This is a genomic window from Halomarinibacterium sedimenti (assembly GCF_019312585.1).
Classification (GTDB): domain Bacteria; phylum Bacteroidota; class Bacteroidia; order Flavobacteriales; family Flavobacteriaceae; genus Halomarinibacterium; species Halomarinibacterium sedimenti.
In genome coordinates, this window is sequence record NZ_JAHWDP010000005.1 from 173,015 (window position 1) to 216,539 (window position 43,525).

Genomic DNA, 43,525 nt, shown 5'->3' on the forward strand with positions numbered 1-43,525 from the left:
TTTTGTTTCGGAATATTTCGAATTTGAATCATGTAACGAAAGCCAAAATCCCAGAGCAAATATGGGAAGGGCTAAAAAAATTAATTTAGTTTTCATCTGTATATAATATTTAATAAAGTTGAAGATGGAATGCCCTTAAAAAACATCTTCAATGGGTTCATAAAATCAAGTGCTGGGCATTTCATTTTTACGTGTTTTAAAATTCTTTCCGAAAGTAGGTTTCAGAATTAAAGATTAAAACAGGTTTTGAGGGAACACTGTATATGAGTGAGTGAAGTTACCTTCCGAAAAATTTCTTTAACATTACTTTAATGAGGAATACCTTAAACCATTTACTAGATCTAAAGTCCTAAGGACATAAATATTAAAATTTAAAAAATGAAAAAAGTATTGTTAATAGCATTGATACTAGTAGGGTTTGCTGGTCAAGCACAAGAAAGAGGCAATGGACCCCGAAAAGAAAAAAATGAAATGCGTGAAAAAATGAAGGATCTTACCCCACAACAACGCGCAGAGTTAAAAAGTAAAAAAATGGCTTTGCATCTTGATTTAAACGAATCACAACAAAAGCAAGTAGAAACACTTTTAGTAAAACAAGAAGAAAAGAAAGATGCTATGCGTGCGCAACGCGAAGAAAAAAAGGAACTTTCAAAAGAGGATGCTTTTGCGTTAAAATCGAAAATGTTGGACGAGCAGATGGAGTTTAAAAAGCAAATGAAATCTATTCTAACCAAAGAACAGTTTGAAAAATTTGAAAAAAGTAGAATGCACAGAGGTAAAATGAAAAAGCATTCTGAAAAAAGAAAAAAGGATAAATAGTTTTTTGGCGTAGTTTTTGGATAGTTAATTTGAAATTAGTTACATTAGTGACTTTAAAACTAGAAAAAACCATGAAGAATTTATTTAAAATTGTTACTTTTTCATTTGTAATGTTACTAGGGATGGGCTCAATGACCGCTCAAACTTTAAAGCAGGATCAAAATACTCCTGAGGTAATTGCAAAACAAAAAACAGAAAAATTAAGTGAAGCACTTGGCTTAAATGGAGATCAACAAAGAGCAGTGTATCGCGCTTTGGTGGTAAAAGAAAACAATTATGCAAAAGATGTTAATGGAAAAGACGCTATGAATGCTGCTGTGGTAGCTAATAAGAAAAAGCATGATGAAGTCTTTGAAACTTCTATGAAAAAAGCTCTTACAGACGACCAGTATAAAAAATGGCAGTCTTTACGCAATTAATACCCTATTACTTAACCAAAAAAGCTCCCAAAAGGGAGCTTTTTTTTATTTAAACATCTTTGAAACCTTTCTACAGGCTTCAACAGTTTTGTCTAAATCGGTATAGGTTAAAGCGTCACAAAGGAACCAAGTTTCGTATGCACTAGGAGCAATATAAATGCCTTCGTTTAACATTCCGTGGAAAAACTTTTTAAAAGCATCTCCTTTAGCCGCTAATGTAGCCGTTTCAAAATCGACTACGGGAGTTTCAGAAAAATGAACCGAAATCATAGAACCTATTCTATTAATTGTATGCGCCACACCATTTTCAGATAAAGCTTCGGTAAGTCCTTTATGTAAATATTCTGTTTTGGCATTAATGGAATTAAATATCTCTGGTTTCGAATTTAATTCGGTAAGCATTGCCAAGCCTGCCGCCATCGCTAGGGGATTACCACTAAGAGTCCCAGCCTGATAAACAGGTCCTTCTGGAGCCAGGCAGTTCATAATTTCACCTCGTGCGGCAAAAGCCCCAACGGGTAGACCACCCCCTATTACTTTTCCGAAGGTAACAATATCAGCTTTTACGGTTAATAACTCTTGAGCGCCTCCTCTTGCCAATCGAAAGCCCGTCATCACTTCATCAAAAATGAGTAAAATTTGATTTTCATCACAAAGTTTTCGCAAGCCCTCTAAAAACCCTTCAACTGGAGGGATACATCCCATATTACCAGCAATAGGTTCCAAAATTATAGCGGCTATTTCATCTTTATTTTCAGAAATTAAATCGGCTACATTTTGTAAGTCATTGTAGCGAGCTAGTAATGTATCTTTAGCCGTTCCCTGAGTTACACCTGGACTGTTTGGAGTTCCAAAGGTTACCGCGCCACTCCCCGCTTGAATAAGAAACGAATCACTATGCCCGTGATAACAACCAGCAAATTTTATAAATTTATCCTTTCCAGTAAATCCGCGAGCCAACCTTATGGCACTCATACAAGCTTCGGTACCACTATTGACAAAACGAATTTTATCGATATTAGGTACCATAGACACGGCTAAGGATGCAATTTCGGTTTCTACTTCTGTGGGCATCCCGAAGGAGGTCCCTTTTTGGGCTTTTTCGACAACGGCATTAACTACCTTAGGATATGCATGTCCCAAAATCATAGGACCCCAAGAATTGATAAAGTCAATTAACTTGTTTCCGTCTGCATCGTACAGATAGGCTCCTTTCGCTTTTTCAACAAATATGGGAGTTCCACCAACGGCTTTAAATGCCCTAACAGGACTATTAACTCCACCAGGAATTACTTTTTGTGCTTCAGCAAATAAAGCACTACTTCTTTTATAAATCATAGGGATTTTTTATCGATCCTTAACAGAGTGCAAATATAATACTTGCCCAACAGAAATATCATTAGATACTAAACCATTATACTCTTTTAAGGTTTCTACAGTCATACTAAAGCGTCGAGCGATACTATATAATGTATCCCCTTTTTCGACGGTATAGGTGTTTATTTTTGAATCCTCGGTATTGATAATATTGGCCTTTCCACCCAAGACTTGTTCATCGTAACGATACAATTGATTTTTTTCAATTATTGCTATGAGTTTATCTGGGTATTTTGGATCTGTAGCATAGCCTGCTTTTTTAAGGCCCTTTGCCCAACCTTTATAATCGTCTTTTCTTAATTTGAATAAGTCTTGATACCTACTTCTTTGCGTTAAAAACAACGAATGGTCTCTAAAAGAGTATTTGGCGTCTTTATATTTTCGGAAACATTCACCTTTTTCATCATCATCGTGATATACCTTATCACCTGTCCAAGTGGTATGGCATTTTATCCCAAAATGATTATTGGCTTTTTGTGTAAGTTCTCCCCGACCGGCACCACTTTCTAAAATACCTTGCGCTAAGGTTATACTGGCTGGAATTCCATACTGAAGCATTTCTTCTTTCGCTATATCAATATAAGTATCAATATACGCACTTAATACTTCCGCATAGGAAGCATTTCTAGGAAGGTCATCAATTTTAGTTTCGTCGGTTTTATTTGGTAATTCTGTTTCAATGGGGTCCTTTTTATCGACGACAACTACTTTTTCAGTTTTTACTCTTTTCTTTTTAGAAACCACTTGTTTCTTTGACTTACAACCTAATAGTAACAATCCAATAAAAAGGAGGGTAAATATTCTTCTTACCATATTATAATTCGATTTGAGGTAATTTTTTCTTTTTCAATTTTTGATTCATCCCGGCGATGCCTTGAAGCCCACCCGTATGAACGGCTAAAATACGACTATTTTTTTTCAACTTTTTCTGTTTAATAAGGTCAAAAATGCCAAACATCATCTTTCCTGTATAGACAGGATCTAATTGAATTTCAGTTTTAAATTTGAAATCATTTATAAAACGTACCAAATTGGCATCTATTTTACCATACCCCCCAAAACAGTACTCATCCAAAAGTTCATAATTAGTTTTGGAGGTATATTTTCTAATTTCATCCTTCTGAAAAGTTCCTTTTAATGCTGAAAATCCAAGAATGCTTTGATGCGGTTGAGATGCTTTAATAATTCCGGCTATAGTACCCCCAGTTCCTACAGGCGTGCAGATATAATCAAAATTTAAGGTTTGGTCTGAAAGTATCTCCTCGCATCCTTTTACAGCAAATTCATTAGTACCTCCTTCGGGAACAATATAATAATCCTTAAATTCTATAGATATATTTTCTAAAAAATAGGATTCTGTCCTATCTCTATAAGCTTCTCTTGTCACAAAATGCAATTCCATTCCACATTGTTGCGCATAGTGAAGCGTAGGGTTTTCTTTCACTTTGGATTTTAACTCCTCCCCTCGTATAATTCCTACTGTGTTAATTCCAGTTTCCCTTCCAGCAGCAGCTAATGCCGCTATGTGATTTGAATAGGCTCCCCCAAAACTTAGAATCCCTTTTTTATTTTTATGTTGAACTTGTTGGACGTTATATTTTAATTTTCTGAATTTATTACCAGACACCGTGGGATGAATATCATCCTCCCGTAAGACAAAAAGTTCAATTCTATCCAAAAGAGAAGAAAATCCCTCTATTTTTTGGATCGAAACATCTCCTTTTTTAGAATTAAACATGATGATTTTCAGAATTTTATAAAAAAATGGAATTCTTTTAAGATGATGTAAAATTGAGAGTTATTATGTTAAAACTCAAAAAAATCTTCAAAATTATATATCAAAACCTAACTGAAAATAAAATATCCTCAATTAAAGAGGTAAAAGCATTTAGATTTTCGTTAACAAGAAAAATTGGCAAATGTTAAAATATTATGCTTTTTATCGATTTATTTAGTATTTTATCGATTATTTGTTGTAATATTGTAGGAACTCCCTTACTAAATTAGACGATATGATAACAACTTTACTTAACTTAAAACACAAACTATTTCTAATATGTTTATGTATTCCCTTGAGCATGATATCTCAAGTCGGAATTAATACAACTACGCCCCAAGCTGGCTCTATGCTAGATATTACAAGCGCTACCAAAGGGATACTTATCCCTAGAGTAAATATTTCTGACCTTAACACAATTGCACCTATTACAGGTGGAGCTCCTGAAAGCCTTTTAGTTTATAATACAAACAATACCACTGGAAGGGGATTTCATTATTGGAATGGTTCAGTTTGGATACCTATTATAACTCCAGATTGGAAACCTTCTGGAAATGCAGGAACAAATCCAGCTATAGATTTTATTGGAACTACAGATAATGTATCGCTTCGGTTTAGAACAAATAATATCGAAAGACTTGAAATTACTAACAATGGTTTAATTAGAGCATTTAGCCCTGGAACAGCAGCACAGCCCTTACTTTCTTGGGATTCAGATAGCGACACAGGTATTTTTAGAAGCGCAAGCGATGTACTAAACTTCACCGCAGGGGGACAGGATTTTTTAGCCTTATCTGGTGGAGGAATAAATGAATTCATCATCAACAATGACGAAGGGGTTTTAAATACCCGTATAGCAACTTTTGGAGATACAAATACATTTTATGTTAATGGGCTTTTAAATAATGTTGGGTTAGGAACAAATACACCAGATATTAGTGCACAATTGGAATTGGCAGAAACAGATAAGGGTATCCTTATTAATAGGGTAGCTTTAACCTCTACGGCACTTCCTGCTCCCATAGTATTACCAGCAACAGGCTTATTAGTCTATAATACTGCTTATGCAAGCAGTGGAAGTACCGAAGTTTTACCAGGTTTTTATTATTGGGACGGAACTCGATGGATAGCCATGGGAGGTACAGGTGGGAAAGATTGGTCACTCGAAGGAAACGCAGGAACTAATGTTGCCAATAACTTTTTAGGTACTACAGATAATGTTTCTTTAGCTTTTAGAACGGATGATAGTGAAAGAATGCTTATTGATGCTGCTGGCACCATTGGAATTGGCAACAATCCTTATACAGATACGGCCTTACGTGTTAATAATGCTTCACAACCTTATGGAGTAATTGCTCAAACAAGCTCCGATGGTATTGCCATATATGGTAGTGACACTGGCACTGGACTTGGAGTTTTGGGAATTTCAAGTAATAATCATGGTATCTATGGAACTACCGCTTATACAGGAGGTGCCTTTTTAATAGGAGGAATTATTGGTTGGGGTACTGGAACATCCAGGGCAAATGGAGTTCTTGCTGTTAGTGACCAACAGCCAGGTTCAGATTCTAATATGGGTATAAGAGCAGTTTCTGGAAGTACTACTTCTATATCCTCTAACCAAATTATGAATGTAGGTGTAAATACAAATGCAACAGATTTGGCTTTATATGCATTATCCGAAGGCCCTATAACAAGTAATGGAATTATGGAGGCAGCGAGGTTTCAAACAAACTATAGTGGTTCTGCTATAGATTCAGACACGAGAGATCCAAGAGCGCAATTGGCTGGGTATACCAATGCCAGTCAAGTAGGAGGAAATAATATGTATTATGGCGGTTACTTTTATAGTGGAGGTACGAGCGGAACGTCCTCCTACGCATATGCAGGTGCGAGATATGGGAATACTAACTATAAAATTATTGGAAATGGTAATGTTTCAACCATAGTGGACGGAGTTGACGGAAACAAAAAAATTATGTTTGCACCAGAAGCACCAGAAGTCCTTTTTGAAGATTACGGTATAGGACAGCTATCAAATGGAGCTGCGTTTATTGATATAGACCCAAACTTCACTAATAATATAATAGTAGATACAGACCACCCTCTTAAGGTGTTTATCCAATTAGAAGGGGATTGTAATGGTGTCTATGTTACACAAAAAAGTGCAGAAGGGTTTATGGTGAAAGAATTGCAGAATGGAAACTCAAATGTTTCATTCTCTTGGCATATCGTTGCTAATAGAAAAGATGAAGTGGGAGGAAATTCTTCAGAAAATTCAGAATATGCAGATTTACGTTTCCCAGATGCACCTAATGCAATTATAGTTTCTGAAAACAAAGCTTTGATTGCTAGTAAATTAGACCCTATAATAAATGATTAAATTTCTATAAATATTAGAAGCTAAAGATTTCAAAAAATAGATCTATTTAAAAAATCAATAATTTAATACATGTAGTATAATTATGAATTATTTGTAAGTAATTTCATCATAATATTGAAAATATGTGCATTTCGTCGAATTTTTTTGGTTTTTATGGATAAAATCGTCTATTCTTGTAATCCCAAATCATATAATTATTTATTATGGAGTTTAAACCTACAAAAAGCCCCTTACTATTTTATAGTCTGTGTGTTTTTACTCTTATTTCTCTAAATACTATTGCACAAGTTGGTATTAATACATTAACACCCAATGGTATTTTAGATGTAAATTCGACAAATATGGGAGTTGTACTCCCTAGATTAGCCTTAACATCAACTATTGTTATGGCCCCAGCTACCAACCCGCAAGGGGGAAGTATACCAATTGGAACTGTAGTATTTAACACAAATACTACTTCTACAGGAGCTAATGATGTTGTTCCTGGCATGTATTCATGGGATGGTTCACAATGGCGCCCTCAGTTTCCAAAAAGACAATATGCTTTATATGAAAGTACTACTGGAACAATTAGAAGCACACCTGGGTCGAACCTAACCATAAGGTTAAATGGAAATAATTCAAATACTTTTACTGCAAAATATACGGGTCAATATAAAGTAAAGCTACGTGTTGATTTTGGTGGAGGGCTTGCCAAAGTACCTAGTGAAGGAAGTGGCGCTTCAAATTCTGACGGTGATTTAAATATTGCCAATGCTACAGGTACATTTACACTTAATTTTGGCGGAACAAATTATACTATAAATGCCAACTCCTATTCTACGGCTTATAACGCAGTATCTCCATCCACTAACTATTTTGCTATTTGGCAAGAATTTACAGCAACAGAATATCTAAGTCTTAAAACAAATGACGCAGTCTCATTTACATTGACTTTCTTACAGAATACTGCTGAAGAATTTCAGAACAATAGTAATGGCAGAGGCTATATCGCTTATGATATACCCTGTTATGTAGAAATTTCCTTTTTGGGAGAATAAAACCCCTATTATTATGAAAAAAAACTATCTCATATTAGTACTATTATTATCCCTAAACCTAACACTATTTGCTCAAGTAGGTATAGGGACGACAGCCCCAAAAGGAGCTTTGGATATCACCTCAACAAACACTGGTTTTATATATCCTCAAATAGCACTTACAAATACGCTAACTCCTACTATTACCAACCCAAATGGAGGTGGTCTAGCAGTAGGCACAACAGTTTACAATACTGCTATCGCTGGCACTGGAGTTAATACAGTATATCCAGGTGTATATATCTGGGATGGCTCTGGTTGGATACCACAATACCATAAGGATGATTACAAACTTTGCTATCAAACTGTTAATTTAAGAACGGGATCTGATGATATTCTAAACCCTGTATCAGGGAATCAAGCAATAACATTTAATGACAATAGTTTTACTCCTAAATTTAATGGAAATTATCTTGTAACCGTTACGGTGCATTACGGCGGAGGCCGATTAGATATTCCAGCAGGGGTAGACCAATGGGCTAATTTTAATGCTCAAGAAGGGCAGTTCAATTTTACATTTAATAGCACGACCTACAATTATACGTTAAAAACTTACTCTGGATACAATGATGATAAACTCTTTGATGGAGGCAGTGTAAATTATCACACAAATAGAATCAATCAAACTACTTACACAATTCCTGTTAGTTTAGCACGTAATACGGCATACCCTTTTACCTTAACTTTTAACCAAACAAACTCTGCAGGATTTGAAGGAAATGGTGATATAAGCGTTGCTCCCGCTGGAGACGGAAGAGGTTATATTATTACAAGTGGAATGGTAAAATGTACTGTTGAATTTAAATATTTAGGAATTTAAAATTAAATCAAGATGAAACATATTATAAGTATATTTTTACTGATTTTTGTTCCGATATCACTTTTTAGCCAAATTGGGATTGGAACTTCAACACCCGAAGGTGCTTTAGATGTTGAAGTGTATGATGCCACTGGAACTATATTAGAAAGCCCTTACGGTATTGTATTACCTAAAGTAAGTCTTACCTCAAATATTTTAGCAAGCCCAGTAATAAATCCTAATGGAGGTGCACTAGAACCAGGAACTACCATTTACAACACAAGCAATACCACAAATGGTGCAAACGATGTGTCCCCTGGTATTTACAGCTGGACAGGATCGTCTTGGGAGCCTCAATTTTTCAAAAAAGAATATGAAAAATTTGAACAAACAGGAGGTTGTCAACGAACAACCATTCGAGAATCTTTTGGAACACCTAACCCATCTGCTGCCGATAATATTGCTGGTCTTACTGCTAGAACATTTGTTCCTACCTATTCTGGAGTTTATAAAGTTGAAGTAAGAACAAACTTTGGAGCTGGTAAAATTGCAGATTTCACTTCAGGGACTGAAAGTGAAATCTCGCTAGCAACTTCCGAAGGGGCATTTTTCTTTACCATGTCTGGAACGGGTGTTGATATTGACCCTACAAGTTCTTCTTATGACTATACAGAAGGATGGTCTTATACACATTCTTATTCGGCAGAAAATGATAATGAAAGCCCAGCGATTGAAAGTTTTAATGTGGGGCATTATGCAACACTTGTTTACAACTTATACTTATTATCAGGACATACTTATACATTTACCTTAAGTAATTGTATTATTACTGGCCATCAATACTTTGTAAATAATGGTGACTCTGGAGATGGTCAAGGCCATATAGGACATTACATTCCCTGCTCTGTAGAGTTTACTTATGTAGGAGACTAAAAACAAATTTCAATATAATTCTTAACAACTATTTCAATGTTCAAAAACCTACCTTACCTCGCATTATTATTCATTTTACCTCTACAAGTATTTGCTCAAATTCCATGTTCTGGAGGTATTATTAATCAAGCTGGAACAGCAAATGATTATCCTTGTAGTGTATTAACGTATCAATCGCGTATTTCAGCTTCTGCTATGGGAGCAAATGAAGCACAAGATTCTTGGGGGTGGACAGATCCTTTAAACAACAAGGAATATGCAATTGTAGCTTTGGATAATGGGACCGCTTTTGTAGATATTACAAACCCGACCAGTCCTATTTATCTAGCCAGATTGAATACTCATACAGGGAGTAGCTTGTGGAGAGATGTAAAAGTATATCAAAATCACGCCTATATAGTAAGTGACTCTAATGGTAACCATGGGGTTCAAATATTCGATTTAACAAGATTAAGAACTCTTACAGGTAGCCCAGTTGTTACCTTTACCAATTCACAAGTTGATGGACGTCTTAGTTTAATTGGTTCTGCACATAATGTTATAATAAATGAAGACACAGGTTTTTTATACGTTTTAGGAGCTGGAACAAATGGAAACAATCAACGTATTTTCAACCTGAATTCAAGTTTAACAAATCCTCCCTCCGTAGCTATTTTATCTGCCTATGGATATTGTCATGATGCACAAGTGGTGATTTATGACGGTCCAGATCCAGATCATCAAGGAAAAGAATTATTTATTGGTAGTTTTAGCGGCTCGGACTTTCTACGTATTCTTGACGTTACCAACAAAGCTTCCATCACTCAAATTGGTGTAATCGATTATACTAATAAATATTATACCCATCAAGGATGGTTTACCGAAGATAAACGCTTTTTTATCGTAGGGGATGAAGTGGATGAGGAAAATATTGGGTTTAATACCAGAACACTAGTATTTGACTTACAAGATTTAGACAATCCCGTGTTACATTATACACATTACGGATCTACCCCTGCAATTGACCATAATGGCTATGTAAGAGATAATAGATTCTATTTAGCTAACTACTCAGCTGGCATGAGAGTTATGAAAGTAGATGGTTTATACAATACAACCCCTACCATGACGGAGGTGGCTTATATGGATACTTATGTAGCCAACAGCACAGCGGCTTTCAATGGTACCTGGAATGTTTACCCTTATTTTGAAAGTGGAAATTTAATAATGACTGGATTTGGGAATGCAGGTGTTAATGGTGATGGGGGATTATTTATTGTAAGAGACCCAAATTACGACAATATAGACCCAGTAGCAGTTTGCCAAAACATTATAGCAACACTAGATAAGACTACAGGAACAGTAACAATTGACGCTTTAGATGTTGATGGAGGTTCTACCGATAATATTGGAATAGTTTCAAGAAGTATTTCAGGTCAAACTACATTTACCTGTGCGGATGTCGGCAGTGTTTTTAATGTTACCCTAACTGTAACCGATGATTACGGGCATACAGATACTTGTGTTGCAACTGTAACAGTTGAAGCTGAAACTACTACATATTTAGGGGCTGGAACTTGGACAAATGGCACTCCTGGTATAGGGTCTAACGCAAAAATAAGCAATGATTATAACACCTCTTTAGGAAGTATCGACGCTTGTACTTGTGAAATAGACGCAGTAAGAACGTTAACTATTCAAGCAGATGATTACCTAAAAACCGAACAAGATATCATAGTTAATGGAACACTTATCGTAGAGCACCAAGGAAATGTGGTTCAAACAGATCCATCCGCAAGTGTTATTAAAAATGGAACAATCAATGTAAATGTTACTTCCCCTAACCTTCGTAAAAGAGATTTTATGATTATGGGGAGTCCCATGACAACAGAATCTAGAAGTGGCGTTTGGAACTCCTCTTTTATAGTTCTGGATTTTACTCCTCAAAACTTTTTACCACACCCTAATGTTCCTGCAGGAGGTACTAATTTCGCAGACGATGACGGAGATTGGTATAACTATCATACAGGAACACTAAATCCAGGGGAGGGGTATGTAAATCGCCCTCAAAGTGGATATAATGACCCTACAGTTCCACCCACAGGAAGGCCGTTTAATTTTACATACGAATTGGGCACACTTAATAATGGAAATATTACGTATACAAATTACAATAATGGACCCGCCGCAAATCCAAACGGAACACCAAATATGGTAGCTAATCCATATGCTTGTGCCATAGACGCAGCCTCATTTATGACAGCAAATCCAGGTGTTGGTGCCTTATATTTCTGGGAGCATTTAACCCCTCCTGGAACCCCACTTCCTGTAAGTAATTTGCGATTCGACATGGACGACATTTCTATTTTTGATGGAGTAACTGGTTTACCCGCAGCTAATGACCCTGGTAATGCCCAAGGTACAGCCCCAAATGGAATCATATCTACAGGCCAAGGTTTTGGGATAAGAACAAATGGTACAGCAGGAAGCACTGGAACAATAACCTTTAATAACACCATGAGACTAACTTCTGGAAATAATACCCTAAGAGGACTTGGTACTGTTGGAGAAGATTTAACTCCAGAGAAGTTATTATTAGAAATTAGAGAAAAAACTCATGGATATGGTGCATTTACAGCTATTACATTCCTAGAAAGTGCAAGTGATGGATTAGATGAAAACTTAGACACAAACCGTTTAGCCACCATAGTTTCATTTTATTCCCACCTTGATGATGGTACTGGTGAATTTGCTATACAAACGCGGGGACCGTTCGCAAAGGGCAAAAAAATACCTCTGGGTTTTTCATCCCAAATAGATGAAACTTTGGAGTATGAAATTTCTCTTACCAATATGGAAGGCTTAAACCTCGATAGCACTACAGTATATCTATATGATCACCAGGAAAACATTATTACAAATCTTGAAAACGACTCATATACTTTTAAAAGTGGAAAGGGAGTTTTTCATAATAGATTTACATTATTGTTTAAAACCGAAAGAGTTTTAGGTCCAGGTGAAACAGCCATTGACTCCATAGATTTATTTCCAAATCCTACCATGAAAGACATCAATATCTTTTCTCCAGATGCCTATTTATTAAATCTAGAAGTATTTGATTTAATGGGAAGAAAAATTTCTCAAAAAATTGAGGAAACCAAAAATACTTATACTTTAAATCTTTCAGGTTTAAATACAGGAGTATACTTCATAAAAATCGACACAGATAAAGGTAGTGTCACTAAAAAAATTATAAAAAAGTAAATCAATAGAATCCTTTAATAGAACAGATAAAAATGTTTTTAAGCCCAATGCGTTGCATTGGGCTTTTTTGTCGATAAAAAATAGCTACTTATCTAAAATATAGCATTCTATGGCTATGTGATGTAAGATTTTATGATATTTGATATGGGGAGTAACTATTTTAAATCTAAAACATTGAGTTGTGAAGAAAGAAATAACCTCCCGACATCCTCATTTCATCCTTATTCTATTTTTTTTAATTAGTACAATTTCATATTCACAAGTAGGTATTGGAACCACAAATCCTAATTCTAATGCTTTGTTAGATGTTGATTCAACTATTTATACTGGTGGAATTTTACTTCCAAGGTTAGGATTAAGCTCAACAGCAAGTTTTGCGCCATTATCTGCTCATGTAGCGGGTATGATTGTATACAACACCGCCACCGCTGGGGATGTTACCCCAGGGTTTTATTATAACAATGGCACCTTGTGGGTTCGTATTGGAGGTGGAACCGCAACCGATAAATGGGATTTAACAGGAAATGCGGGAATTACTCCTTCCATAAATTTTGTAGGGACTACAGATAATAATGCCCTACGATTTAGAACAAATAATTATGACCGTTTTGAAATATCCACTGGTACAACCATTGCCAATGGAGGAAGATTAAGGGCTTTCACAGATGGAAGTGCAGCTTCACCTATTTATTCTTGGCAGTCAACAACAGGAACAGGAATGTTTCAACCAGCAACTAATGCTTTAGGTTTTTCTACTAATGGAACAGAAAGATTTCGCATTTCTAATGCCAATCAAGTTTATGGTTTAGCGGACGGTACCGCAGCTCTACCCTTCTATTCTTGGAGTTCAGATCCCGATATTGGAATGTATCGAATAGGAACTGACATTTTGGGATTATCCACTACTGGAACTGAGCGCATGAGATTCTTAGCTAATGGGCAAGTATCCATTAATAATAATTCACCATTAGGAACGGATAGATTTACAGTAACTGCCGTTGATACAGAGGATGCCATTAATGGCTATACTACAACCGGTACGGGTGTCTATGGTGAGAATTCCAGTGGTGTTGGAAATGGAGTATTTGGTAATTCCGCTAATGTTGGAGCTCGAGGCTATGGTGCTCATGGAGCCATCCTAGAGTCTGGTCTTGATGCAGGTTACGGAGCCATTGCATGGAATACCGCTCTAATAGGGACAAATAGAACGGGTCTTTTAGTACTGGGTCAAAACTTATCACCCATTACATTTTCAAACACTGGGGCGATATTATATGGTTCAGGAAGTGGCGGTGTGTCCTTCGCTAGTAGTTTAACCTCCACTGGATTTTTAGCAGTTGGTAATGCAGGTACTACAGCATATTCTTTAACTTTAGGCTCTGGTCTTGCCGGTACTGGTTCCTCAACTGGTATTTATGGAATATCAACTGCAACTGCCGGAACAAGACAGGGTGCATATTTTAGCATGAATAAATCCGGAAATGTTACCCCAGCAGCCGCAGATGATCCGGTTGCAATATTGGCGGGTTATAATGGATCCTATTATTTTGGAGGTTATTTTGATGGTAATCAAGATAATACGGGTAATGCAGGAGGAAATAATATTGGAGAAGATTACGCTTATGTAGGAATTACTGTTGGAAATACAACTTATAAAATTTTAGGAACAGGGTCTAACTCGACAATGATAAACGATTCTCAAGGAAATAAACGAATTTTATTTTCTACAGAAGCACCTGAGATATTATTTGAAGATTATGGAACTGGACAATTAGTTAATGGAAAAACTACTATTAATCTTGATCCTTTGTTAAGTTCAATAATTCATGTTTCAAAGAACCACCCTTTAAAAGTTTTTATACAATTAGAAGGAGATTGTAATGGGGTTTATGTAACTGATAAAACGGCAAACAGTTTTACCGTAGTTGAATTAAATGGAGGAAAATCAAATGTTCCGTTCTCTTGGCATATTGTTGCCAATAGAGCAGACACAAAAAGTCAAGATGGAAGCATAATTTCTAAGCATGTGGATGTAAGATTTCCTATTGGTCCAAATAAAATTCAACCTTTAGAAATTAATGCAAACGAATCAAAACCAGTAAATACAGTCACTAGAGCGTCAGAATCCAATTCCAAAACAAAAATTCAACTTCAAAACAATTAAAACAAATACTTAGTAAAACACCAAAAAGACCTCTTTTTTAAATAATCGAGGTCTTTTTCATTTGTATAGGCCTCTCGTTCAAAAGAAATATTTTTATAGGCCTGATATCTGCTTTTAAATTGAATCCATCGCAATAAAAATTCAAATACGTACCAAACATAAAAAAACACAATAAGCATTTCTGCTTGCTGCCGCAAATGAATTTTTTCGTGGTTTATAAAGACGGCATCACTTAAAAGACTTTTATTTTGTAAGATAATAAATGGCCAAAGAGCCATTCCCAAAAATTTCTTCCGAAGCAAAAAACGATTCACCCAAACTATCATCTATGCAAGGTAAGAATTTGGTATTTTTGTAACATGCTTTTCCCAAAGAAAAAAATAGAATTGGAAGACGGAGATTATTACCTCACGCCCGAAGGCTATAAATGTTTTACAGAACAATATCATTTAAAAAGAGGCTATTGTTGCGAAAGCAATTGCCGTCATTGTCCCTACGGGTTTAATAAAAAATTAAAAAATGACATTTAAAGAAGAAATACAACAAGGAATTCCTACTATACTACCCAATCCAAAGCCGTACGATACTAGCATTAACCACGCGCCTAAAAGGAAAGAGATTTTAAATGATGCTGAAAAAAAATTAGCGCTTCAAAATGCGCTTCGGTACTTTGACCCAAAACACCACACTACCCTCCTACCAGAATTTAAAGAAGAGTTAGACACCTACGGAAGAATTTACATGTATCGTTTTATACCAGAGCATAAAATTATTGCACGCCCAATTTCAGAATACCCTGGAAAATGTGAGCAAGCAAAAGCCATTATGTTAATGATTCAAAATAATTTGGATCACGCCGTAGCCCAGCATCCACAAGAATTAATTACCTACGGTGGTAATGGAGCCGTGTTTCAGAATTGGGCACAATATCGATTGGTTATGCAATACCTGGCTGAAATGACCGACGAACAAACATTGGTTATGTACAGTGGCCACCCATTAGGTTTATTCCCTTCACATAAGAATGCCCCAAGAGTGGTGGTAACCAACGGAATGATGATCCCTAACTATTCACAACCCGACGATTGGGAAAAATTCAACGCTTTGGGGGTAACACAATACGGGCAAATGACCGCAGGAAGCTATATGTATATTGGTCCGCAAGGAATTGTTCACGGTACAACTATTACTGTGCTAAATGGTTTCAGAAAAATTAAAAAATCGCCCAAAGGTGGACTATTTGTTACTTCAGGATTAGGCGGAATGAGTGGCGCACAGCCCAAAGCTGGGAATATTGCTGGCTGTGTTACTGTATGTGCAGAAGTCAATAAAAAAGCTACGTACACGAGGCATAGTCAAGGATGGGTAGACGAAGTAATTTCAGATGTAAACAAATTAGCATCTCGAGTAAGAGAAGCACTTTCAAACAAAGAAGCGGTTTCTATTGCCTACGATGGAAATGTAGTAGATGTGTGGGAGCATTTTGATAAAGAAAATATTCTTATTGATCTAGGAAGTGACCAAACATCCCTACATAATCCTTGGGCTGGCGGGTATTATCCTGTTGGCATGTCTTATGAAGATGCCAACGATATGATGGCAAATAACCCTGCTTTATTTAAAGAAAAAGTACAGGAAAGCTTGCGTCGTCAGGCCAATGCTATTAATAAACACGCGGCAAAAGGGACTTATTTTTTTGATTACGGTAATGCATTTTTATTGGAAGCTTCTCGTGCAGGAGCAGATGTACTTTCGGAAGATAAAAATGCAAAGCGAGAATTTAAATACCCTAGCTACGTACAGGACATCATGGGACCTATGTGTTTCGATTATGGTTTTGGACCTTTTCGTTGGGTTTGTGCTTCAGGAAACCCTGAAGATTTAGCAAAAACAGATGAAATTGCTACGAAAGTATTAGAACGTTTAATGGAAGAAGCTCCCTCCGAAATTCAACAACAAATGGAGGACAATATTCAATGGATTAAAGGGGCTCAAGAAAATAAATTAGTGGTAGGGTCACAAGCCCGAATTTTATATGCAGATAGTAACGGAAGGATAGAAATTGCTTCGGCTTTTAATGCAGCCATCGCCGAAGGAAAAATAGGACTGGTTGTTTTAGGTCGCGATCATCACGATGTATCTGGGACCGATTCACCTTATCGAGAAACTTCTAATATTTATGATGGCAGTCGCTTTACTTCAGATATGGCAATACACAATGTTATTGGTGATAGCTTTAGAGGGGCCACTTGGGTGAGCATTCATAATGGTGGTGGCGTAGGATGGGGAGAGGTTATTAATGGCGGATTCGGTATGGTTCTTGATGGTACTAAAGAAGCTCAATCTCGTTTAGAATCCATGCTTTTCTGGGATGTAAATAACGGAATTGCACGTCGAAGTTGGGCTAGAAATGAGGAAGCCATTTTTGCCATTAAAAGAGCGATGCAACAAGAACCATCTTTAAAGGTTACGCTTCCTAATTTTGTTGATGAAAAATTGTTTCAATAAACTTTTATGCTATGAAAAAATTAAAGTTTTTACCCCTACTTGCACTTCTTATAGTAGCAACATCCTGCACCTCGGTTCGAGTTGCAACGGATTATGACCGAAATGCCAATTTTGGTAGTTACACTTCCTTTGCTTTTTATAAGCCCGGCATCGACAAAGCAAAAATTAGTGATTTAGACAAAAAAAGAATCCTTCGTGCCATTGACGCAGAACTATCTGCTAAGGGAATTCAAAAATCTGAAAGTCCAACTATTCTTGTGAGCATTTTTACCAAAGAGCAAGAACGAGTGGATGTTTACAACAACAACTTTGGATGGGGATGGGGTTGGAACCCATGGTGGTATGGTGGCTATTGGGGCAATACTGTTTCAAGAACAACCGAAGGACAATTATACATAGACTTAATAGATGCAAAAACCAATGAGCTTGTATGGCAAGGGGTTGGAAGTGCAAGGCTTTATACTGGCTCTAATCTTGACAAAAAAGAAGAACGGATTCGGGAAATTGTTCGGGAAATTTTAGCTAAATATCCGCCAGGTCTGAAAAAATAATTAAAAACCCTCAAAAAATTTGAGGGTTTTTAATGAATTGATAGGAATTCCTTAAACAATTATTAAGATGTTACATTTCTTTTAAAGATTGTTACAATAGTAATACTTACCCACTATTTTCATATATAATTTTATACCAAGATAATTTGCCTGTAAAAAATTCAGGTAAACACCCCTTAAAAAACAGGGGTTTAAACTTACTGATTATCAGTAGTTTAAAATTATATTTGTATTATTAATCAAAAATATATATTATGAAATTAATTTTTACTTTTTTCTTGACTTTAAGTCTTTCAGTGTGTGTTGCACAAGATGCCATGTTTGTACACACAGCTACTGCAGGGACTATCACTGTAGATTTGAGCCTTATAGACCATCCAGATTTAAATGGAAATCCCAATGCTAAATTATTAGTAAGCCATAATTGGAATCCCCCCGGTGGTGGTGGAATTTACAATAATCATACAACTGGAGTTTATTATAGTGCTGGAGACTCTAAATGGGGAGTCTATAATGAAAGCGGCACTAATATGGTAGAAGACAGCGCTTATAATGTTTATATTGCTCAAGGTCCCGAGGTGTTTTTACATATTGCGGATTTGGCAAATCAGGGTACATTCGCATCATATTCTGTTTTAAACCATCCAGACCTCAACAACAACCCAAATGCGAATATCATTTTAACAACATATTACAACCCTAACAGTCAAAGAAATGACCATAATTATGGGGTTTGGTATGATGATATTGATGGCCGCTGGAATATTTACACAGAAGGTGGTGCGGATATCCCCTTAGATAGTGCATTTTTTGTTGGAATTGGTGGTGGTTTAGGTGTTTCAGCAAAGCATCAAGCAACCGCGGGAAATATTTCAGGAAATTATACTGTTATAGATCATCCCTTATTAAATGGAGATCCTAATGCTAGATTTACTTTTACCCATAATTGGGGGACATCTGGGAATACTTCCAATGTAATTGTTGATAATACCATGGGTGTGTGGTATACTGGATCTAATTGGTCTATTTACACAGAAGATTTATCTGCAATGCCAGAAAATGCAGAATTTGACCTATTTATTTTCGATCCTACTTTAGGCGTAACAGATACTATTTTAGAAAAACTAGAAGCCTATCCAAACCCTGTTGCTTCTCAACTTACCATTGAAGCTTCAGATATGATAAATCAAATTGAAATATTTAACATTTTAGGGCAACAAGTTTTAATCCTTGAAGGCACCTCTAATAAAATGAACATAGATGTATCTTCATTAATTGTGGGTACATATATGGCAAGAGTAACCTCAGGTAATTCTTCCAAAACAATAAAGTTAATTAAAGTTTAATAAGTGATTACTTTACTGTAATTAAAAAGGCGCTTAAAAGCGCCTTTTTTAGTATTCAATAATTTTCAAAATCTTAGCTTTCACTTTCTCCACTGAAGGAATCATGGTTTGTTCCAAAACCATATTTAAAGGAATGGCAGGCATATTTTCACTACCAATAATCATTACAGGACCATCCAACTGCTGAAAACATTCTTCCTGAATTCTACCTTGAAGTGCTCTGGAAAAACTATTCTCGGAAGGTTCTTCGGTGACGATTAAACATTTTCCACATTTCTTTACACTTTTGAAAATGGTCTCGTAGTCCAGAGGATGCAATGTACGTAGGTCTACAATTTCTATTCTATCTTGCATTCCTAACTCTTCCGAAGCATTCATCGCCCAATGAACACCCATACCATACGTAATAATAGAAAGTGTCTCTTCTTCCTCCTGTTTCCAAATTTCTTGTAGCACCCACGCTTTACCAAAAGGTAACACATAATCTTCACTGGGTTCTAGCGATGTTGCTCCTTTAGTCCCGGGAACTTTACTCCAATACAATCCTTTATGCTCAAATATCACAACGGGATTAGGGTCGTAGTAGGCTGCTTTAAGTAAGCCTTTTAAATCGGCTCCGTTACTTGGATATGCAATTTTTAATCCTCGAATGTTGGTCACCACACTTTCCACAGAAGATGAATGATAAGGCCCACCACTACCATACGCACCAATGGGCACTCGCAAAATCATAGACACAGGCCATTTGCCATTAGATAAGTAGCAACTTCTTGAAACTTCTGTAAAAAGTTGGTTGAGTCCTGGCCAAATGTAATCGGCAAACTGAACCTCAACAATAGGTCTTAACCCCACAGCACTCATACCCACGGTTGAGCCCACAATAAAAGCTTCTTGAATAGGTGTATTAAACACTCGATTATCTCCAAACTTTTGCGCCAATGTTGCGGCTTCCCGAAACACCCCTCCTAGTCTTCCACCCACATCCTGACCGTACAGTAAACATTCTTTGTGCTTTGCCATGAGCTCTTCAATAGCAAACAACGCACAATCAACCATCACTACCCTATCGGCCTCTTTAGGAGATCGCTCCCCTACCTCATCAGTGATGGGCGTAGGTGCAAAATCGTGGGTAAATAAGTCTTCGGGTTTTGGGTCCTCGGCTTGTAACGCCTTCTCAAAATCAGCTCGTACTTTGGCGATACATTCATTTTCTATTTCCTGAATTTCCTTCTTTGAAAATCCGTATTCTTCCAAAAGTTTCTGCATTTTGGGATAAGGATCTCGCGAACGCGCTTCTTCCAAATCATCACGATACCATTCCATTCGCACACCAGAAGTATGGTGATTTAACAAAGGAACTTTGGCATGTATCAAAAACGGTCTTCGTTCTTTCCGAATGGTTTCAATAACCTTCTGAATGGTTTGATAACTTTCCTCAAAATCAGTACCGTCAATAGAAACGGCATCTAAACCGTGAAAGCCTTGCGCATATTCGTAAGCATTTTGCGCTCGGGTTTCTTCGGCATTTGCCGAAATATCCCAACCATTATCTTGTACTAAATATAAAACTGGCAATTGTTTTAAAGCTGCCATTTGAAAGGCTTCGGCTATTTCTCCTTCGGTAACAGAAGCATCACCTAAAGAACAAACCACTACGGGTTTTTCGTCTAAATCGCATAGTCCTTCGGCTTCTTTATACCAAAAACCGAGACCAACACCTGTGGCTGGAATGGCTTGCATTCCTGTTGCTGAACTTTGATGCGGGATTTTCGGTTTATCTTCATCCTTTAAACTAGGGTGCGAATAGTAGGTTCTTCCGCCAGAAAACGGATCATCTCGCTTTGCTAACACCTGCAACATTAAGTCGTAGGGTTGCATCCCAATAGCCAATAACATTGAATCATCACGATAATAGGGAAAGGCATAATCTTGAGGCTTTAACTGCATTCCCAAAGCAGTCTGAATGACCTCATGACCTCTTGAAGTAGCGTGAACATATTTGGAAACGACTTTAAAATTTTCTTCATATAAAAAAGTCATGGCCTTTGCCGTGCAAAGGTTTGCAAAGCCTTTTACTAAAATGTCTTTATCAGTTTTTGACGTTTTCAATGTGCTTTTTTCTTCCATTATCATATTTTCCGCTTAGCATCAAACTGTTCCATATAATCTGCGATTCTGCGTAAGAATGATCCAGCTAAATATCCATCCACAATTCTGTGATCGAATGAAAGCGAGAGATACATCATACTTCGTATTTCAATAGTATCGCCCTCCTCTTTTTCCATTACCTCGGCTCGTTTTTTAATGATTCCCGTGGCCAAAATTGCGGCTTCAGGCTGATTGATAATGGGTGTACCCATTAGACTTCCGAAGGTTCCCACATTACTAATGGTAAAGGTACTTCCCTTAGTTTCATCTGCCGTTAACTTTCCATCCCGTCCTTTTTGGACCAATTCATTGGTGGCCGAAGCCAATTCTTGAAGGGGTTTTTTATTGGCATTTCGCACAACCGGAACTATTAAATTTCCCGATGGTAGAGCTGTTGCCATCCCTATATGAATATCCTCTTTTACAATGATGTTTTTTCCTTCCATCGAGGAATTAATCATGGGGTAATCTTCAATGGCTTTAGCGACACATTCTATGAACAAAGGCGTGAACGTGAGCTTTTCGTTATATTTTTTCTGAAAATCTGCTTTCACACTGTTACGCCATTTTACCATTTCGGTTAAATCGGCCTCAACATAAGCCGTCACATGCGGTGACGTATGCTTACTGAACACCATATGATCTGCAATCATTTGACGCATACGATCCATTTCCACCACTTTTCCAGTGCCTTTATCAAATTTTAAATCGGGGATTTTAAATCCATTATTTCCAGATACAGGCTGTGCAAATTTAAAAGGTCTGCCTTCCGCAATGTAATTCATCACGTCACTTTTTCTGAGTCTGCCATCATTTCCCGAAGCAGGAATACGGGCTAATTCTTCATAACTAATGTGATGTTCTTTGGCAATACTCTCCACCAATGGCGAAATGAATACATTTTCATTTACTTTAAATGCTTTTGTAATTGGCTTGGATTCAGAACGTTTTAAGCTTGTAGAGGCTTGTTTAATTGTTTTAGTAGATTTCTTTGTTTCTTTTGAAGCTTTGGTGCTTTTTGGAATTGCTCCGTCACTATCAATAATGGCGATAGGAGCACCAATTTCCACCACTTCATTTTGTTTATATAAGAGTTCGACAATGGTTCCAGAAATAGTAGAAGGCACCTCACTATCAACTTTATCGGTTGCAACTTCTAGAAGAATTTCATCAACTTCAATAGTGTCACCTACGCTTTTAAACCATTTTATAATGGCAGCTTCGGTGATACTTTCGCCCAATCGCGGCATGGTAAATTCTACGTGTGGCATTAGCTTCTTTTAATCTCTTGTAATGTTTTATAAAAATCTTCTTGTTTTGGTCTATACTTCGGAATTTCGCGTAAAGGCTCAACTTCCTTTAAGGTTTCGAAACAATCTTTTGGTAACTGCTGATACAACTTTGTTCCGGCGGTTTTCCAAGCTATCATATCATCTGAAACTTCTTTAATTGCTTTTGCAGGATTGCCTACGATAAGCTTTCTCGCATCAAAAATAGTTTCTGCTTTTACAAAGCTCATGGCACCCACAATACATTCATCCCCTATAACTGCATCATCCATGATAACACTATTCATTCCTATCAAACAATTTCGCCCTAGATTAGCTCCATGAATCACTGCTCCGTGACCCACGTGAGCACTTTCTTTTAATACAATACTTTTGCCAGGAAACATATGTATGGTACAATTTTCCTGAACATTGACCCCGTCTTCCAGAATTATTTCGCCCCAATCACCTCGTATCGCAGCACCAGGACCAATGTAACAGTTTTTACCAATAATTACATTACCAGTAACTGCCGCCAAAGGGTGTACAAAGCTCGATTCGTGCACAACAGGAATATGTCCTTTGAAGGAGTAAATCATTATTTAAAGCGTTTCAACGTTTCTTTGGTAAATTCTGAAAGCACTAATCTTCCAGAAATGGCAGCCCTTTCCGCCAATAAGGTATCCCAGTCTTCGGTACCTGCCCAAAAAGTCCTTTTCATTTCGGCCATCGCTTCAGGATTATAGTTACACAGATTTTCAGCAAATTTTTGAACCGCTTCATCTAAATCTTGCGTAGTATCAAATACTTGATTATATAGTCCTTTTTGCAAAGCCCAATCCGCCGAATAAAACGTATTGGCATCAATGGCGATTTGAGACATTCCGCTTAATCCTAACTTGCGCTGTACAGCAGGTCCAACCACAAAAGGACCTATTCCAACATTTAGTTCACTTAACTTAATGGAAGCATATTTAGTTGCCATACAAAAATCGGTGGCAGAAGCTAATCCCACGCCGCCTCCAACGGTTTTTCCTTGAATGCGTCCAATAATAAATTTGGGACACTTGCGCATCGCATTAATGACATTGGCAAATCCGCTAAAAAACACTTTCCCAGTGGCCGCATCATTGATGCTAATGAGCTCCTGAAAACTGGCCCCAGCACAAAAAGTTCGGTCGCCTCCACTTTTTAAAATCACCACTTTTACCTCATCATTTTCTCCTGCATGATTAATAGCTTCCACCAAAGAAGCAAGCAAATCTCCTGGTAAACTGTTGTGCTCTGGGTGATAAAATTCTATAGTTGAAATCCCATCGTGGGTATGTTGTTTTACGTAAGGCGTTGGCATTTTTAAAGTAATTTAAATTGTTCAAAATGATGATTTAAATGCTTTCTTTCCATTAAATACCATTCAAATCTATTGAGTTCTCCGAAGACCACATTTTTGGTTTTAGCGTCTGGGTTATCTTTAAAATACTGAAGATATTCCTCTCTGGCATCCAATAGTTTTTGCTTTGCCGTTTCTAAATCTGGATGCTTCAATTCAGACATTTTTGATTTTTCTCTTAATGGAAAATCATATTCTCGCGGCATTTTATCATAATTATATAAAGTGGAATGCACTTTTTCCAAAATCTTTTCAGGAGTAGCAATTTCAAAATCTTGAATCTCACCCGAAGCAATTCGGTAGGCATATTCCAAATGTTCCAACATGTGTTGGGGGGTTAAACTTCCCCATTGTGGCTTCGAATCTTTGCTAAGTTTAGATAAGCATTCGTTTATTTTTTCGGAAGTCATTTCAACAAAAACCGTTTGCTTTTTCTGAACCATTGTCAACACAGTTACAATGGCAACCAATTCGTCATCCGTATCAAAGACTTCACCATACCATTTTACAATGCCACTAGGCAATTCGGTACCGCGTTGTTCTCGATCAATTTTTTGTTTGCAGGTTAAGCGCACATAAATAGTGTCGTTGTGATATAATGGACGAAGAAATCTACAATCTTCCAATCCATAATTGGCGGCTACGGGTCCTTTATTAGGATACACAAACAATCCTGCCGCTGCTGCTAAAATAAAATAACCATGGGCAGTGCGTTTTTCGAAAATACTTCCATCGAGGGAAGTAATATCGGTATGCGCATAAAAGTGATCCCACGTTAAGTTTGCAAAATTGACGATGTCGCCATCGGTAATAGTGCGTTTGTGCGTTTGTAATGACATTCCAGGTTGAATGTCCTCCCAATGATACTGAAATGGATGTTTTTCGGTTTCCTTATACGCTCCTTTGGGTTGATAAATACCTGTCACTTCGGTCAATGTTGTGGGTGTTCCTTGCACAGCGCAGCGTTGCAAATAATGCTTAATTCCACGCATTCCACCCATTTCTTCACCACCACCAGCGCGACCAGGTCCTCCATGTATTAAAGTAGGTAGTGGAGAACCGTGACCCGTACTTTGTTGGGCATTTTCACGATTTAAAATGAGAATTCTTCCGTGATGCGAAGCCGCATTAATAGTGTATTCCTTTGCAATGTTATCATCGTAAGTACAAATAGAAGAAACCAAAGAGCCTTTCCCCATATGGGATAGTTGAATCGCTTCTTCTAAATTTTTATAAGGCATTAGAGTACTTACCGGACCGAAAGCTTCTGTGATATGTGCTGCTTCATTTTTAAGCGGGTTATCCTCTCTTAGTAAAATTGGCTTTAAGAATGCTCCTTTTGAAGCATCGGCTCCTAGGGTTTCTACTTCATCAAAATTTCCATAAACGATATTCGCTGTTCTGGCTATTTTCTGAATTTGTTCTTTAACCGATTCGCATTGTTTTTTATCCACCAAAGCACCCATTCGCACTTCACGTAATCGTGGATCTCCAATAGTTACTTTATCTAATTCCATTCCGATAGCTATCTGCACATCTTCCACCAATTTTTCTGGTACGATGATACGTCGTATGGCAGTACATTTTTGCCCTGCTTTTACGGTCATTTCTTTTCGGACTTCTTTGATGAATAAATTGAATTCTGGAGTTCCAGGTATAGCATCTTCTCCTAAAATAGAAGCATTTAAACTATCGGCTTCCATGGTAAATGGCACCGATTCTTCTATTAATTGAGGATGGTTTTTCAACAGTCTTCCTGTACTGGCCGAACCCGTAAAAGTTACCACATCTTGCGACTGTACAGTATCTAAAATTGTTTTGGCTGTTCCGCTAATGAGCTGCAAAGCACCTTCAGGTAAAATTCCTGAAGCAATAATTTCTTTTACCACCGCTTCTGTTAAATAAGCCGTTTGCGGTGCAGGCAGTACTACTGCTGGCATACCAGCCATCCAGTTGACTGCGCATTTTTCCAACATTCCCCACACGGGGAAATTATAAGCATTGATATGAACAGCTACCCCACGTCGAGGCACCATAATATGATGTGCCATAAAGCGTCCGCCACGAGACAAATCGATTGGATCTCCTTCTACGTGATACGACTGATTAGGAAACAGTTTCCGAAGAGATGCATTGGCAAATAAATTTCCAAAACCGCCTTCAATGTCTATCCAACTATCAATTTTTGTGGCTCCGGTACGGTAACTCAATTCGTAAAAAGCATCTTTACGCTTGTTAAGGTACATGGCTAGTTTCTTAAGCATCAAGCCACGCTCTTGAAACGTCATTTTACGAAGTATTTCTCCTTTTTCTCTTCCATATCGAAGGATGGAAGGAATATCTAAACCATCGGCTGTAACATTGATAAAATGTTCTCCCGTTACAGAATCCAAAATAGGAATTCCAGCACCTTCACCATCAATCCATTTTCCGTTTATGTAGTGTTGTACTTTTTTCATAATTAAGCATTCACTTTAATAATTTCTCCATTTATTTTCCCTTCAATACTTTTCACATACCCATTTATTACTTTTTGCATCGGAACAGGGTCGTGACCAGGAAAATAATCTTTATATTTTTCAAAAGCATCTTCAACCAATCCAGCTGAAACTACATTAATTCTATGATTTTCGAGCTCTAAAGCAACGGCTTTAACAAAACTATTTATTGCACCATTTACCATAGCTGCGCTTGTGGTCATATCCACAGGGTCATCGGCTAAAATTCCTGTTGTCAAGGTGAAGGAACCTCCCTTATTAAGGAATTTATTTCCTATACGAACCAAATTAACCTGACCCATTAACTTGCTTTTTATTCCTATGTAGAAATCATCTTCTGTTAGGTTATCAAATTTATCCCATTTTGCTTCTCCCGAAATATTCACAATAGCATCTAATTCAGAAATAGAACTCAAAGCTTTTTCAATTGAATGAATATCCTCCAAATCAATTTTCACATCCCCTGAATTCCTGCCACCAATTAAAACTTCGTGCTTCTGCTTCAGAAATTTTACTACTTTCTTTCCAATGGTTCCAGAACCGCCTATTACTAATATTTTCATCTTATCCATTTACATTTTCAATAATCATCGCATACCCTTGCCCCACCCCTACACACATAGTAATTAAGGCATATTTTTTATTTTGATCTCGCAATTCTAAGGCTGCGGAATACGCAATTCGCGCTCCGGTTACCCCCAATGGATGTCCTATGGCAATGGAACCGCCATTAGGGTTAATTCGAGGGTCATCATCTTGCAAATCCCATGCTCTAATACAAGCTAGTGCTTGAGAAGCAAAGGCCTCATTAAGCTCTATAACGTCCATATCGTCCATCGTTAGGCCTGCTTTAGCAAGGGCTTTATTGCTCGCCTCTACGGGACCAATTCCCATAATACTGGGCTCTACCCCAACCACAGCCGAGCTGACAATGCGCGCGATAGGGTTTAAATTGTATTTTGAAACTGCTGCTGAAGAAGCAACAATGGTCGCCGCCGCACCGTCGTTTAAACCTGAACTATTTCCTGCCGTAACACTCCCATCTTTTTTGAAGGCAGGTCGCAATTTTGCTAAGACTTCCTTGGAAGTATTTGATTTTATAAACTCATCTTCTGAAAAGATAATCGGATCTTTTTTACGCTGCGGAATTTCTACCGAAACAATTTCCTGTCCTAAACGTCCCGATTGCCTAGCCTTACTCGCCTTCATCTGACTATGATACGCAAACGCATCTTGATCTTGGCGTGAGATGTTATACTTTTCAACCAAATTTTCGGCAGTATTTCCCATGCCATCTGTTCCGTATAAATCGTGCATTTTTTGATTGACAAACCGCCACCCAAAACTGGAATCGTACATTTTGGCATCGGTTCCAAAAGCCGAAGAGGGCTTCGCAATCACATAGGGACCGCGTGTCATATTTTCAACCCCACCAGCAATAAACACATCGCCATCTCCTGCTTTAATGGCACGATTGGCATGAATGATCGCTGAGAGTCCGCTGCTGCACAGTCTGTTGACTGTTTCACCGGGCACGGTGAATGGCAGCCCTGCCAGCAGCAGCGCCATACGAGCCACATTTCTATTGTCTTCACCTGCCTGATTAGCACAGCCTAAAATGACATCGTCAAAGGCATCTTTGGGAATATTTGGATTTCGTTTTACCACTTCAGCAATTACAATGGCCGCTAAATCGTCTGTTCGAACGGCACTTAAGGTTCCTTGATAACTCCCAATGGGTGTTCGTATTCCGTCTATGATATATGCTTCTTTCATAAGTTTTATTCTTCCCAATCTTTTTGTGTTCTGTAAACAACGCCTTTAAATAAGGCAACTAGTTCTTCGCCTCTTTTTACTTCAACAATATTAAAGCCTAGCTTCGTTTTTTGTAAATTCAATGTAGCTTCCGCCGTTAAATAATCTCCTTCTTCTAGAGCTTCAATATGATTTACAGATGTTTCAATAGAAACAGCATATTTTCCATGGGTGTTGGCTGTAAATCCAAAAGCTGTATCGGCTAACGAATAGCTTATCCCCCCATGGGCTTTATTCATACTATTCAGCATTTCTTTTCGTATCGTCATTCCTACTTTACATCGCCCCAATTCACATTCCAAAATTTCGATTCCTAGCCATTGGCTAAAAGCATCTTGCGAAAGCATTTTATATGGAATTCTTTCGCCTTTCATTTAAAAAAAGGTTTTATTTTCAGAACTCATTTTCCGCAATAAGGGTGAACATCGATAGCGGTCTTCACGATAGATGTCATATAAATTATCCATCTGCTCTACGCACCAATCGATTCCTTTTTCATCTGCCCAAGCCAATAGTCCTTTTGGGTAATTCACCCCTTTGGTCATAGCATAATCTATATCTTGAGCCGAAGCAATCTTCCAAAACAAGGCATCTGCCGCTTCGTTGATTAACATGGCTAAAATTCTTTCAAATATCTTTGTACTGTCTGCATGAGATTTTCCGTTAGAATTCAGGATGACAGCTTTGCCGTCTTTGTATTCATAATATCCTTTCCCAGATTTTCTTCCCAGCCAACCTGCTTCCGCATATCGCTTTTGTGTAAACGAAGGCTTGTAACGTGGATCGTAGTAAAAGGCGGTAAATACACTTTCCGTAACAGTATAGTTGACATCATTTCCTATAAAATCCATTAATTCGAAAGGTCCCATACGGAAGCCCCCTACCTCTTTCATAGCCGAATCAATTTCAGAAAAAGAAGCGATTCCTTCTTCATAAATACGCAATGCCTCTCCGTAAAAAGGTCGAGCTACACGATTTACGATAAACCCAGGCGTATCTTTGGCAATAGCCACCGTTTTTCTCCAACTTTTAATAGTTTCTGAAGTGGTTTTTAAAACTTCATTTGATGTTTGAATCGCCGGAATTACCTCCACCAATTTCATTAAAGGTGCAGGATTAAAAAAATGAATTCCTACACACCGTTCTGAATATTCTAATGATGAAGCAATGGATGCTACAGATAACGAAGAGGTATTGGTTGCCAAAATGCATTCGCTAGAAACGTAACCTTCCAATTCTTTAAAGACTTTTTTCTTCACTTCGAGATTTTCCACTATGGCTTCAATCACCAATTGAGAATCGGACAATTCTTTTAAAGAATTGACATAGCGGATGTTATTTTGAATGCTACTTTTTTCAATGCTATCTATTTTGCCTTTTTCTACTAATCGAGTCAATATTTTTTCAAGCGATGTTTTTGCTTTATCTAAGGCACCTTGATTTAAATCAAATATTTTAACGATACAACTCGCCGTTGAAGCCACTTGTGCTATCCCAGATCCCATTGTCCCTGCTCCTATTACTCCTACTCGTTTTATCATTATTTTCCTTTAAAATTAGGTGTTCTTTTTTCTACAAAAGCATTAACGCCTTCAGCATAATCTTCACTTTGAGCGGCTTCAATTTGAAGCTTTCCTTCCATATCTAATTGGTCTTCCAAAGTATTTGTCATAGATTTATTTAACAATCTCTTGGTCATTCCCAATGCTTTGGTGGGCATTTTTGAAAGGGTCGTCGCTACTTTATGCACTTCTTCCTCAAAACCTCCAGATGGTACCACTTTATACACCATTCCTAATCTTTCCGCTTCTGTTGCCGAAACTTTATCACCCAACATCATTATTGCAGATGCTTTCTGAAAACCAATCAGTCGTGGCAAAAAGAAGGTACCACCACTGTCGGGAATTAGCCCAATTTTACTAAATGCCTGAATAAAACTTGCATATTCTGAAGCAATCACCACATCACATGCTAGTGCAATATTGGCTCCTGCACCTGCAGCAACGCCATTGACTGCGGCTATAATTGGTTTTTCTATGGTTCGGATTCGAGATACAATTGGATTGTAATGCTCTTCCAGAATTTTTTTGAAGCCTGGGTTTAGTTCGGGGGAAGTTACCTCCTTCAAATCTTGTCCTGCACAAAAGGCTTTTCCATTTCCTATAATGACAATAGCTCTTACATCTGGGTTTGCATTACAAGCATCCAATTCAGCTTGTAACTTTAACGCCATTTCTCTGTTAAAGCTATTAAACACTTCAGGCCTATTGAGATGCAGCCAAGCCACATTATTTTCTATTTTCGATTGTATCGAACTCATATTTTTTAAGGTAATTTGAAATGAGGATTATAAATAATTCCGATGATATTATCCCAAGGGTCATAAACACTAGCCAACATTAAATCACCCTCAACCTCAAAGGGTTCTTCGTGTTTCTTTGCTCCTAGTTCTAAAAGTATCGCATAAGATTCCTTTACATTTTCAACACCCCAATAATGAAGTACTGTTCCAGTATCCTTACCTTTTGATGTTTCGGTAGGATGCAAACCTAATTCGTATCCACAGACGTTAAAACCAACATAATGAGGTGAGTCATAATAAGCGTTTACATTAAATGCCTTAGCGTACCAATCTTTGGCTTTTTCCAATTCTTCTACCATATAAACTACAGTACGGAGTCCTAAAAGCGCTACTGAATTTTCCATAATCTATTTTAAACATTTAAAATAATCAAAAGGTTCTTGGCAGTCGTCACACTTAAATAATGCTTTACAAGCTGTGGAACCAAACTGACTCACCAAATGCGTATGGGTACTTTCACATTGGGGACACTTTACCAACTTTTGATTGCCCAATAAGGCATCTTTGTCTTTGGTTTCAGAAAGGGGTCGTGCAATTCCATAGGCTTCCATTTTTTTTAGACCCTCTTCGCTTATCCAATCGGTACTCCAAGCAGGAGAAAGTACTAAATCAACTTCTACTATTTTTCCTTTTGCTGTAAAGGCCTTTCGTAAATCGTCTCCAATCACATCCATCGCTGGACAGCCCGAATAGGTAGGTGTTAATTTAATTTTTACTACACCATCTTCCTCGATGGCTTCACGTATCACTCCTAAATCCAAAACTGAAAGCACAGGTATCTCGGGATCTGATACTGTTTGAAGGGTATCCCTCAACTGTGATTCTATTTTGGGTTCTTGAATTAAAGTCATTACCATGTCATATTTGGATAGGTACGTTGAATATATTGAAGATCTGCAAGAATATATCCCATATGTTCGGTATGAATACCTTGTTTTCCTCCTTTTTGAAAATAGGGATTTTCAGGAATGGTGAGCGTGGCTTCCTTCAATACTTCTGCAACTTCTTTGAAATAGGTTTCTTTTAATTCTGAAAGATTGACGCCTATACCACCTCTTACCGATAAATCATCAACCTCTGTCATTTCAAAAAGCTCATTGGTATATTGCCATAAGCCATCAATCGCTTCTTGCATTTTTTGATTACTTTCTTCGGTTCCAACGCCAAGACGCTTTACCCAATCACCAGAAAATCGTTTGTGATAACTCACTTCTTTAATGGCTTTTTTTGCGATGGCTGAAAGTGTTTCGTCTTTGCTATGCTGAAGTTTTTCAACGAATAAATAATTAAAAACATCAAACAAATATTGTCGTGCAATCACAAATCCAAAATGTGTATTGGGCTGCTCTACCAAAAGTACATTTTTATACTCACGTTCTTTTCGTAAGTAGGCCACATCATCTTCAGTTTTATAAATGGCTGAAAGCTTTGCAGCATATTGATAATAGCTTCGGGTTTGTCCAAATAAATCCAACGCAATATTGGTCAAAGCAATGTCGGTTTCCAAATTAGGTCCGTGACCACAAAGCTCCCCCAATCGCTGACCCAAAATGAGATTGTTATCTGCAATACCAAGTATGTAATTATATAGCGTGGTTTTTTCCATTACATATGCTTTACTTCGTCGGGTAAATTATAAAAGGTTGGGTGACGATAAACCTTGTCTTTTGCCGGCTCAAAAAGTTCCCCATTATCTGCTGGGTTTGACGCAGTAATGTATTTACTTTCCACTACCCAAATACTTACACCTTCATTTCTACGGGTATAAACATCTCGTGCGTTTTCTAGAGCCATTTCAGCATCAGCTGCATGAAGACTTCCAAAATGACGATGTTCCAATCCGTTTTTACTTCGTACAAATACTTCCCAAAGGGGCCAATTTTTTTTCATTGGATAAATTTTAACTGGCTTTCGCCACTTTTTTACTTTGTTGTTTTTCGGCATATGCCATCGCTGCATCGCGCACCCACGCTCCATTTTCCCAGGCATCTACTCGCGCCTTCATTCTTTCTTTATTACAGGGACCATGTCCCTTTACCACTTGCCAAAATTCGTCCCAATCAATTTCACCAAAATCATAGTGTCCTGTTTCTTCATTCCACTTTAAATCGGGGTCTGGAACGGTAATGCCTAAAATATCTGCTTGAGGAACTGTTTGATCTATAAACTGCTGACGTAATTCGTCATTGGTTTTACGCTTTAGTTTCCATTTTAAAGATTGCTCAGTATGAACCGAGGCAGCATCAGTAGGACCTAACATCATTAAACTTGGCCACCACCACCTATTTAACGCATCCTGAGCCATCGCTTTTTGTTCTTCGGTGCCTCGGCAAAGAGTTAACATAATTTCAAAACCTTGACGTTGGTGAAAACTTTCTTCTTTACACACGCGCACCATCGCTCTAGCATAGGGTCCAAAGGAAGTATTACAAAGTGGCACCTGATTTATAATGGCAGCGCCATCCACTAACCATCCAATCGCTCCAATATCTGCCCACGTAATGGTAGGATAATTAAAAATGGAGGAATATTTTGCCTTTCCAGAATGTAATTGTTCGTATAATTCTTCACGAGAAACTCCTAAAGTTTCACAAGCCGAATATAGATACAATCCGTGACCCGCTTCATCCTGTACTTTTGCTAAAAGTGCTGCTTTTCTTCGTAATGAAGGAGCTCGGGTAATCCAGTTTCCTTCTGGCAACATTCCAACAATTTCGGAATGCGCATGTTGAGAAATCTGCCGTATATGGGTTTGCCGATACTTCTCTGGCATCCAGTCTTTTGGTTCAATCTTTTCATCACGTTCTATACGTGCTTCAAAGATTTGTTCGAGATTTTTTATTTCTTTTTCACTCATAATCTACTTTTTAGACGTCAAAATCTATTTTTACTTTTTCAGAAAGTGGCACCGATTGACAACTCAGCACTAAATCCTGCCGTAGCTCATCTTCCTCAAGAGCATAATTCACTTTCATTTCAACTTTTCCTTCCAGCACTTTACATTTACACGTACTACACACCCCTCCTTTACAAGCAAAAGGCAAGTCGGCACCTGCACCTAAAGCTGCATCTAACAAGTTGTCATAATCATTGGTCATAGTGAAATGAAATTCTTTTCCACCATCCACTATAGTTACTTCTACCCCTTCAACCTTTTGTTGCGCCAGACGCTCGGCTCTTTTTATATCTTCTTCTGAAAGTCCCGTGACAAACAATTCAAAGTGAATTAATTCTTTTGGCAAGCCAGCTTCCACAAGATAATTACTTACATACTTTACCATGTCTTCGGGACCGCACAAAAACACTTCACTCGTATCTGGTATATCAATAAATGTTTTGGTTAACACTTTCATTTTTTCATCGTCAAAACGACCATTAAACAGTGCTATATCCCGTTGCTCTTTGGTTAAGAAATAATAGATTTCTAATCTTCCAAAATATTGATTCCGAAGTTGTTCCAACGCTTCCTTAAAGATAATAGTTTTTGCGGTTCGGTTTACATAAAAAAGTTTACAAGTAGCGCTAGACTCTAATGCTAAATGCGTTTTTATCATGGACAAAATGGGGGTAATTCCGCTTCCTGCCGCAAAAAATAGATAGTTCTTTGTAGCGGTGGGTTGAGACTTCACTCCAAATTGACCACTAGGTGCCATCACTTCGAGCGTATCCCCTTTTTTAAGGGACTCATTCACAAAGGTAGAAAAAACACCTCCAGGAATCTGCTTAACTGCAACTCTCCAGATACCCTCAATGGGACTAGAGCAAAGGCTATATGAACGACGAACATCCTCACCATTTATATTCGCTTTGAGGGTAAGGTGTTGACCCTGCTGAAATGCAAACTCCTCGTGAAGTTCTTCAGGTATATCAAAACCTAGCACAGTAGTATCTTTCGTTTCTTTATAAACTTCAGATAATTTTAATTTATGAAATGCAGCCATTTTCTTAAATTGGGTTAACAAAACTAACGTTTGTTAGTTTGATTTGCAAGTTAAAAGTTTCTAAACGATTCCCCTAATTAAAACTGCCACCATATCCCTTTTTAGTAAGTTCACATCTAGTTTCCCCCGTTTTTGATACCACAAATACAAGGTTCGGAGAGTAGATAGTATAGAAAACAAAATAACCTCTGGATGACGTGGTTGTAATTGCCCTTGTGCAATGCCATCTTTGATAATAGTACGGAAATTCTCTTCATACCTTTCCCGCATCGTTACAAAATGGGTAACATCTTTTTCTGCCATATGCATCCAATCATTATTAAGGGCTGCTAAAGCTTCAGATTGATTCACTGTAATATCGATATGCAATTCAATAAGCTTTTCAATTTTTTGCAAAGGCGAATTATCCATTTTTTGAATATTCTTCATTCCAGAAGTAAATTCTTCGGCTAAATCTAAAATCAACACCGAAAGGATTTCCTGCTTTCCTTCAATATGATTGTACAAACTCGCCGCTTTTATTCCCATTGCCTGAGCAATATCCCTTACTGTCACAGCACTGTAGCCCTTTTCTTTGAAAAGTTGTGAAGCTTCGGCAATGATTTCAGCTTTACGAGAAGTTGTTTTCATAGGTACTGCAATTTATAAAAAACATCCCTCTAAATCTACCTTCAAAGAGAGACTTTCTTGTGTAATTATTAAAGTAAAATCATTTTTAGTTCTATTTTTGAACCCTTATGACAACTGGATTCGAAAGCAACGAACTTATTGATAGGCTGCCCCCTCATTTAAAGCAGTACATCAAACCACAAAATTATGAGCAATATACGCCCATAAATCAGGCCGTGTGGCGTTTTGTCATGCGGAAAAATGTAGATTATTTAAGTAAAGTCGCTCACGAAAGTTATGTAGAAGGTTTGAAAAAGACAGGAATTTCTATTAATGAAATTCCATCCATGTATGGCATGAACCGTATCCTAAAAGAAATTGGATGGGCAGCTGTGGCTGTGGATGGATTTATTCCGCCCAATGCTTTTATGGAGTTTCAGGCGTATAAAATTTTAGTGATTGCTAGTGATATTCGTCAGTTAGAAAATATTGAATACACCCCTGCACCCGATATTATTCATGAAGGTGCTGGTCACGCTCCCATTATTGCGAGTCCCGATTATGCCGAATATTTACGCCGATTTGGAGAAATAGGAGCGAAAGCCATTTCTAGTGCGCATGATATTGAAATGTATGAAGCGGTGCGTGAACTTTCTATTCTAAAAGAAGCAGAAGGCACTCCACAAGATAAAATTGATGCCGCCGAAGCCAAAGTCCTACAGTTACAAGAAAAAGAAACTGAACCCAGTGAGATTTCATTGATTAGAAACTTACACTGGTGGACGGTGGAATACGGTATGGTGGGTACTGTAGAAAATCCGAAAATTTATGGTGCAGGGTTGCTTTCCTCCATTGGTGAAAGTGAATGGTGCATGAAGGAAGAAGTAAAAAAACTCCCCTATTCTATTGATGCTGCCTATCAAGATTTTGACATTACTAAACCACAACCTCAATTATATGTAACTCCAGATTTTGCCTATTTGCAAGAGGTTTTGGAAGAGTTTGCCAATACCATGGCCGTCCGAAAAGGTGGCTGGCGAGGTTTAAAAAAATTAATTGGCTCCAAGCAAATTGGCACCATCGAATTGAGTACAGGACTACAAATAAGCGGCGTATTTACCAAAATGATTCAAAATGACGATAATGAGGTAGTCTATTTTGAAACTGAAGGGGAGACAGCACTTGCCTATCGTGAAAAAGAAATGATCGGCCATGGGGTGAACCGTCATACAAATGGATTTAGATCCCCTTTGGGAAAATTGAAAGGAATAAATCTTACTATCGAAAATATGGGACCGCGTGATTTACAAGCCTATAATTTCTATGATGGGAAACCTATTTCGTTTGAGTTTGAAAGTGGTATTACCGTGGAAGGTTTAAATGTAACAGGAATGCGTAATTTGAATGGAAAGCTGATGCTTATTCAGTTTACCAATTGCTGGGTGAAATATAAAAATGAGGTGCTATTTTCTCCAGAGATGGGTGATTTTGACATGGCCGTTGGCGAAGATATTGTTTCAGCATTTACAGGTCCCGCAGATTATCATTCGTTTGATTTAGTCACTCATAAGGCCAGTGAAACCGAAACCATTCGCATACAAATTTCAGAGGAAGAAAAAGTACTTAATAAATTATACAGCCAAGTTAGACACTTTAGAGAAAGTGAATCACAAAATGAAGCATTACTTTCAGGGATTTTTGAAATTTTAAAAAATAAGTATCGTGAGGACTGGTTACTTTCTTTAGAAATTTATGAATTGATTTCAAGAAAAAATTCAGAATTTTCAGAGAAAGTTTTACAGCATTTAAACGACCTACAAGCACGTAAACCAAAAATTACTCATTTAATACAAACTGGGCTTCAATTATTATAAACTATGGGATTATTCGATTTTCTATTCGGAAATAAAACAAAAAAGATTGACGATTTTAAAAGCCGTGGGGCTATTATTCTTGATGTGCGCACCAAAGGCGAATACCAAGGCGGAGCCATACCAGATTCAAAAAATATACCGCTACAACAACTTTCGGTTCGCTTAGCTGAAATAAAGAAGTGGAATAAACCCGTTATTACGTGCTGTGCCAGTGGGATGCGAAGTGGAAGTGCTGCTACCATATTACGCAGTAATGGCGTGGAAGCCATGAATGGTGGCGGTTGGTTTAATTTAAGTCAGAAATTATAGTTTTAAGTTTTGTAAATCTTCTTCCTTTTCTACAATTTCAGAATTGTATTGTAAAGTCCAGCCCATTGAACTTGTAAGAATATAAATTTTATGAAGTTCGGCAATGAGTCTGTTTTGAGCGTTCGTTTTCAACTCGGACTTTTCAATCTTTTCACGGAGGGAATTTTCAATTCGAAGCTTTATTTTATTGTAATCTGAAGCGGTAAATTGATTTAAATAATCTTGAGTAACATCGTAATATTCAATATTAGGATTGATGGATATTTCAGGCTCTGGTATACTTACAATCGTCACCGTTTTGGTAGTTTGGTCAACTTTGGTTTCTACTTTACTTAAATCGTAAGCAATAGTCGCTTTTGCATTTACTACAACCAATGCTTTTTTTCTGGCATCAAACAATCCATAAAGTAAGTCTTTGCTATCCGAATAGGAAAAAACCTGCGCATAGGTTCCTTCGGTAACAATTAGCTTTCCAACATTTTTGAGCTCTTTTTCTATTAAAGCCGTCGTTGCCAGGAGTTGTTCCTTTTCATCCTTTCTATGTTCACAATAGCGAAAACAAAAAACAATAAGAAACGAAATCACCATTCCTAAAAAAATGTTCCGCATGGTTCTTTTTCTGAAAGATAAAAAAAGAGAGGCACTTTGCCTCTCTTCTAAAAAATATATTTAGTTAGTTGCTATTTATGGAAACTGGAAAATCCTGCCCGAACCCAAAGCTGGAAGGATACTGTGGGCTTCCCTTATACTTTTCGGAGATTTCGGGCACCCGACTTTCCAAATAGGCTTTTAGTTCGTTTACCGTAATACGATTGTCACCACTATCTGCTTTACCAGAAAGTGCCTCTAATAAGGCATAGGTAAAAACACCATGACCCAACTCATCAAATTCTGTCGCAAATTGCTGACTACCACTTGCAGTAAGCCAATGTGTACCAGTACTTCTGGCTAATTGCGCTATGGCTTTTTCCTCCACAGCTCCCCTAGCTGCAAGTGTTGTTAATGCACCCGCACTTTGACAAGCATCCAATATATATAACTGCTTTTGGGCAATAATTCCGGAAGCGATTTTCTTTAATTCGGTAGCAGAAATTCCCTTTTGTTTTAAAGCACCATCATCACCATACAATTGAGTAACGTCGCTAGGCACCAAATAAAATTCGTTTTCCCCACTCTCGCTCATTACCCCATGTCCCGCATAATAAAAGATAAAAATGTCTTGCGGATTAGCAACCGAAGCGATTTCAGTAAGTTTTGAAATGATATTGTCTCTTATCGCTTCGCTATTTTTTATAAAATACACATGTGTTTTGGAAGTGATTTTCGACAAACCGCTTTGTACACTTTCCTGAAAACCCGTCGCGTCTGCTACAGCATAGTTTAAATTGTATTTTGAATTTTGGTATTCATCTATTCCCACAATAAGTAAATGTGCTTGTATCCCCTGTGGTTTTATTAAAGATTGTTGTGGAGGGTTGTAAATAACATTCAGCTTTTCTGGTGTGCTTTCCGTCCCTTGAGAATTAATAGCGATAGCCGAAAATTCGTTGAGTCCTTCAATTAATTGAACCTCCAATTCCTTTTTATTGGCATCGTGAGTAACATCGTCTTCCACAAATAAATTTCTAGTATTATTCCCAACTAACTTTCCGTTCTGATACAAACGAATTTCCTTCACTTTATTACCATTTGCCTGGGCCTCCAAAATAATTTTCCCTTTTTCAGCATCCACCGTAATCTCACTTACCGAATCATCATCAACATAAAGGTTACGGGAACCTTGAGAATAGCTTAGTGAAAGGTTAGGTGGTGGCGACATACTTTCAAGATTTCCGCTGCTCTTAAATTCTTTTGTAGCAAGCACTTGATACAAAAGGCGTGGTGTATAAAACGTGTCAAAAACACTTTCCAACGGAATAGTTTTCTTATTTTTTATAAAAGCCACTTTATCCCAACCTTCTTGTGAACCATCGAATTGTCCATCTGGAGTATAGGCAATCCAGCTTTGGTCTTCAAAAATGTAAAGTCGAAGCAACTCCTTTAGCGTAAGTAAATCGATAAATTTAATTCCACCAGATTCGGGGGTTGCAATAATAGTATTGGTTACAAAATCACCCTCAAATTTTCCGTAATTATTTAATTTAAAGTTTTGAACTTTCTTCCCAGTAGGAATATGATAGACCATCATTCCTGTATTAAATCCAGCTAAAAGCAAATAATCTTCATTGGGGGATAGGAAACCATCCATCATAAAATTTTCAAAATGTCCCTCAATGCTTCGCTTTACATCGCCTGTGGCAACGTCTAAAATTTCTATTTTATTGGCCGTAGTGTTACAAACCAAAAGCTCTTTTCCACCATTAATGTGAAAGATTCCAAAGTACTTACCATCTTTTGACCACTTTTGAGCTTTAGCACCAAAATCGAAATAATTCAATTTGTCATAAAAAATTTGATCTCCGTGAATTTCACGTGTAGCAAAAGCCACAGCATTATTAAAGGATGCTAAACTGAAGGAATTTTCAAAAAAACTAACGTCTGTATTTAGGGGTTTATAGAAAATTTCTGTATTCGTTTCGGTATTAATAACACGCAATCCATTTGAAGAAATGGTAGCTAATAATTTTGTGTTTGGGCTAAAAGCCGAATGTCTTATGTCTTTATAATTTTCAATAACATCTTTAAAGCTACTGGCATCTCCACGATTAAAAACTTTAATAGGATCTATCGTTGAAGTCACTGCAAACACTTTATCTGAACTTGGATCCACAATCATTTTTGCAGAACTAAAATCATCTCTATAAGTGGCATTATATTTAGTAAACTGAGTAACTTTAGGATGCGCCATAATGGAATAGGTTTTGGTTCCATATTGTGCAGAAAATAATAACTCCACCATATCCCCATTATGATAGCCCACAATTTGCGTAGGTTCAATAACATCATGACCATAGGTTATTAAAGGGGTGTTTTCAAAAAGTTTATATCTACCGTAATTACCATTATAACTCATTTGAGCATAGACATTCGTGTCATTATCAATAACTCCAAAAGCACCATCTTCATTAGAAAAAGCGCCGATTACTTCTCCTGTTTCAGCATTCATTTGAGTTAGCGGCAAAGCATTCATTTGAATCCATAACTTTTTTCCATCTTTACTCTTAGTAACATCAAAAATGGAAGGCATTAATAAGCCTTCAATCTCCTTTTCTATGGGGAATGATTTGTTCCAAAGTACTTTTCGGGAAGCCAGTTCCATTCTCATATACACTGCCTTTGATGCCTGCATATCATACACGGCCCTAAGCACATCCCCATTATTGAACATCGCTATGATGTCGCTATTTAAGGGTTTGTATTCAGAATTTTCAAAGGAATACATAAAGTTATCTCCATAATTTGAAGAAATAAACACAAACTTACCGTTGGGACTAAATTCAAAATAATTTATTTCACCCTCTCCAGGAAAAGGAGGGATATTTCCTGGAAGAAAATTGCCCGTGGCTTCATCTAAAACATATAAGGATGCCATATAGTTTTGGTCCTGTGCAAAAAAAACAAGTTGTCCTTGACCTTCAATTTCAAAGAATAACATAGAAAATATTCTGCCTAAGGAGTAGCCTTTCAGTTTTTCGAAAGTTTCTGTACTAAATACCTCTATGGTATTATTTGCCAGAACATAAGCCTTTCCATCCTTCTCATTAATTTCAATTTGGGTGATAGAATTTGAATAATCTAGAGTTTTATATAGTAATCCAGATTTCTCGTCCCAAAATTTTAGGGTTTTGTCCATATACCCATAAGTAACCAAAACGCCTCTTTTGGAATCCAATGCTGAAGTTGTAATGGATTCGGAATGATTACTCTGAACGACAAATTCTTGTTGTGCTTGCAACCAAAAAGTTACAAAAACAAAACCTACAACTAGTGCTGAGCGTATCATGTTACTTGTGTGTTATTTCAACCATTAAAGGAACCACATACCCTTCGGCACTATCTTTCACCTTAAATCCGGGAGTTCCTGAAGCGTATTGCACCATACTTTTATCGATAAGAGATTCTCCTAAAGCAGCTTTAATTTTTGAAGTAAGACCGCCTTCGGTATTCTGCATTTTTTCAAGGAGTTCTTTTTCGTCAAGTTTTTGCTGGCTAAAAAGAATAAGCAAATAATCTGTTCCTGGGTTATTATCCATCCTAATCACTTTCTTTTCACTTGGGAATGCCAATTCTGAATCTGCACCAATGAGTGGCGACATGCCATCTTCGTAAGGTAAGATTTTATTTATTTTTTGAGTTAAATCTGTTGCGAAAGCATAGATATAACCTTCATTTACATTATTTAAGTAAAAACGGAAGCGTGTTCCCGAAGGATAACCCTCCGTCATTCTATAGGCTACTAAATCTTCTCCTTCCACGTCATCTTCAACTACTAAGTTCCTAGTAGAAATACGGGTAACTTCCATGGGCTGTCCTGTATTGGTTTCAAAACGTAAACTTCCTTCAGGTAATTTTGAAGCAATAGGATTAGGATCCACTTGTCCAGCAGGTAGCGTAGGCTTTATAGGCTGGTTTGGATTATTAGGTTCAACCCGGGGAATTGAAGGTCTATTGGGTTGATTTGGCGTATTAGGCACCACTTTTGGGATTGAAGGAATATTATTTACTTCTTTCCTTTTATAGTAACTATAAGGTTGTAATGCCCCCATGGCCCATTCTTCGTAAACTGAATAAGGAACCCAGATAAAGCCGCCATCACCCCAGCCGGTTCCCCAGCTATTTAAAAGACGAAATGCGCCACCTTCATAATTATCATCATACCCTATAACTACCATAGCGTGATATCCATGCTTTTTTGCCATTGTACCTTTATCGGTTTCTGTAGAACGCCATACTTTAGTTGCCTTGAAAAAACTTTCAGGAAGTTTCATCCCTAATAAAACAGGATATCCTTCGGCTAGTGCTTTTTTTGTGGCATTAGTTTTTACTCCGTAATCTTGGGTATCAAAAAAGAAAAGTGTTTGGTAGTCCCTAATTCTATAATCAATTGCCTCCAATTGAACAGCCGTACTTATTTGAGGGTTGCATTGATAAGGTAATGATTTTAACATGGGAGCTCCTGCCACCTTAAGGGCTTCTAACCCTAATTTAGGATTCGCTCCTTTATTACAGTTTAAATCATCTTCATTTTTAATAATGGCGTAAACATAAGAAGGAGATAAAGCATTCTCTGTTATTGTTTGCTTATTTGTAATCCCTAGGTCTTTTGCCAACATGATAGTACGTAAACCATAAGCACTAGCAAATGCAACGCAAGTACCATATTGGCCTTGATTTCCAGGAATTGGTGAAAACTGCTCTAAAGAATAACTACTTGGCAGGTTATCATAGGTTGAAGCCGTAAACTGTGCTTTATATGGAATACTACGATAGGAATCTTCATCCCAAATCATCCCAGTAGGATAGTCCTGGGCAAAGGAGAAAAAAGAAATGAAAAAGATTATAATAGTTAGATGTCTCATAACGTATGGTTTTTACGTTATAAAATTGCTTTAATTTTTTGAAACATAATATAGGGCATCTGTCGTATAATTAAACACAAAACCCCCTCCAACAATGGAGGGGGTTTTTCTATTTAGTATTTGCAGTGATTATCTTCTAATCAATCGTTTTACTGTTTGTGCGCTTTCGCTTTGGATCTGTACCATGTACACTCCTGAAGCTAAGCTAGAAACATTAAAGGTTCGCTCTGTTGCCATACCACGTAAGTCAACCTGTTGTACCAATCTTCCGTTGGCATCATAGATAACTGCTCTCTCCAACTGGATGTTAGAGGTGTTTGATATCGTTACCTGACCATCGGTTGGGTTCGGGTACATAGCAATGGCGTTATCCAGTGCAATGTCATCCTTGCCA

At 37.5% G+C, this 43,525-nt stretch carries 40 protein-coding genes (1 of these 40 only partly in view); 14 read left to right on the plus strand and 26 right to left on the minus strand.

Features of this window, described 5'->3' with window-relative positions:
- A protein-coding gene (locus tag KXJ69_RS11935) for a prenyltransferase/squalene oxidase repeat-containing protein (protein WP_219053345.1) crosses the window boundary here: on the minus strand, positions 1 to 96 show its beginning. It extends 1,206 nt beyond the left edge of the window; only the first 96 of its 1,302 coding nucleotides appear in the window; its start codon is at positions 94 to 96; its stop codon lies beyond the left edge, outside the window.
- Between the two features lie 282 nt (positions 97 to 378).
- Here KXJ69_RS11935 and KXJ69_RS11940 point away from each other — a divergent pair, with 282 nt between their 5' ends.
- Positions 379 to 819 carry a DUF4890 domain-containing protein gene (locus tag KXJ69_RS11940; protein WP_219053346.1) on the plus strand — a complete coding sequence of 147 codons (441 nt, stop codon included), beginning with the start codon at positions 379 to 381 and terminating at the stop codon, positions 817 to 819.
- 71 nt (positions 820 to 890) lie between these two features.
- Entirely contained in the window at positions 891 to 1,238 is a 348-nt protein-coding gene (locus tag KXJ69_RS11945; protein WP_219053347.1) for a hypothetical protein, read from the plus strand.
- A 45-nt stretch (positions 1,239 to 1,283) separates the two neighbouring features.
- On the opposite strand, the gene hemL is transcribed toward KXJ69_RS11945, so the two are convergent.
- Genes hemL through KXJ69_RS11960 form a run of 3 tightly spaced genes read right to left on the minus strand, consistent with a single transcriptional unit; the run spans position 1,284 to position 4,353 of the window.
- On the minus strand, positions 1,284 to 2,576 hold the full coding sequence (gene hemL, locus KXJ69_RS11950; protein ID WP_219053348.1) for a glutamate-1-semialdehyde 2,1-aminomutase: 1,293 nt from the start codon (positions 2,574 to 2,576) through the stop codon (positions 1,284 to 1,286).
- 9 nt (positions 2,577 to 2,585) lie between these two features.
- Positions 2,586 to 3,428, minus strand: coding sequence for a glucosaminidase domain-containing protein (locus KXJ69_RS11955; RefSeq protein WP_219053349.1), 843 nt, complete (start codon positions 3,426 to 3,428; stop codon positions 2,586 to 2,588).
- A 1-nt stretch (position 3,429) separates the two neighbouring features.
- Complete coding sequence (locus tag KXJ69_RS11960; RefSeq protein WP_219053350.1) at positions 3,430 to 4,353, minus strand: 1-aminocyclopropane-1-carboxylate deaminase/D-cysteine desulfhydrase; 924 nt, start codon at positions 4,351 to 4,353, stop codon at positions 3,430 to 3,432.
- 340 nt (positions 4,354 to 4,693) lie between these two features.
- On the opposite strand from KXJ69_RS11960, the gene KXJ69_RS11965 reads away from it, so the two are divergent.
- The 6 genes from KXJ69_RS11965 to KXJ69_RS11990 all read left to right on the plus strand — a co-directional run bounded on the left by KXJ69_RS11965 (position 4,694) and on the right by KXJ69_RS11990 (position 14,993).
- A complete protein-coding gene (locus KXJ69_RS11965; RefSeq protein ID WP_219053351.1) occupies positions 4,694 to 6,775 on the plus strand; it encodes a phage tail-like protein in 2,082 nt (693 codons plus the stop codon).
- A 203-nt stretch (positions 6,776 to 6,978) separates the two neighbouring features.
- Positions 6,979 to 7,815: a phage tail-like protein gene (locus KXJ69_RS11970; RefSeq protein WP_506737246.1), complete on the plus strand. Its 837-nt coding sequence runs from the start codon at positions 6,979 to 6,981 to the stop codon at positions 7,813 to 7,815.
- A gap of 13 nt (positions 7,816 to 7,828) precedes the next feature.
- Complete coding sequence (locus KXJ69_RS11975; RefSeq protein WP_219053353.1) at positions 7,829 to 8,674, plus strand: phage tail-like protein; 846 nt, start codon at positions 7,829 to 7,831, stop codon at positions 8,672 to 8,674.
- 12 nt (positions 8,675 to 8,686) lie between these two features.
- A complete protein-coding gene (locus tag KXJ69_RS11980; protein ID WP_219053354.1) occupies positions 8,687 to 9,586 on the plus strand; it encodes a phage tail-like protein in 900 nt (299 codons plus the stop codon).
- Between the two features lie 36 nt (positions 9,587 to 9,622).
- Entirely contained in the window at positions 9,623 to 12,829 is a 3,207-nt protein-coding gene (locus KXJ69_RS11985) for a choice-of-anchor B family protein (RefSeq protein ID WP_219053355.1), read from the plus strand.
- Positions 12,830 to 13,010: 181 nt separating this feature from the next.
- Positions 13,011 to 14,993 carry a phage tail-like protein gene (locus KXJ69_RS11990; protein WP_219053356.1) on the plus strand — a complete coding sequence of 661 codons (1,983 nt, stop codon included), beginning with the start codon at positions 13,011 to 13,013 and terminating at the stop codon, positions 14,991 to 14,993.
- Here KXJ69_RS11990 and KXJ69_RS11995 read toward each other — a convergent pair.
- Entirely contained in the window at positions 14,990 to 15,319 is a 330-nt protein-coding gene (locus KXJ69_RS11995; RefSeq protein WP_219053357.1) for a hypothetical protein, read from the minus strand. The genes KXJ69_RS11990 and KXJ69_RS11995 overlap by 4 nt on opposite strands.
- Before the next feature lie 33 nt (positions 15,320 to 15,352).
- Here KXJ69_RS11995 and KXJ69_RS12000 point away from each other — a divergent pair, with 33 nt between their 5' ends.
- The 4 genes from KXJ69_RS12000 (at position 15,353) to KXJ69_RS12015 (ending at position 19,398) form a co-directional block, all read left to right on the plus strand.
- Entirely contained in the window at positions 15,353 to 15,523 is a 171-nt protein-coding gene (locus KXJ69_RS12000) for a C1orf53 family protein (protein WP_219053358.1), read from the plus strand.
- Positions 15,513 to 17,501 (plus strand): urocanate hydratase, encoded by a 1,989-nt coding sequence (gene hutU / locus KXJ69_RS12005; protein WP_219053359.1) that lies wholly within the window; start codon positions 15,513 to 15,515, stop codon positions 17,499 to 17,501. Before KXJ69_RS12000 ends, hutU begins: the two co-directional genes overlap by 11 nt.
- 11 nt (positions 17,502 to 17,512) lie before the next feature.
- Positions 17,513 to 18,052 (plus strand): DUF4136 domain-containing protein, encoded by a 540-nt coding sequence (locus tag KXJ69_RS12010; RefSeq protein WP_219053360.1) that lies wholly within the window; start codon positions 17,513 to 17,515, stop codon positions 18,050 to 18,052.
- Between the two features lie 254 nt (positions 18,053 to 18,306).
- Positions 18,307 to 19,398: a T9SS type A sorting domain-containing protein gene (locus KXJ69_RS12015; protein WP_219053361.1), complete on the plus strand. Its 1,092-nt coding sequence runs from the start codon at positions 18,307 to 18,309 to the stop codon at positions 19,396 to 19,398.
- 48 nt (positions 19,399 to 19,446) lie between these two features.
- Here the strand turns inward: KXJ69_RS12015 and KXJ69_RS12020 are convergent, their stop codons facing one another.
- Genes KXJ69_RS12020 through KXJ69_RS12100 form a run of 17 tightly spaced genes read right to left on the minus strand, consistent with a single transcriptional unit; the run spans position 19,447 to position 35,450 of the window.
- Complete coding sequence (locus KXJ69_RS12020) at positions 19,447 to 21,525, minus strand: alpha-ketoacid dehydrogenase subunit alpha/beta (RefSeq protein ID WP_219053362.1); 2,079 nt, start codon at positions 21,523 to 21,525, stop codon at positions 19,447 to 19,449.
- A gap of 2 nt (positions 21,526 to 21,527) precedes the next feature.
- Positions 21,528 to 22,817, minus strand: coding sequence for a dihydrolipoamide acetyltransferase family protein (locus tag KXJ69_RS12025; protein WP_219053363.1), 1,290 nt, complete (start codon positions 22,815 to 22,817; stop codon positions 21,528 to 21,530).
- A complete protein-coding gene (locus KXJ69_RS12030; RefSeq protein ID WP_219053364.1) occupies positions 22,817 to 23,413 on the minus strand; it encodes an acyltransferase in 597 nt (198 codons plus the stop codon). The genes KXJ69_RS12025 and KXJ69_RS12030 overlap by 1 nt, the downstream gene beginning before the upstream one ends.
- Positions 23,413 to 24,165 carry an enoyl-CoA hydratase/isomerase family protein gene (locus tag KXJ69_RS12035; protein ID WP_219053365.1) on the minus strand — a complete coding sequence of 251 codons (753 nt, stop codon included), beginning with the start codon at positions 24,163 to 24,165 and terminating at the stop codon, positions 23,413 to 23,415. Before KXJ69_RS12035 ends, KXJ69_RS12030 begins: the two co-directional genes overlap by 1 nt.
- Before the next feature lie 2 nt (positions 24,166 to 24,167).
- Positions 24,168 to 26,663: a phenylacetic acid degradation bifunctional protein PaaZ gene (gene paaZ, locus KXJ69_RS12040; RefSeq protein WP_219053366.1), complete on the minus strand. Its 2,496-nt coding sequence runs from the start codon at positions 26,661 to 26,663 to the stop codon at positions 24,168 to 24,170.
- 2 nt (positions 26,664 to 26,665) lie between these two features.
- Complete coding sequence (locus KXJ69_RS12045) at positions 26,666 to 27,265, minus strand: short chain dehydrogenase (protein ID WP_219053367.1); 600 nt, start codon at positions 27,263 to 27,265, stop codon at positions 26,666 to 26,668.
- A 1-nt stretch (position 27,266) separates the two neighbouring features.
- Entirely contained in the window at positions 27,267 to 28,478 is a 1,212-nt protein-coding gene (locus tag KXJ69_RS12050; RefSeq protein WP_219053368.1) for a 3-oxoadipyl-CoA thiolase, read from the minus strand.
- A gap of 5 nt (positions 28,479 to 28,483) precedes the next feature.
- A complete protein-coding gene (locus KXJ69_RS12055) occupies positions 28,484 to 28,891 on the minus strand; it encodes a PaaI family thioesterase (protein WP_219053369.1) in 408 nt (135 codons plus the stop codon).
- The gene (locus tag KXJ69_RS12060; protein WP_219053370.1) at positions 28,892 to 30,058 is read right to left on the minus strand and encodes a 3-hydroxyacyl-CoA dehydrogenase NAD-binding domain-containing protein; all 1,167 of its coding nucleotides are present in this window, start codon (positions 30,056 to 30,058) and stop codon (positions 28,892 to 28,894) included.
- On the minus strand, positions 30,058 to 30,837 hold the full coding sequence (locus KXJ69_RS12065; RefSeq protein WP_219053371.1) for an enoyl-CoA hydratase-related protein: 780 nt from the start codon (positions 30,835 to 30,837) through the stop codon (positions 30,058 to 30,060). Before KXJ69_RS12065 ends, KXJ69_RS12060 begins: the two co-directional genes overlap by 1 nt.
- A gap of 5 nt (positions 30,838 to 30,842) precedes the next feature.
- Positions 30,843 to 31,223 (minus strand): VOC family protein, encoded by a 381-nt coding sequence (locus KXJ69_RS12070; protein ID WP_219053372.1) that lies wholly within the window; start codon positions 31,221 to 31,223, stop codon positions 30,843 to 30,845.
- A gap of 3 nt (positions 31,224 to 31,226) precedes the next feature.
- On the minus strand, positions 31,227 to 31,730 hold the full coding sequence (paaD, locus tag KXJ69_RS12075; RefSeq protein ID WP_219053373.1) for a 1,2-phenylacetyl-CoA epoxidase subunit PaaD: 504 nt from the start codon (positions 31,728 to 31,730) through the stop codon (positions 31,227 to 31,229).
- A complete protein-coding gene (gene paaC, locus KXJ69_RS12080) occupies positions 31,730 to 32,485 on the minus strand; it encodes a 1,2-phenylacetyl-CoA epoxidase subunit PaaC (RefSeq protein ID WP_219053374.1) in 756 nt (251 codons plus the stop codon). Before paaC ends, paaD begins: the two co-directional genes overlap by 1 nt.
- Entirely contained in the window at positions 32,485 to 32,769 is a 285-nt protein-coding gene (gene paaB, locus KXJ69_RS12085) for a 1,2-phenylacetyl-CoA epoxidase subunit PaaB (protein ID WP_219053375.1), read from the minus strand. The genes paaC and paaB overlap by 1 nt, the downstream gene beginning before the upstream one ends.
- A gap of 10 nt (positions 32,770 to 32,779) precedes the next feature.
- Positions 32,780 to 33,736, minus strand: a complete 957-nt coding sequence (gene paaA / locus KXJ69_RS12090; RefSeq protein ID WP_219053376.1) for a 1,2-phenylacetyl-CoA epoxidase subunit PaaA — start codon at positions 33,734 to 33,736, stop codon at positions 32,780 to 32,782.
- A gap of 10 nt (positions 33,737 to 33,746) precedes the next feature.
- Complete coding sequence (gene paaE, locus KXJ69_RS12095; RefSeq protein WP_219053377.1) at positions 33,747 to 34,820, minus strand: 1,2-phenylacetyl-CoA epoxidase subunit PaaE; 1,074 nt, start codon at positions 34,818 to 34,820, stop codon at positions 33,747 to 33,749.
- A gap of 60 nt (positions 34,821 to 34,880) precedes the next feature.
- Positions 34,881 to 35,450, minus strand: a complete 570-nt coding sequence (locus KXJ69_RS12100; protein WP_219053378.1) for a TetR/AcrR family transcriptional regulator — start codon at positions 35,448 to 35,450, stop codon at positions 34,881 to 34,883.
- A 107-nt stretch (positions 35,451 to 35,557) separates the two neighbouring features.
- Here KXJ69_RS12100 and KXJ69_RS12105 point away from each other — a divergent pair, with 107 nt between their 5' ends.
- Together KXJ69_RS12105 and KXJ69_RS12110 are read left to right on the plus strand one after the other, a co-directional pair.
- The gene (locus tag KXJ69_RS12105; protein WP_219053379.1) at positions 35,558 to 37,303 is read left to right on the plus strand and encodes an aromatic amino acid hydroxylase; all 1,746 of its coding nucleotides are present in this window, start codon (positions 35,558 to 35,560) and stop codon (positions 37,301 to 37,303) included.
- Between the two features lie 3 nt (positions 37,304 to 37,306).
- Positions 37,307 to 37,612: a rhodanese-like domain-containing protein gene (locus KXJ69_RS12110; protein WP_219053380.1), complete on the plus strand. Its 306-nt coding sequence runs from the start codon at positions 37,307 to 37,309 to the stop codon at positions 37,610 to 37,612.
- Here KXJ69_RS12110 and KXJ69_RS12115 read toward each other — a convergent pair.
- The 4 genes from KXJ69_RS12115 to KXJ69_RS12130 all read right to left on the minus strand — a co-directional run.
- A complete protein-coding gene (locus KXJ69_RS12115) occupies positions 37,607 to 38,221 on the minus strand; it encodes a DUF4230 domain-containing protein (RefSeq protein WP_219053381.1) in 615 nt (204 codons plus the stop codon). The two genes, KXJ69_RS12110 and KXJ69_RS12115, sit on opposite strands and share 6 nt — an antisense overlap.
- 64 nt (positions 38,222 to 38,285) lie before the next feature.
- The gene (locus KXJ69_RS12120; RefSeq protein ID WP_219053382.1) at positions 38,286 to 41,555 is read right to left on the minus strand and encodes a caspase family protein; all 3,270 of its coding nucleotides are present in this window, start codon (positions 41,553 to 41,555) and stop codon (positions 38,286 to 38,288) included.
- A gap of 1 nt (position 41,556) precedes the next feature.
- Complete coding sequence (locus tag KXJ69_RS12125; protein WP_219053383.1) at positions 41,557 to 43,131, minus strand: C1 family peptidase; 1,575 nt, start codon at positions 43,129 to 43,131, stop codon at positions 41,557 to 41,559.
- 129 nt (positions 43,132 to 43,260) lie between these two features.
- The coding region (locus KXJ69_RS12130) for a T9SS type A sorting domain-containing protein (protein ID WP_219051760.1) at positions 43,261 to 43,525 on the minus strand (265 nt) is incomplete at its 5' end.

What these genes read in the sequence shown, in the direction of transcription:
- KXJ69_RS12070 (WP_219053372.1), bottom strand. Translation starts at nt 31,223, where the DNA reads ATGGAAAATTCAGTAGCGCTTTTAGGACTCCGTACTGTAGTTTATATG.
- paaE (WP_219053377.1), bottom strand. Translation starts at nt 34,820, where the DNA reads ATGGCTGCATTTCATAAATTAAAATTATCTGAAGTTTATAAAGAAACG.
- KXJ69_RS12045 (WP_219053367.1), bottom strand. Translation starts at nt 27,265, where the DNA reads ATGAAAATATTAGTAATAGGCGGTTCTGGAACCATTGGAAAGAAAGTA.
- KXJ69_RS12030 (WP_219053364.1), bottom strand. Translation starts at nt 23,413, where the DNA reads ATGATTTACTCCTTCAAAGGACATATTCCTGTTGTGCACGAATCGAGC.
- KXJ69_RS12100 (WP_219053378.1), bottom strand. Translation starts at nt 35,450, where the DNA reads ATGAAAACAACTTCTCGTAAAGCTGAAATCATTGCCGAAGCTTCACAA.
- KXJ69_RS12010 (WP_219053360.1), top strand. Translation starts at nt 17,513, where the DNA reads ATGAAAAAATTAAAGTTTTTACCCCTACTTGCACTTCTTATAGTAGCA.
- KXJ69_RS12020 (WP_219053362.1), bottom strand. Translation starts at nt 21,525, where the DNA reads ATGGAAGAAAAAAGCACATTGAAAACGTCAAAAACTGATAAAGACATT.
- KXJ69_RS11965 (WP_219053351.1), top strand. Translation starts at nt 4,694, where the DNA reads ATGATATCTCAAGTCGGAATTAATACAACTACGCCCCAAGCTGGCTCT.
- KXJ69_RS11995 (WP_219053357.1), bottom strand. Translation starts at nt 15,319, where the DNA reads ATGATAGTTTGGGTGAATCGTTTTTTGCTTCGGAAGAAATTTTTGGGA.
- KXJ69_RS12025 (WP_219053363.1), bottom strand. Translation starts at nt 22,817, where the DNA reads ATGCCACACGTAGAATTTACCATGCCGCGATTGGGCGAAAGTATCACC.
- KXJ69_RS12125 (WP_219053383.1), bottom strand. Translation starts at nt 43,131, where the DNA reads ATGAGACATCTAACTATTATAATCTTTTTCATTTCTTTTTTCTCCTTT.
- KXJ69_RS12055 (WP_219053369.1), bottom strand. Translation starts at nt 28,891, where the DNA reads ATGAAAGGCGAAAGAATTCCATATAAAATGCTTTCGCAAGATGCTTTT.
- paaZ (WP_219053366.1), bottom strand. Translation starts at nt 26,663, where the DNA reads ATGAAAAAAGTACAACACTACATAAACGGAAAATGGATTGATGGTGAA.
- KXJ69_RS11955 (WP_219053349.1), bottom strand. Translation starts at nt 3,428, where the DNA reads ATGGTAAGAAGAATATTTACCCTCCTTTTTATTGGATTGTTACTATTA.
- paaA (WP_219053376.1), bottom strand. Translation starts at nt 33,736, where the DNA reads ATGAGTGAAAAAGAAATAAAAAATCTCGAACAAATCTTTGAAGCACGT.
- KXJ69_RS12105 (WP_219053379.1), top strand. Translation starts at nt 35,558, where the DNA reads ATGACAACTGGATTCGAAAGCAACGAACTTATTGATAGGCTGCCCCCT.
- KXJ69_RS11980 (WP_219053354.1), top strand. Translation starts at nt 8,687, where the DNA reads ATGAAACATATTATAAGTATATTTTTACTGATTTTTGTTCCGATATCA.
- hemL (WP_219053348.1), bottom strand. Translation starts at nt 2,576, where the DNA reads ATGATTTATAAAAGAAGTAGTGCTTTATTTGCTGAAGCACAAAAAGTA.
- paaB (WP_219053375.1), bottom strand. Translation starts at nt 32,769, where the DNA reads ATGAAAAAAAATTGGCCCCTTTGGGAAGTATTTGTACGAAGTAAAAAC.
- paaC (WP_219053374.1), bottom strand. Translation starts at nt 32,485, where the DNA reads ATGGAAAAAACCACGCTATATAATTACATACTTGGTATTGCAGATAAC.
- KXJ69_RS12120 (WP_219053382.1), bottom strand. Translation starts at nt 41,555, where the DNA reads ATGATACGCTCAGCACTAGTTGTAGGTTTTGTTTTTGTAACTTTTTGG.
- KXJ69_RS12015 (WP_219053361.1), top strand. Translation starts at nt 18,307, where the DNA reads ATGAAATTAATTTTTACTTTTTTCTTGACTTTAAGTCTTTCAGTGTGT.
- KXJ69_RS11975 (WP_219053353.1), top strand. Translation starts at nt 7,829, where the DNA reads ATGAAAAAAAACTATCTCATATTAGTACTATTATTATCCCTAAACCTA.
- KXJ69_RS11960 (WP_219053350.1), bottom strand. Translation starts at nt 4,353, where the DNA reads ATGTTTAATTCTAAAAAAGGAGATGTTTCGATCCAAAAAATAGAGGGA.
- hutU (WP_219053359.1), top strand. Translation starts at nt 15,513, where the DNA reads ATGACATTTAAAGAAGAAATACAACAAGGAATTCCTACTATACTACCC.
- KXJ69_RS12035 (WP_219053365.1), bottom strand. Translation starts at nt 24,165, where the DNA reads ATGCCAACGCCTTACGTAAAACAACATACCCACGATGGGATTTCAACT.
- KXJ69_RS12050 (WP_219053368.1), bottom strand. Translation starts at nt 28,478, where the DNA reads ATGAAAGAAGCATATATCATAGACGGAATACGAACACCCATTGGGAGT.
- KXJ69_RS11970 (WP_506737246.1), top strand. Translation starts at nt 6,979, where the DNA reads ATGGAGTTTAAACCTACAAAAAGCCCCTTACTATTTTATAGTCTGTGT.
- KXJ69_RS12065 (WP_219053371.1), bottom strand. Translation starts at nt 30,837, where the DNA reads ATGAGTTCGATACAATCGAAAATAGAAAATAATGTGGCTTGGCTGCAT.
- KXJ69_RS11985 (WP_219053355.1), top strand. Translation starts at nt 9,623, where the DNA reads ATGTTCAAAAACCTACCTTACCTCGCATTATTATTCATTTTACCTCTA.
- KXJ69_RS11940 (WP_219053346.1), top strand. Translation starts at nt 379, where the DNA reads ATGAAAAAAGTATTGTTAATAGCATTGATACTAGTAGGGTTTGCTGGT.
- paaD (WP_219053373.1), bottom strand. Translation starts at nt 31,730, where the DNA reads ATGACTTTAATTCAAGAACCCAAAATAGAATCACAGTTGAGGGATACC.
- KXJ69_RS12115 (WP_219053381.1), bottom strand. Translation starts at nt 38,221, where the DNA reads ATGCGGAACATTTTTTTAGGAATGGTGATTTCGTTTCTTATTGTTTTT.
- KXJ69_RS12000 (WP_219053358.1), top strand. Translation starts at nt 15,353, where the DNA reads ATGCTTTTCCCAAAGAAAAAAATAGAATTGGAAGACGGAGATTATTAC.
- KXJ69_RS12110 (WP_219053380.1), top strand. Translation starts at nt 37,307, where the DNA reads ATGGGATTATTCGATTTTCTATTCGGAAATAAAACAAAAAAGATTGAC.
- KXJ69_RS12060 (WP_219053370.1), bottom strand. Translation starts at nt 30,058, where the DNA reads ATGATAAAACGAGTAGGAGTAATAGGAGCAGGGACAATGGGATCTGGG.
- KXJ69_RS11945 (WP_219053347.1), top strand. Translation starts at nt 891, where the DNA reads ATGAAGAATTTATTTAAAATTGTTACTTTTTCATTTGTAATGTTACTA.